Raw genomic sequence first — 57671 nt, forward strand, 5'->3', positions numbered from 1 at the left:
GAACTTAAGCAAGCAGTAAAAAACCGCATTAAAGAGCAAGCGATTGAAGGTCTAGTCAAAGAGAACGATATCAATGTTCCTTCTGCACTGATCGATCAAGAGATCGACGTACTGCGTCAACAAGCTGCACAACGTTTTGGCGGTAACCCAGAAGCGGCCGCTCAACTACCACGTGAATTGTTCGAAGAACAAGCAAAACGTCGCGTAGTGGTTGGCCTACTTCTTGGTGAAGTGATCAAGTCTGAAGAGCTAAAAGCTGACGAAGATAAAGTGAAAGCATTGATCGAAGAGATGGCAACAGCGTACGAAGATCCAGCTGAAGTAATGGCATACTATTCTCAAAATCAGCAAATGATGAACAACATGCGTAACCTTGCTCTAGAAGAGCAAGCAATCGACGCGATCATTGCTAAAGCACAGGTTTCTGAAAAGGCTGTTAGCTTCAATGAGCTAATGAACCAGCAACCTGCTTAATAAGCAATATGTAGCGTAGGTGGTTGACTACAGGTTAACTATTCTGCTAACAATGGTCCGTGTGATACCCATCATTCGGGCCATTTATTTTAGGGACATAACAATATGAGCTACCAAGAAAAAAACGCAATGTCGCCAATTTTTGACGCGCTAGTACCCATGGTGGTTGAGCAGACTTCCCGCGGTGAGCGCTCATACGATATTTATTCTCGCCTACTCAAAGAACGAGTGATTTTCTTAACGGGTCAAGTTGAAGATCACATGGCTAACCTTGTTGTAGCGCAGCTGTTGTTTTTAGAATCGGAAAACCCTGATAAAGATATTTTCCTCTACATCAACTCGCCAGGAGGTAGTGTGACTGCTGGTATGTCAATTTATGACACCATGCAGTTCATCAAGCCGAATGTTAGCACTGTTTGTATGGGCCAAGCTTGTTCAATGGGAGCATTCCTATTGGCTGGTGGCGCTCCGGGGAAACGTTATGTGTTACCTAACTCACGCGTGATGATTCATCAGCCGTTAGGTGGTTTCCAAGGCCAAGCTTCGGATATCCAGATCCATGCTCAAGAGATCCTTACCATCAAGCAAAAACTCAACAAATTGCTTGCTGAGCATACAGGCCAACCGCTTGAAGTTATCGAGCGTGATACCGACCGTGATAACTTTATGTCTGCTGACCAAGCTGTGGAATACGGTTTAGTCGATGCAGTCTTGCGTCACCGTGGCGAATAACAGTTCTCAGAATTGTTTAACGCATTTTGGCGTAATTTGAGTTACACTCAGACGATTAAAAGTAAAGGCTAAGAGGTTAGCGAATGACAGACAAAAGCAAAGAGAGCGGTAGTAGTAAACTGTTGTATTGCTCTTTCTGTGGCAAAAGCCAGCACGAAGTTCGCAAGCTGATCGCCGGTCCTTCTGTTTACATCTGTGATGAATGCGTTGATTTATGTAACGACATCATTCGTGAAGAGATTAAGGATGTTCTGCCAAAAAAGGAATCTGAGGCGTTACCTACGCCGCATAAGATCCGTGAACATCTTGATGACTATGTGATTGGCCAGGAACATGCAAAAAAAGTGCTCGCAGTGGCCGTATATAATCACTACAAGCGTTTACGAAACGGTGATAAAACGAGCGATGGGGTTGAGTTAGGTAAGAGTAATATTCTTCTTATTGGCCCAACAGGTAGTGGTAAAACACTGCTTGCAGAAACATTAGCTCGCTTCCTAGACGTACCTTTCACAATGGCAGACGCCACCACATTAACTGAAGCAGGTTATGTCGGCGAAGATGTTGAAAACATCATCCAAAAGCTGCTGCAAAAATGTGATTATGACGTTGCAAAAGCGGAACGTGGTATCGTCTACATCGATGAAATTGATAAGATTTCTCGTAAAGCAGAAAATCCTTCAATTACACGAGATGTCTCAGGTGAAGGGGTTCAGCAAGCGCTGTTGAAATTGGTGGAAGGCACTATAGCTTCAGTTCCGCCGCAAGGTGGCCGTAAGCATCCACAACAAGAGTTTTTACAGGTAGACACATCCAAAATCCTCTTTATCTGTGGTGGTGCATTTGCGGGCCTAGATAAAGTGATTGAACAACGTGTTGCGACAGGTTCAGGTATTGGCTTTGGTGCGGAAGTTCGCTCTAAAGATGAAACCAAAACTATCGGTGAGTTGTTCAATCAAGTAGAGCCTGAAGATTTGGTAAAATATGGGTTGATCCCTGAATTTATCGGTCGTCTTCCCGTAACGGCTACCTTGACAGAGCTGGATGAAGAAGCTCTGATTCAAATCTTGTGTGAGCCGAAAAACGCGCTGACGAAACAGTACGCAGCCTTGTTTGAGTTAGAGAACGTTGACCTAGAGTTTCGTGAAGACGCATTGCGCGCCATTGCAAAAAAAGCAATGAACCGCAAAACGGGCGCACGTGGTTTACGCTCTATATTGGAAGGTGTACTACTCGAAACCATGTATGAACTGCCATCGGTAAACGATGTCAGCAAAGTGGTTATCGATGAATCAGTCATTAATGGTGAATCACAACCGCTACTAATTTACAGCGGAAATGAGAGCCAAGCGGCTGGCGCAGAGTAAATCTCAATCAGAAATATTTAAAGGAGGTAGCAAATACCTCCTTTTTTTTATTCTGTTATTGAATCCAGTGAGTTAGCCCCCATATACTCGGTAATCAGTTGAAGCGGAAGAGAGAATAATATGAACTTGGAACGTTCCGAGCGTATCGAGATCCCCGTACTACCTCTACGTGACGTGGTGGTTTATCCTCACATGGTCATTCCTTTGTTTGTTGGCAGAGAAAAATCCATCCAATGCCTTGAAGCGGCGATGGATAACAACAAGCAAGTGTTACTTGTGGCACAAAAGCAAGCGGAAACCGACGAACCGAAAATTGAAGATCTTTTTGAAGTCGGGACAGTTGCAACGATTTTACAACTTCTGAAATTACCTGACGGTACCGTGAAAGTGTTGGTTGAAGGCCAACAGCGAGCGAAAATTGATCGCTTCATCGAGCGTGAATTTTTCTCCGCAGAAGCGCAGTATCTTGTCACTCCTGAGTTGGATGATAAAGAGCAGGAAGTCGTCGTTCGCAGCGCAATCAACCAATTTGATGGTTTTATCAAACTCAATAAGAAAATCCCGCCTGAAGTATTAACGTCGTTAAATGGGATTGATGAAGCAGCGCGTTTGGCTGATACCATCGCCGCTCACATGCCATTGAAATTGATTGAAAAACAAAAAGTTCTCGAAATTGTTGATGTCAGTGAACGTTTGGAATTTTTAATGGGACAAATGGAAGCGGAGATCGATCTATTACAGGTTGAAAAACGCATTCGTGGTCGCGTTAAAAAGCAGATGGAAAAATCTCAGCGTGAGTATTACCTCAACGAGCAGATGAAAGCGATTCAGAAAGAATTAGGTGAGATGGATGACGCACCTGATGAATTTGAAATGCTGAAGAAGAAGATTGACGATTCCAAAATGCCGCAGGAAGCGCGCCAAAAAACGGAACAAGAGCTGCAGAAATTGAAGATGATGTCTCCAATGTCTGCAGAAGCAACCGTTGTGCGTAGCTATATTGATTGGATGGTCAATGTTCCTTGGGCAAAACGTTCAAAAGTTAAGAAAGATTTGGCAAAAGCTGAAGAGATTTTAAATGCCGATCACTACGGTTTAGATCGTGTCAAAGAGCGTATTTTAGAATATCTCGCGGTACAAAGTCGTATCAACAAGCTGAAAGGGCCAATTTTGTGTCTTGTTGGTCCCCCGGGCGTTGGTAAAACGTCTCTTGGCCGCTCGATAGCGGCGGCAACAGGTCGACAATATACCCGTATGGCGTTAGGTGGAGTGCGTGATGAAGCAGAAATTCGTGGTCACCGCCGTACTTACATCGGTTCTCTTCCGGGTAAGTTGATTCAAAAAATGGCGAAAGTTGGCGTGAAAAACCCACTGTTCCTGCTTGATGAAATCGACAAAATGTCTTCAGATATGCGTGGTGACCCATCTTCCGCATTGTTGGAGGTGCTTGATCCTGAACAAAATAGCACCTTTAACGATCACTATTTAGAAGTGGACTATGACTTGTCTGATGTCATGTTTGTTGCGACATCAAACTCAATGAACATCCCAGGTCCGCTGCTTGACCGTATGGAAGTTATCCGCCTTTCCGGATATACAGAAGACGAAAAGCTGAATATTGCTAAACGCCATCTAGTGACTAAGCAAGTTGAGCGGAATGGTTTGAAGCCTCATGAAATTGTTATCGAAGATTCAGCCATCATTGGTATTATCCGTTATTACACACGTGAGGCGGGCGTACGAAGCTTAGAGCGAGAGATTTCAAAAATTTGCCGTAAAGCGGTGAAGAAAATCTTGTTGAATAAAGACATAAAAACCGTGGTAGCCAACCAAGAGAATTTAAAAGAGTTTCTAGGTGTGCAACGTTGTGATTTTGGCAAAGCCGACGACAGTAACCAAATTGGCCAAGTTACGGGTTTAGCATGGACAGAAGTAGGCGGTGATTTGCTGACTATTGAAACCGAATCAATGCCTGGCAAAGGTAAGTTGACGCAAACTGGTTCTCTAGGCGAGGTGATGCAAGAATCCATTCAAGCTGCGATGACGGTGGTTCGCGCACGCGCCGAGAAATTAGGGATTAACGCTGATTTCTATGAAAAGCGTGACATTCACGTTCACGTGCCAGAAGGCGCAACACCAAAAGATGGCCCAAGCGCGGGTATTGCTATGTGTACGGCGCTTGTCTCTAGCTTGACGGGTAATCCTGTGAAAGCGGAAGTCGCGATGACGGGTGAGATAACGTTGCGTGGTGAAGTATTACCTATCGGCGGTTTGAAAGAAAAACTGCTCGCAGCACATCGTGGTGGTATCACCACCGTATTGATCCCAAAAGAGAATGAGCGTGATTTGGAAGAGATCCCTGCAAATGTGATTGCTGATCTAAAAGTCATTCCCGTTCAATGGATTGATGAAGTTTTGAAGATCGCACTTGAACGAGACCCTTCTGGGGTTGAATTTGAAGCTAAAAAATAGTGATGTGCAGCAAAAATAAGTAAAAGATCACGCTGATAGGCTTAAAAAGGCTTGTCAGCGTTTTTTTTGGGCGCTAACGTAAGCCCCTATAGCTTGCAGCCCAGATGTAATAAGGCTTCAAGCTAGTTTGGGAACTTAATGGAACGAAAAGTCACCGTTAAAAAATAATAATGGGTGACGCAAAGGGGAATCACAGTGAATAAAACACAATTAGTAGAAAAAATCGCAGAAAACGCTGACATCTCTAAAGCATCGGCAGGCCGTGCTCTTGATGCATTCATCGAAGCCGTTAGTGGCACTCTTCAATCTGGCGATCAAGTAGCGCTTGTTGGCTTTGGTACATTTAGCGTTCGCACTCGTGCAGCGCGCACGGGTCGTAACCCTAAAACGGGTGAAGAGATCCAAATCGCAGAAGCAAAAGTACCTGCTTTCAAAGCAGGCAAAGCGCTTAAAGACGCTTGCAACTAATCAAAATCGTTATTTTTTGCGGCTTAAGCGCAAAATTAATTCGAACCTTTTGAAATTATGCGCATCCTACTGATGCGCATTTCTTTTTCTGATATTATCGCGCTATTCAATTTTTAGGCTGAAGTGTGAAGCTTCTTATCCGGAGAGCAGTTAGATTATGATGGATCGATTACGCGAAGGCGTGAACAGCATCGCGGTGAAAATTATTCTAGGAATGATTATCTTATCATTCGTATTCGCAGGTGTCGGTAGCTACTTGGTCAGCGGTGGCAGTAATGCTGCGGCTAAAGTTGGCAATAGTGAGATTGGCCGTGGTGAATTTGAACAAGCGTACCAGAACGAGCGCAATCGCATGCAATCCCAATTAGGGGATTATTTTGCTAACTTGCTCGCTGATCCTCAGTATGTCGAGTCATTTCGTAAGTCAGTGCTTGATCGTATGGTTAACGATTTATTGTTGGAGCAGCATGCACAATCACTAGGTTTACGAGTGAGCGATGATCAGGTTCGTAAAATGATTTTAGACATGCCTCAATTCCAGACAGGCGGTAAGTTTGACCAAGAAATCTATCAAGCGGCTCTTCGCCGTGCAGGTTTCTCTGCTGAAAGCTTTGCAGAATATCTACGTCGTGATCTTATCCGTAACCAGTTACTTAGTGCTATCCAAGGTAGTGAATTTACGTTGCAGGGTGAGGTTAATCAGCAAAGTGAACTGATCTCTCAAACCCGTGATATCCGTGCGCTCACATTGTCACTCAGCGACTTTGCTAAAAATGTTGAGTTGAGTGATGAAGAAATTACTCAATATTATCAACAAAATGCAGAGCGCTATACCCGTCCAGAGCAGGTTAAAGTGGCTTATATCGAGCTTTCTGCCCAACAATTGAAAGACCAAATTGTAGTGTCTGATGAACAGGCCGAGCAGTACTACCAAGAGCATTTAGACAAATACTCCACTCAAGCACAACGTAAAGTAAGCCATATTTTGGTTCAAGGTGATGATAAAACTAAAGCACAGGCAATTCTCGATGAACTGAATGCTGGCGCTGATTTCGCGACTTTAGCGAAAGAAAAATCAGAAGACGTAGGAAGCGCAGAAGAGGGTGGTTCGCTAGGTTGGATTGAACATGATGTGATGGACCCAGCTTTTGAACAAGCAGCCTTTGCTATCGAACAGATAGGGGATATCACAGGGTTGGTCAAATCTGAATTTGGCTATCACATTATCCGTCTTGATGATGTTAAAGCCCCTATCGCACAGCCCTACGCACAGGTTGCCTCTGAAATCAAAGCTGAAATGGTAGACCAAAAGGCCGCTGATCAGTTTTATGAGTTGCAGACTAAGCTAGAAAAAGTGGCATTTGAATCACCTGACTCTCTGGATGAAGCAGCAAACGCTATCTCAGCTAAGATTCAGAAAACCGATTTTATTTCTCAGCAAGATGCGCCTGAAATTCTTAAAAATCCAGCTGTTCTTCAAGCTCTTCTAAGCCCAGAGGTAAAAGAAGATAGGCTCAATTCTGAGGTATTAGAAGTTGCCCCAGAACATGTTATCGTTGTTCGTGTTGATGATGCTCGGGAACAAATAGTTCTTCCTTTGGCTGAAGTGAAAGAGCAAGTGGTTACTCAGCTTTCTAAAGTCAAAGGCGAACAACAAGCGATTGAGTTAGCCACAAAATTGATTGATACCCTAAAGCAAGGTGACCAATCCTTATTGGAACAGCGTGGGTTAAAATTTGCTGAGTTGGAAATGATTGATCGTAGCTCTCCATTGGCGAGTACGGTGTTTTCTCTCCCTAAACCCGCTACAGATAGTGTGGTTTACGGTCAAGCGAAAGCAATGAACGGTGATATTGTTCTTGTTGAACTACATAAGGTTGAGGCTAAAGTCACACCTCAGTACAACGATCAAATTACGGCTCAGTTAGAGCGCATCGGTAGCCAACGTGATTTGGCTGCGATACTTACAACTTTGCGTAAAAATACAGACATTGAATATTATGTTGTGAGCCAATAAAGGCTAGTAATGTAATTGATATGAAACTCAAAATGGGCTGCTTATGCAGCCCATTTCAATTTCTACCTTTTTGATTCCCTCTCATTTCCAAGCTCAATTAATATTGGTACCCATTAATAAACAAGGAAATGTTCATATGAAATTGAAAACAAAACTCGGGTTGTTACTTCTAAGTATCGTATTGCCTCTTTCACCGACATTAGCAGAAGAAAAGGTGGTAGAAACGCACCAAGGCATTGAAATTACGGTTAATATAAATCAGGCTTCCGCTGAGGAAATTGCTACTTTGTTGAAAGGTATTGGACTTAAAAAAGCACAAGCGATTGTTGAATATCGTCAACAAAATGGCGATTTTAAAACCAAAGAAGATCTGAGCTTGGTGAAAGGCATTGGTGCCGCTACTGTCAGGCAAAACGCTGAGCGTATCATTTTATAAAAGTCTCTATCAAAAGCGTCGCCCCCTAAAAGCGACGCTTGTATCACTGTGAAATTTCAGTCATATCACCATTCCTTCCTAGCGCCTGTAACGGATAAGCACTATAATTTGTCGCCGACAAAAGCGAGCAAGCAAGCCGCATAAAAACTAAGTGGAGTAAATCATGTCCTCTCACACTCCGGTAATTACCGTAGATGGACCAAGTGGTGCAGGTAAAGGCACTCTTTGTATGTTGTTGGCTAAGAAATTAGGCTTTCATTTGCTCGATTCTGGAGCTATTTACCGCGTTCTTGCATTGGCGGCGATTCACCACGGTGTGGATACGGAGTCGGAAGAAGCGCTTGTTCCTCTGGCGACACATTTAGATGTCCAATTTATCGCAGAAGGCGACTTGGTTAGAGTGATTCTTGAAGGTGAGGACGTATCGAAAGAATTGCGCAAAGAAGAGACAGGAATGGCGGCATCAAAAGTAGCGGCATTGCCTAGAGTTCGTGAGGCATTATTACGTCGCCAACGAGCCTTTGCGAAAGGGCAGGGACTGGTTGCTGATGGACGTGATATGGGCACAGTTGTGTTTCCTCAAGCAGAAGTGAAAATATTCCTCGATGCCAGTGCGCAAGAGCGAGCCCAACGTCGCTTTAAGCAGTTGCAACTCAAAGGGCTAGATGTTAAGTTTGACGCCCTTTTAAGCGAGATCCAAGAGCGTGACGACCGAGATCGTAACCGCCCAGTGGCCCCATTACGCCCTGCAGAGGATGTGCTATTGCTTGACTCAACCTCAATGTCTATCGACGAAGTTGTAGAAGAAGCATTACAATATGTAGAATCTAAGCTGGCAGAGTAGTTCTGCTAGGTAAGAGCGTCGGTCGCAAGGATGATGACTGGCGAATTTAATAACCCCATGCGGTAGGATACCCATGGAAGTTTAATTATTGAAGATTAAATAAATGACTGAATCTTTTGCTCAACTCTTTGAAGAGTTTTTAAACGAAACACAATTTCAACAAGGTACAATCGTTAAAGGTACTGTAGTCGCTATCGAGAATGGTTTCGTTCTTGTTGACGCTGGTCTTAAGTCTGAGTCTGCTATCCCTGCTGAACAGTTCAAGAACGCTGCTGGCGAACTTGAAGTTGAAGTTGGTTCTGAAGTAGACGTTGCTCTAGACGCTGTTGAAGATGGTTTCGGTGAAACTCAACTTTCTCGTGAGAAAGCTAAGCGTCATGAAGCTTGGATCGTTCTTGAGAAAGCTTACGAAGAAGCTGAAACTGTTATTGGTATTATCAATGGTAAAGTTAAAGGTGGCTTCACTGTTGAACTAAACGGTATCCGTGCTTTCCTTCCAGGCTCTCTTGTTGACGTGCGTCCTATCCGTGACACTACTCACCTAGAAAACAAAGAGCTAGAGTTCAAAGTTATCAAACTAGACCAGAAACGTAACAACGTTGTTGTTTCTCGTCGTGCTGTTATCGAATCAGAAAGCAGCGTTGAACGTGACGAACTTCTTGAAACTCTACAAGAAGGCACTGAAGTTAAAGGTATCGTTAAGAACCTTACTGACTACGGCGCATTCGTTGACCTTGGTGGTGTTGATGGTCTTCTACATATCACAGATATGGCTTGGAAACGCGTTAAACACCCATCAGAAATCGTTAACGTTGGTGACGAAATCCTAGTTAAAGTTCTTAAGTTTGATCGTGATCGTACTCGCGTATCACTAGGTCTTAAGCAACTTGGCGAAGATCCATGGGTAGCTATCGCTAAGCGTTACCCAGAAGGTCATAAACTATCTGGCCGTGTAACAAATCTAACTGACTACGGCTGCTTCGTTGAAATCGAAGAAGGCGTTGAAGGTCTAGTACACGTTTCTGAAATGGATTGGACTAACAAGAACATCCACCCATCTAAAGTTGTTAATGTTGGCGACGAAGTTGAGGTTATGGTTCTTGATATCGACGAAGAGCGTCGTCGTATCTCTCTAGGTCTTAAACAGTGTAAAGCTAATCCATGGCAGTCATTCGCTGAAGCGCAAGCTAAAGGCGACAAAGTTACTGGTAAGATCAAGTCTATCACTGACTTCGGTATCTTCATCGGTCTAGACGGCGGCATCGACGGTCTAGTTCACCTATCTGACATCTCTTGGAACGTTCCTGGAGAAGAAGCGGTACGTGATTACAAGAAAGGCGATGAAATCTCTGCAGTTGTTCTAGCAGTAGATGCAGAGCGTGAGCGTATTTCTCTTGGCGTTAAGCAAATGGAAAACGACCCGTTCAACGCATATGTTGCTGATAACAAAAAAGGTACTCTAGTTAACGGTACTGTTACTGCAGTTGACGCGAAAGGTGCTACAATTGAACTTGTAGACGGCGTTGAAGGTTACATCCGTGCTTCTGAAGCATCTCGTGACCGTATTGAAGATGCGTCTCTAGTCCTAAGCGTTGGTGACAGCGTTGAAGCGAAATTTACTGGTGTAGACCGTAAAAACCGCGTAATCAACCTATCTATCAAAGCTAAAGATGAAGCTGATGAGCAAGAAGCAATGGCTACTCTGAACAAAGCTGATGAAGGTGCGTTTGGTAATGCTATGGCTGATGCATTCAAGGCTGCTAAAGGCGAATAATCTAACTCGCTAAAAGGGGCCGTAAGGCTCCTTTTTTTTCAGTTAGTGCCTACTTTGATAAGTAATGAGGGAAACTATGACTAAGTCTGAATTGATAGAAAGACTCTGTGCTGAGAAAACGCACCTATCTGCTAAAGAAATTGAAGACGCTGTGAAAGATATTCTTGAACATATGGCATCAACTTTAGAAAGCGGAGAGCGAATCGAAATTCGCGGATTTGGTAGTTTCTCTTTGCACTATCGTGAGCCTAGAGTAGGTCGTAATCCTAAAACCGGTGATAAAGTGGTGTTGGATGGCAAATTCGTCCCTCATTTCAAGCCAGGTAAAGAGTTACGTGAGCGAGTTAATGAGAATATCTAAAGCGATTTAGAGAGTATTCTAAAAAACGGCATACAGTTTAAGTATGCCGTTTTTTTAAGAAAGGAATCCATAATAGACATGGTTTGTAAGGCCATTTTCCTGCATAATCAGACCAGATCAATACTGGATAGGTAGTGGCATATGAAAATTATAAAAATCGTTCTAATTCTTGCACTTTTTTTGATTGCTTTAGCATTAGGGGCTCAAAATCAAGCAGTTGTGACGTTTAACTATTTGATCGCTCAAGGCGAATTTCACCTGTCTACTTTACTTGGCACTGTCTTTGTCTCTGGTTTTTTACTTGCTTGTTTGCTTGGCAGTAGCTTCTACTTCAAGTCTCAGTTGCAAGTTAGAAAGTTGAATAAGCAACTGAAAAAGCAAACAGCAGAGAACAACGCTGTAACAAGTAAAGCGTAGTGAAATAAAGGCTGACTTGATGTTAGAAATTCTCTTCTTGCTATTACCGATTGCCGCCGCCTACGGTTGGTATATGGGAAATCGCAGTGCTCAGCAAGACAAGCAGAAACACTCTCACCAAATTTCTCGTCAGTATGTGACGGGTCTTAACTTGCTGCTTTCTGATCAATCAGATAAGGCCGTTGACCATTTTATCGAGCTACTCCAAGTAGACAATGAAACGATTGATACCCACTTAGCGCTGGGCAACTTATTCCGTTCAAGAGGAGAGGTTGATCGTGCTATCCGCATCCATCAAAATCTCATATCTCGTTCAAGTCTTACTATTGACCAAAAAAATCTCGCCTTACAACAATTGGCAAAAGATTATATGGTGGCAGGCTTTCTCGACCGCGCTGAAAAAATATTTGAACAACTGATTGAAGAGCCCGAACACAAAGAAGCGGCGTTGCAACAATTGGTTTCTATTTACCAACAGACTCGAGAGTGGCATAAAGCTATCGATTACGCTTATGCGTTGGTAAAATTAGGCAGAAAAAGGATGCACAGTGTTATAGCCCATTTTTGGTGTGAACTTGCAATGCAAGAGAAGGCTGAAGGACGCGATAGCAAAGCGATTCAATATCTTAAAAAAGCGCTGTCTGAAGATCCGAAGTGTGTACGCGCAACGATCTCTTTAGGTAAGCTGTATCTTGAAAATGATGACTACCGTCATACAATCCAGTATATGCAAATGGTCTTGGAGCAGGACATTGATTTTATCGGCGAGGTATTGCCTACGCTTGCTGAATGCTATCACCATATTGGGAAAGAGGGTGAACTTGTTGAGTTTTTACGCGAGTGCATTATCAATGAAGCTGGAGTGTCAGCTGAACTGATGCTCGCACAGTTGGTGGCACAACATGATGGTGCTGGAGCTGCACAGGAACTTTTGACACGGCAATTGGTTAAAAATCCGACCATGAAGGGCTTCTACCGTTTAATTGACTACCATCTCATCGAAGCAGAGGAAGGTCGAGCGAAAGAGAGCTTGTCGACCTTGCAAAAATTGGTAGGTGAGCAACTAAAAGTAAAACCTCACTACCGATGCAGAAAGTGTGGTTTCTCAACTCATTCTCTCTACTGGCACTGCCCATCATGTAAGAATTGGGGTTCAATTAAACCTATCCGTGGTTTGGATGGTGAATAGAGTTCATGTACTGGAGTTACTGATCGACTCGAAAACTGCAGCTTATGAAAGCTGCATTTTTTTAGCTTAATTATTTTAGGAGTGAAAATGAAAGACCAGAGAGTAATTGTCGCGTTGGATTATGAGCAACAAGCGGAAGCGTTAGCTTTTGTTGATAAAATTGACCCCAGCAGCTGTCGATTAAAAGTGGGTAAGGAGATGTTTACCCTGTTTGGTCCCGATTTTGTGCGTGAGCTACACAAAAGAGGTTTTTCGGTATTCTTAGACCTAAAGTTTCATGATATTCCCAACACGTGCTCTAAAGCCGTACGTGCGGCGGCTGAGCTTGGCGTATGGATGGTGAATGTTCATGCCAGTGGTGGGGAGAGAATGATGTCGGCGTCTCGCCAGATTCTTGAACCTTATGGCAACGATAGACCACTACTTATTGCTGTCACAGTACTAACCAGTATGGAACAACCTGATCTTCGTGGTATTGGCATCGATGTTGCGCCTAAAGAGCATGTAATGCGTCTGGCTAGCCTAACTCAAAATGCAGGGTTAGATGGAGTGGTATGCTCAGCTCAAGAAGCGCACATGCTTAAGAGCCATCTTGGTCAAGAGTTTAAATTAGTTACGCCAGGGATTCGTCCTGTTGGTTCTGCAACAGGAGACCAAAGACGTATTATGACTCCGAGTGAGGCCATAAAAGCTGGTTCAGATTATCTAGTCATCGGTCGCCCAATTACTCAGGCAACAAGACCGGATGAAGTCCTAAAAGCGATAAATGATACGTTAATTTAAATTAATGTTTTCTTTACGTTGTTGTATGAAAAAGGTCGCTTATGCGACCTTAAAAATACTTCCTAATCAAAAATAATGGGCTACCATTTTTTCTTTTCACCAAACAGTGCTTCCATATCACTATTTCTCTCGTTATCTTCAATTTGTTGAAGATCCGTTGCACTTTTTGTTTGGCGTCGTTTTTCTAAGTCATCATACATTGACTGAAGTTTTTCACGAGCTTGATTGGAATAAGCATCATTTTTTGAGCTCAGAACATCGATCCCTTTACGCAATAGCTGAATCGCAGTTCCGGGTTGCCCACGAACGATCGAATCATTTGCCCGCTTAACAACATTTTCAATGTTGATTCGAATTTGTATTGTTTCTAGACGCGCATTTTCAGCGACGTAAGATTGTGTTTCAAAACGTCCTTTATTGTGCTCACTACGAATCGTGTCTCTTAAACGTTTCACTAGTTTAAGCATAATCAAAGCTTGTTTATCGCTGGTGGGTACTTTAAACGTTGTACTGTCACCACCTGGGTGGTTTTCTTGTAAATGCTTAATTTGCCCTTTCATATGCTCAATGCGTTGTGCCAACTGCTTATTTTTCGGGTCAAGCTCATACATACTAAGTAGGGCATCAAGGATACGGGTATTTAAACACACTAAGAGTTCTTTACTAAACGGCATGTGGTGTGCGTTGCCGATAAGGTCTTCTGTCGCATCAATAATGGCGATATATCGAGTCGACTCCTGCTTTTTAGCTGACTCGACCTTTACTTTGTATTGAAGCATGATGTTATAGCCAAGGACTAACACCAGCAAGACTGCTACAAGAGCAATGATTAAACCTATATTCATATAATCCGTATCTTTATTAGAATTCAGTGGCTAGCAATTAAGAATACACGATCCTTAGTTATCACTACACCTTCAAATTGACTATTTTTATTATTCCTGTTTTGACCCCTAAAAACTGCCTTTTATTGCTTAGATTGGGCGATAGTTGGCAAAAATTTAGTCAGCTACGCAAAATACTTACTTTTTTCTTCGCTCTTGAATCATCAAGCTTTGAATTGAGAGTGTTAAGCGTTATAACTAATAATTATAAACTATGATTGAAAGATCTGGATCTTTGATAATGGATTACGGGGCCAATAATGAAGTTACAGCAGTTAAAATATATTGTTGAAGTGGTTAATCACAACCTGAATGTCTCAGCAACTGCGGAAAGCCTTTATACCTCTCAGCCAGGCATTAGTAAACAGGTTCGTTTACTCGAAGATGAATTGGGTATTCAAATTTTTGAGCGTAGCGGTAAGCACCTGACACAAGTCACGGGTGCAGGTGAAGATATTATTCGTATCTCACAAGAGATCCTTTCACGTGTGGAAAGCATTAAGGCCGTGGCAGGGGAGCATACGCACCCTGAGATGGGTACGCTGAATATTTCAACGACTCATACACAAGCTCGCTACGCGTTACCTGATGTAATCAAAGGATTCACTGCGCGTTATCCGAAAGTGTCGCTACACATGCACCAAGGCACTCCAAGTCAGATGTCGGAAGCGGTTGCAAAAGGCACCGCTAATTTTGCGATAGCAACAGAAGCGCTTCATCTGTACCAAGATGCCATCATGCTACCTTGTTATCATTGGAACCGTTCTATTGTTGTGCCTAAAGATCATGCTCTTGCAAAAAAAGAACGGGTAACGATTGAGGATTTAGCCGCGTATCCATTGGTCACTTACGTGTTTGGTTTTACTGGTCGTTCAGAGTTAGACACTGCATTTAATCGCGTAGGGTTAACGCCGCGAGTTGTCTTCACCGCCACCGATGCGGATGTGATAAAAACTTATGTCCGAATGGGAATTGGGGTGGGTGTTATCGCAAGTATGGCGATAGATAAATCACGCGACACCGATCTTATCGCGATTGATGCCAGCCATCTTTTTGGTGCGAGCACGACTAGCATTGGGTTTCGCCGAGGCACATTCCTGCGCTCTTATATGTTTGACTTTATGGAACGTTTCGCGCCTCATCTTACTCGCCCTGTCGTCGAACGGGCTACCTCGTTAAAATCGAATATCGAAATAGAAGAGATGTTTAAAGACATTGAATTGCCAGTTCGTTAAGCAAATTTCGATCATTTAAAACGAAACACTTTCTAATTAAACCATCACCTCCTAGAATTGGCCTTTCTAGGGGGGATGTATGCGCGCGCTTTTCAAACATATCGATGCTTTTTTAATTGAAAACCAACGTTTTTGGCGATTTGAGCCCTTTCATCATAGTGGCTTAGACAGTTCACCTTGGAAACATTCAGACCATAGGCTGGATCAGTGGTTGCAAACGCTATCTTTGGACAGTATCGATAGCTTAAAGTCATCGCCGCAAGCGCTCATTGAGCAACTTCATCCGTATATCGAGGGGTTAAAAGAAGCGGATATCATGATTAGGCTTCAAGATGCCCCTCGTAATACTCAGCAAGCACTCAGCCCTTACTTAGAGCAGGGGATCCCTGGCAGAAAGCTAGAACAAATTCGTTTAATGAGCGAATCACTCCTCTCTAGGCATTCAGGAACGGAATGGCTAGAGTGGTGCGCGGGTAAAGGCTTTTTAGGTCGAATTATCGCAGCACAGTCAAAACAAAAAGTCACTAGTTTTGAATATCAGTCGCAGCTCTGCCATGCAGGACAAGCTTGCGCCGATGAACATGATCTTCCGATGCAATTTATTCAAGGGGACGCTTTTGAGCCGCAAGCGTTTGGCGTTTTCAATACCAATCAACATGCCGTCGCTTTACATGCCTGTGGTGATCTCCATGTTCGCCTACTTGAATATTCCGTTGCTCATCGCTTGCCTGCGATTACGTTTTCACCATGTTGCTACCATTTAATCAAAGCCGATAGCTACCAACCCATGTCCAGCTACGGTCGTACTTCTTCTCTTGCCTTGTCCAAAGAAGAGCTACGTATTCCGCTGCAAGAAACCGTTACGGGGGGAGAGCGGGTTCGCCGTCATCGTTTGCAAGAAATGACGTTTCGTTTGAGTTTTGATTTGTTGCTAAGATCTGAGCTTGGGCATCATCAATATTGCCCAATTCCGAGCCTCAAAAAATCACAACTAGCCGAAGGATTTTTAGCTTTTTGTTATTGGGCGGCGGCACAAAAAGGCATCGTATTACCAGAAGTGGATTGGCCTGCTTATGAACGTAAAGGCAAGCAGCGTTTTTGGCAGATGGAAAGGATAGGCTTAGTACAACAGGCATTTCGCCGCATGATTGAGCTTTGGTTGGTATTGGATAAGGCACTTTATCTTCAAGAGCAAGGCTATGAGGTGCAGATTGAGCAGTTTTGCGCTAGGAAAGTAACGCCACGCAATATATTGGTTCACGCTTATAAAAAATAAAAGCCAAGCGCATGACGCACTTGGCTAAGAATTGAGAGCTTTACCGCAAATTGTTATCGTTAGTTAAACAGAGCGATAGCTTCAGATGGGTCAAGATATTCAAGGTTGAAACTCTCGGCGACCTCTTTACAGGTGACTTTACCGTGTATCACGTTTAAACCTTCTAGGAATCCTTTATCCTCTAATAATGCACGTTGATAACCTTTATTGGCCAGTTTAACAATGTAAGGCAACGTAGCGTTATTCAAGGCGAAAGTTGATGTGCGAGCCACAGCGCCTGGCATGTTTGCGACGCAGTAATGAACGACGTCATCAACGATATAGGTCGGGTCATCATGAGTGGTAGCATGTGAGGTTTCAAAGCAGCCGCCTTGGTCAATTGCCACATCAACGACCGCAGAGCCAGGTTTCATTCTAGAAATCAGATCTTTAGTTACGAGTTTAGGAGCTGCTGCTCCGGGGATCAGTACTGCGCCTATTACTAAATCGGCTTCGAGGACGTATTTTTCAATCGCATCCTTTGTTGAATACACGACTTTAGCGTGACCTTGGAATTCTTCATCGAGTTTACGCAGCATATCAACACTTCGGTCGAGAATCGTCACATCTGCACGCATTCCGACGGCAATTCTGGCTGCGTTAGCACCGACTACACCACCACCAATCACCACCACTTTTGCTGGTGCGACTCCGGGTACACCACCCAGTAACAAACCACAGCCCGCGTGTGATTTTTCTAAACACTGCGCACCTGATTGAATAGACATTCGACCAGCGACTTCAGACATTGGTGCTAATAGTGGCAAGTGACCCATATTATCTGTTACAGTCTCGTAGGCTATACAGACAGCTTTGCTCTTGATTAGCTCCTCAGTTTGTGGAAAATCTGGAGCTAGATGTAAATAGGTAAATAAAATTTGGCCTTCGCGGAGCATTGCTCGTTCAGCGGCCTGAGGTTCTTTGACCTTAACAATCATTTCTGCTTTCGCAAAAATGTTAGAAGCAGTAGGAAGAATGGATGCGCCTACAGCGATGTAATCATCGTCTGAAAAGCCGATGCCGGAACCGGCATTTGTTTCAACATAAACTTGGTGACCGTGTGAGACAAGTTCGCGCACGCTTGCGGGAATCATGCCCACACGATATTCGTGGTTTTTGATTTCTTTAGGAACTCCAATGATCATCCTGACTCCTTAGGTTTTTTTGGTTGTTATAACTATATGTAGGGTTGTTGTTTCGAATTTGTGACTAGTATAGATGTGAATGTGTAAAATTTGATACTGAATATTAAAAAGTTGTAGTATATATTTTTGCAAGGAAGTAATAAGGTGGAATAAAAAATGGCAGACAACTATAAAAGGCCGTCCAAGGATTTAGACCGTATCGATCGCAATATTTTGAATGAATTGCAGAAAGATGGTCGTATTTCGAATGTAGAATTATCAAAACGAGTGGGTTTATCTCCAACCCCCTGTTTAGAGCGTGTACGTCGTTTAGAGCGTCAAGGTTTCATTACCGGTTATACCGCGTTGTTGAATCCACAATATCTTGATGCTTCGCTGTTGGTATTTGTGGAAATTACATTGAATCGCGGTGCACCTGATGTGTTTGAACAGTTTAATACTGCGGTTCAAAAACTGGATGACATTCAAGAATGCCATCTTGTTTCGGGTGATTTTGACTATCTTCTCAAAACTCGAGTCTCTGACATGGGGGCGTATCGTAAATTGTTGGGTGATACGCTATTGCGTTTGCCCGGAGTCAATGACACTCGCACTTATGTTGTGATGGAAGAAGTGAAGCAAAGTAACCAGTTGGTTATCAAAACTCGATAACGCCAGATTGTCTGAATAGTGGTACTTCTTTCCACATTCTGACGTTCGCCAATTGGGTTTTTAACCTTGATGTGGTTAAATCACACAACAAACCGAGCGGCTTTTGCCGCTCGGACTGTTTTCACCCAAACCAACGCATCAAGCCGCAATAAACCTTGAGTGTTGGCGTTAATCAGAATCTAGGTTTATGTTCAAAGAGAACCAAAATAAAGTTGAGACCATTATTAAGACCAGCGAAGAGCCTCAGTCTTCACGCCTCAATGGATCGCAACGTCTGAAAGAGTGCGGGCTTATTGTCGCTGTGCTTGCCTCTGTGCTTCTTTCCATCGCTTTATTAACATTTAGTCCCGCCGATCCTTCATGGTCGCAAACCGCGTGGGGAGGCGATATTGAAAATGCAGGCGGTATTATTGGCGCATGGATTGCCGATACCTTGTTCTTTATTTTTGGATCGCTGGCCTACCCAATACCGCTCATGATTACCGTACTAGCATGGGTTTTTCTGCGTAAAAGAGAAGAGAATGAACCCCTTGATTTTGTGCTGTGGGGAACGCGTTTACTCGGCTTAACCATCTTGATTTTGACCAGTTGTGGCCTTGCGGATATCAACTTTGACGATATTTGGTATTTTTCATCTGGTGGTGTGATTGGGGATGTCTTAACCAGTTTGGCGCTGCCAACGCTTAATTTACTAGGCTCAACCTTAGTATTGCTCTTTTTATGGGGTGCTGGTTTTACGCTGCTAACGGGTATCTCCTGGCTAAGCATCGTGGAATGGTTAGGCACGATGAGTATTTCTCTTGGCGTTGCGTTGATCAATCGATTACGTGGTGAGAAAGATGAAGATATTGCGCCCGTTTTGTCGCCAATGGAATTGTCGCCGCTTGAATCATCATCCGCAGACTTAGCCGTTGTTGAGTCTAGTTCGCCAAATGAAGAATATGTCAAATCAGCCCTCGATGCGTTTGGGGCCGAGCAATACACGCCTGCGGTAGAGGTTGAAGAAGAGCTGGAACAGACTCACTCGCCAAGACGTTTTAATATTCACATGCCAGCGGCCAAAACTCAGGCTAACACTTCTCCTGAATTCAGTGAAACTCACTCAGATGAGGCGCCATTTGATCGCAGCAAGCAGCTTAGTGCAACGATTGAAGAGTTAGAATCTGTTGCGTTGGAAGAGGATGACCTTGCTCTTTCATCGGCAGACTGGGTAGATCAAAGAGCTAATGGGCATCAAGCATTAGCCAGTGCCGACCTCGATGCTAGTCAAGAGGCTCAGCAATATGCATGGGCAGAGGACGAAGAGGTGAGCGATCCGTCGCTTACGATGACAGAAGTTGATCTTGATGTGTCGCGTGTTGAACCGGTTATTTCCAATTTGGATGTGCTGGATGAAGATGAATCAGATCAAGCGTTGGCTGCTGATCTTGATGTGATGTCAGAAGATGACGAGCCACCGTTAGGCCAGCAAGATAGCGATGTGACGGCTTTTCAGAACATGGTGTCTTCGGCTCAGGCCAATATGGCGGCCAAGCAAAATCCGTTTTTAATGCAAAAAGAAACTAACCTGCCTAAACCGACGGAGCCACTACCGACGTTAGAGCTTCTGTATCACCCAGAAAAGCGTGAACACTTTATTGACCGAGAGGCATTAGAGGAGGTTGCTCGTTTGGTTGAATCTAAACTCGCGGATTACAAAATCCAAGCGCAAGTGGTTGATATCTTTCCGGGGCCGGTTATCACTCGTTTTGAATTAGATTTAGCTCCAGGCGTAAAAGTGAGCCGTATTTCTAGCCTATCGATGGATTTGGCGCGTTCTTTATCGGCAATGGCGGTGAGGGTGGTTGAAGTGATCCCCGGTAAACCTTATGTTGGTCTTGAACTGCCAAACATGAGTCGTCAAACCGTCTATTTGTCAGATGTTATAAAAAGCCGTCAATTCCAAGAAGCGAAATCACCCACGACCATCGTTTTAGGGCAAGACATTGCAGGCGAAGCACTGGTCGCGGATTTAGCCAAAATGCCGCACGTGTTGGTGGCTGGTACTACAGGTTCAGGTAAGTCGGTTGGGGTCAACGTGATGATCCTCAGCATGCTTTATAAAGCGAGCCCAGAAGACGTTCGCTTTATTATGATTGACCCGAAAATGTTAGAGCTATCGATCTACGAGGGTATTCCTCACCTGCTAGCTGAAGTCGTGACTGACATGAAAGACGCATCAAATGCTTTACGTTGGTGTGTGGGTGAAATGGAACGTCGTTATAAATTAATGTCTGTGCTTGGTGTGCGTAACATTAAAGGCTTCAATGATAAGCTAAAAATGGCCGCTGCTGCTGGTCATCCTATCCACGATCCCTTGTGGAGAGAAGGTGACAGTATGGAGAGTGAACCGCCACTGCTGGAAAAACTGCCTTACATTGTCGTTGTTGTTGATGAATTTGCTGATCTGATGATGGTGGTGGGTAAAAAAGTAGAAGAGTTGATCGCGCGTTTGGCACAAAAGGCTCGTGCTGCGGGTATTCACCTTATTTTGGCCACTCAGCGCCCATCGGTTGATGTGATCACCGGTTTAATCAAAGCGAATATTCCGACGCGCGTTGCGTTTACCGTTTCGACTAAAACCGACTCAAGAACTATTTTGGACCAAAGTGGTGCGGAATCACTGCTCGGTATGGGCGATATGCTCTATCTACCACCGGGTTCTAGCCACACGATCCGGGTTCACGGTGCGTTTGCCTCGGATGAAGATGTGCATGCGGTGGTAAACAACTGGAAAGCACGCGGTAAGCCGAACTACATAGAAGAGATCACTTATGGTGACCAAGGACCAGAAGCCTTGCTACCCGGTGAGAAGATGGAAAGTGATGAAGAAGTGGATCCGCTATTTGATCAAGTGGTTGAACATGTAGTGGAAACGCGTCGAGGTTCAGTTTCAGGAGTGCAACGCCGATTTAAAATCGGTTACAACCGCGCTGCAAGAATTGTAGAGCAGCTGGAAGCACAAGGTATTGTGAGCGCTCCCGGCCATAATGGTAATCGCGAAGTACTATCGCCAGCGCCGCCGCGAGATTAATCACGGTCATTGTAGGCAACACAAACAAAACAGCGCCACCCATCATGCCATGAGCGGCGCTGTTTCAATTTAGCTAGCATAAACTCTCGCCAGCCTTGCTAACGGCTATTTTTCTTGCATCAGCCCCATCAGTGCTTGTTGCGTGTCAGATATTTGCTGCTGCGCGGATGGTGTACTGCCAATTCCCAATTGTTGTTTAGCTTCATCTTCAGAGAGACCTAAGTGGCAACACAGTAAATCAATCGCCATTTGATAGTTGCTCGTTTCAGCCATGATGCTGTCCTTTGTCCGTCGAAAATGTCTGTTTCCCATGCAATGTAGTCACTTTAGCTGGGACTCTCAATACGACCAAAGTCTTATGCGTTCAATTGCTCATCACGTGCTGTAAGGGTAGGTTAACCATCTTGCTATTCAATAACAGATTTTAGAAAACTCGGCGTCAGACATTAAATGTTTCAATTTATCGCTTAACCTTGTTTTTCAAATCTTAGACTATATGTATATGAAAAATTGTGTAGGTTCATGCTAGCGTCGCTTGCAGCCTACACTCATAATAAGATTTTCATTCGGAGATAAGTAATGAAGCGAGTCATGTTATTTCTAGCAACCAACCTTGCGGTGGTTCTGGTTCTTAGCCTTGTATTAAATATTGTTTATGCTGTGACGGGGATGCAGCCGGGCAGTTTATCTGGCTTGCTCGTCATGGCCGCGTTGTTTGGTTTTGGCGGCTCATTTATTTCATTATTGATGTCAAAGAGCATAGCTCTGCGCTCGGTAGGTGGAATGGTGATTGAAAGTCCACGTAACGAAACTGAGCACTGGTTATTGCAAACTGTAAGTCGTCAAGCTCAGCAAGCGGGTATTGGTATGCCAACGGTAGCAATTTATGATTCACCGGACATCAACGCTTTTGCAACCGGCGCTAAACGTGATGATTCTCTCGTCGCTGTTTCAACGGGGCTATTGCACAGCATGACGCGTGACGAGGCCGAAGCGGTATTGGCGCATGAAGTGAGCCACATTGCCAATGGCGATATGGTTACGATGACTTTAATGCAAGGAGTGGTTAACACCTTCGTTATTTTCTTATCGCGCTTTATCGCAAACATCGTGTCGTCTCGTGATTCAGAAGAGGGTGGTGGTAGCAATATGATGGTTTATTTTGGCATCTCTATGGTGCTGGAATTGGTATTTGGCTTCCTCGCGAGCTTTATTACGATGTGGTATAGCCGTCATCGCGAATTCCACGCCGACGCAGGTGCAGCAAAGCTTGTGGGTAAACACAAGATGATTGCGGCGTTAGAGCGTTTAAAAATGGGGCAAGAATCTCAATTAGAAGGTTCCATGATGGCTTTTGGTATCAACGGTAAACGTTCAATGACGGAATTATTGATGAGTCACCCGCCGCTTGATAAACGCATCGCCGCTTTGCGCAATAGTTAATCTAAGCTAACTAAAAAGAGAAGGCCAGCGAATTACGCTGGCCTTTTTGATCGTCGTAACTATTGGAATTTTAGTCTTTATTTTCTTTTTTGATCTTAATTCCTTGCAACCACGTATGCATTGAAAAGATACAAAGTTATACAAGAAATATTTTGTATAACTAAGTGACTTGTACTATTTTGTACATGTGAAGTTTTTGTATAACTTATGGAAACGTACAATGGATGTCGAATCGGTTGCTCAAGTTTATCGTCAACTCAACAAAGAGAACTTGCCTTTATTACGTCAGGTTTATCACGACAATGTCCTTTTTGAGGATGCCGCTCATCGAATTGAAGGTTGGCGTGCGCTATCGGATTATTTTGCTCGTTTGTATCAGAACGTAGAGCGTTGTGATTTTACCATCCATGATCACCAGCAAGTCGGTGACTGCGGCTTTCTCACATGGACTATGTCTTTGCAGCATTCTCGGCTAGCTCGTGGAAAACTTATACAAGTGCAAGGGATGAGCCATCTCAAGTTTCAAGACAACCAAGTTATTTATCACCGTGATTACTTCGACTTGGGAGAAATGCTCTATGAGCACATTCCGCTGCTGGGAAGTGTTATTCGTTCGATCAAACAGAGGTTAGGGCAATGAAGAGTGTACTTATCACGGGAGCCACTTCTGGTATTGGTTATCAGCTAGCTGTTGATTATGCAAAAACGGGTTGGCAAGTTATTGCTTGTGGGCGTAACCAAGCCAAGCTTAATCAAATGCATCAAGAGTATCCGCAGATCCAAGGCATTTCGTTTGATATTACCGATTTTGAGCAAACGAAATCGGCTTTATCGCAACTGCCTTTTACTCCTTCACTGTGGATCCTCAACGCTGGCGATTGCGAATACATCGATCATGGTCAAATGGATTCACTTCGGTTTAAGCGTGTGTTTGACGTAAACGTTTTGGGTTTAGCTCATTGCATTGAGGCGATACAGCATCACTTTGTTGCTAACCACCGTGTGGCGATCGTTGGTTCCATCGCCAGTGAAATCGCGCTGCCAAGAGCAGAAGCCTATGGCGCTTCTAAAGCGGCGGTTAGTTACCTAGCACGCTCGCTCATGCAAGATTGGCGAGCGCAAGGTGTTGCTGTGACGATGATCTATCCTGGGTTTGTTGCCACGCCTTTGACTGATAAAAATAGTTTTTCGATGCCAATGATGGTCAGTGCCGAGTATGCATCGCAGGCGATTCGCCGTGGGTTGGAAAAAGGCAAAACCACCCTCTATTTTCCGGCCCGTTTTACGAGCCTATTACGTTTGATTGGCAGCTTACCTTACTCATGGCAAGGCAAATTAGTTGCGGCATTATTTAAATAACGATCTGTTTTGTAATTAAAGGAATTGAGTATGAAAATCGCCATTATTGGTAGCGGTATTTCCGGGTTAACATGCGGTTATTATCTGCATAAACATCATGATGTTACCGTGTTTGAAGCCAATCATTACATTGGTGGGCATACCGCCACCGTCGATATTGAGCTCGATGGTCAAAATCATGCAGTTGATACTGGTTTTATCGTGTACAACGACCGGACCTACCCAAATTTCATCGCAATGATGAATGAAATTGGCGTAAAAGGCATTCCGACTCAAATGAGCTTCAGTGTGCGTAATGATGCGAATGGGCTGGAATATAACGGTCATACCGCAACTACGTTGTTTGCACAAAAGCGGAACTGGTTAAACCCTGTCTTTTATCGCTTTATTTTTGAAATCATTCGCTTCAATCGGTTAGCGAAACAGCAAGCAGAACAAGCGCATCAATCAATGCAAACCTTAGGTGATTTCTTATTTGAGCACCAATTTTCTGACTATTTTTGTGAAAATTATATTTTACCGATGGGAGCGGCAATTTGGTCATCTTCCTTGGCTGATATGCGGGTTTTTCCGTTAAGTTTCTTTTTGCGTTTCTTCCTCAACCATGGCCTGCTAGAGATCACTAACCGACCACAATGGTATGTGGTTGAAGGCGGATCGCGCGCGTACATCGAACCCTTGACGCAAGGTTTTAAAGATAAGATTCATCTTGATAGCCCAGTTACACAAGTCAAACGCAGCTCGGCGGGTGTCGAGCTCGTTGTTAATGGGCAATCACACCACTTTGATCATGTAATTTTTGCATGTCACAGCGATCAGGCATTAGGTATGTTAGAGCAACCGACAGAGGCTGAGCAAGAAGTGCTCGGCGTAATGCACTATCAAGCCAATGAAGTCACTTTACATACCGACACATCACTGCTGCCTAAGCGAAAAGCCGCTTGGGCAGCTTGGAACTATTGGCTTGATGGCAGTCCAGATCAAGAATCGCGTTTACCAGCGCTGACCTACAATATGAATATCTTGCAGCATATTAAAGGCGCTCATACTTTTTGTGTATCGCTCAACAGCGGTGACCGCATTGCTGATGAGAAAGTTTTACGACAGTTTACTTATCACCACCCGGTATTTACCACGCAATCTATTGCGGCTCAGCAACGCAAGCCTGAAGTCAACGGTGTGAATAACACTTGGTACTGTGGCGCTTATTGGCGCAATGGTTTTCATGAAGATGGCGTGACCAGTGCGCTGGATGTGGTGACACAGCTTGAAGCGCAAGCGCAGCAGTTAAAAGGCGCGGCGTGATGGAGACGGAGCCCAACAGTTGTTTGATGGTTGGCATGGTACGTCATCGACGCTTTACTCCGATTGAACATGCGCTCAATTATCCATTGTTTATGCCGTGTATTGATCTCGATGAACTGGAGCAACTGAGTGATTCAGTTTGGGGGTTTGGCGAAAAATGGTGGCACTGGGCGCGTTTTCAGCGCGCCGATTATCTTGGTGAAGGGGATTTAAAACAGTGCATACAAGATAAAGTTCATGAGCTGACGGGTGACCGCTGCTCTGGAAAGGTGATGGCAGTATGTCACCTTCGTTATTTAGGAATCTATTTTAGCCCGGTTAATTTCTACTATCTTTATGATCAACAAGGTGAATGGCAATACTTGCTGGCCGAAGTGAGTAATACACCTTGGAATCAACGGCACTACTACGCGGTGAAAGCACAAGCGGGAGAAGAGCAGCAACAGTGGCGTCATCAAAAGGCGTTTCATGTTTCTCCCTTCAATCCTATTGATCAGCAATATCATTGGAAGTTGAAGCCGCTTGGTTCGTCATTGAGTGTACATTTGGAATGCCATAAAGAAGGTAAAGTTTTCGATGCGACTTTATCGATGAAGGCACAACTATTTAATTCAAAAAATTTACTCAAGTTATTGATCAAAACACCCGTGATGGCCGTAAAAGTGACAATAGGTATTTACTGGCATGCTTTAAAGCTGTGGCTTAAAGGAGCACCTTTCTACTCCAATCCACATTCATAAATACGCAAGATCTACACAGAGACAGTGTCTAAATAACAATAACAAGGAGAACGCTCAATGCTTAATTCACAAGCTCTCGCGTTGCCCAAGCAACTGACAGGGTTGCAAAAGAGTGCAAGAAGCTTCATTTTTCGCTGTCTACAGCGTTTAGACGTCGGCACTTTAACCATCATTGAAACCTTTTCCAATGAAGGCGCGTCCAGTCAGGAGACTTTTGGTGTACTTAAAGAGCATCAACCCCATGCAACTATTGAAATACATCATCCTCATTTTTATGCTCGTTTATTAAAAGGGGGTAGTATTGCAGCGGGTGAAGCCTATATGGATGGTTGGTGGGATAGCCCGAATTTGACCAGCCTAATGGAACTGATGGCTCGTAATGTCAGTGCATTAGATGGCATTGAAGCTCGCAGTAGTGTGTTGACCAAACTTTTTTATAAAGTCAGCCACTGGCTCAATCGAAATTCAATCGATAAAGCCAAAGAGAATATTCATGCCCACTACGATCTAGGCAATGATCTCTACCACACCTTTTTAGACAGTAATATGCTCTATTCCAGCGCGTTGTTTCTGCATCCGGATGAAACGTTAGAGCAGGCGCAAATCAATAAAATGGAACGTTTGTGCCAGCAGTTGCAACTCAAAGCAAGCGACCACGTGATTGAGATTGGCACCGGTTGGGGTGCGATGGCGATTTACATGGCCAAAACTTACGGCTGTCAGGTCACGACGACGACCATTTCTGAAGAGCAGCATTACTACACCGCACAGCAAATAGAGCGGCAGGGGCTGGAGAGTCAAATCACCTTGCTTAAGCAAGATTACCGCCTGCTACAAGGTCAGTACGATAAATTAGTCTCGATAGAGATGATCGAAGCGGTCGGTAAAGAGTACCTCGACTCTTATATTGAAAAGTGCCAGTCACTGCTAAAACCCAATGGTTTGATGGCGATTCAAGCCATCACCATCGCTGATCAACGTTATGATTATTACAGCAATAATGTCGATTTCATTCAGAAATACATTTTCCCCGGCGGTTTTTTACCCTCAATTACCGCATTGACAACGGCGGCGACACAGCACAGTGATTTAGTGGTTCGCAACCTGTTTGATCTTGGTCCTGACTATGCGCATACGCTCGCTCATTGGCGTCACCGTTTTGAGCTTGCAAAACATCAGGTTTCACAACTTGGGTATGATGAGCGATTCACCCGTATGTGGCGTTACTATTTCTGCTACTGCGAGGGGGGATTTTTAGCAAAATCCATCAGCACTGTACATATGACTTTGCAAAGACCGATGTAATGAAGACGCTGTTTGCGGTCTCTCTTTGGTTTCAAGCGATCTGGTTTGTTGCTGTATTGGGGACAGAACGTTTGCAGTGGTTGGCATTGACCATGATGTTAGCCGCATTGATGTTTTCCTTGCGGCACTTCTCTTATCCTTTGGAAAGGGTGATTGCGTTAACCATGTTGGGTATTGTTATCGATACCCTTAATCAGTATTTCGGATTATTACGCTTTGCTACTAATGACTTTCCCATTTGGTTAATGGTGTTGTGGGGTGCTTTTTCTTGGTATGCCTCCCATTTAGTGGTGCTGCTGAAACGTTATCCATCCAAACTCATTTGTTTGGTGGTCGGCGTGTTAGGTAGTTTAAGTTATTGGGCGGCAGAACGTTTAGGCGCTGTACATTTTGATTGGCCATTGAGTTTGACTATTGCCATCTTGTGGCTGCAGTGGGTGATGATCGGTACATTGATACTTAGGATATTTAGCGATGATGTTAGCAAAGAGAAATAGGCTAAGAAAATTCAATCTGTTACTGATAGTGATTGCCTTTCACAGCTTGGTGAATAATGCTTTTGCGGCGGTGGCAGACGATAAACTGACCGAGTGGCAAACTTGGCCAGTGATTGGCCAAGCGAATTTAAGCTGGTTATGGCTAGATATTTATTCCTCGCAGCTTCGTACCCCATCAGGGCAGTACGAGCAAGGAAGCGATTTATCACCCCATCCCTTGGCGCTTGAAATTGAATATCAGCGCGACATCAGTAGTAAACAGCTGGTGGAATCGACCGCAGAGCAGTGGCAAAAACTCAAATTAACCGAGCAACAAATTGCACCGTGGCTGGTGCACCTATCGTCCATTTTCCCCAGCGTTACTGAGGGCGATCGCTTGATTTACACCTCCGATGGGCAGCAGGGCGCTTTTATTTTTCATCCTAAGAATGGTGTTCAAGCCCAGGTTGGTACAGTAGTCGACGAAGCGTTAAATGACGCCTTTCTCGCGATATGGTTGTCGCCACAGACGCAATACCCACACTTACGCAAGCAATTGATAGGAATGCAACCATGAAAGCGATAGCCAGACGCAGTTATCTGTTACTTCTACTTTGGTTAGTGGGGTGCAGCGCTGATCTCACTCAATACCAATCCACGCAACCTAAGTTTGATCTATTTGAGTACTTCTCTGGTCGAACGTTAGCATGGGGGATGGTGCAAGATTATACGGGGATGCAAACGCGTCGTTTCGAGGTTGCCATCGACGGAACAGTTGAGGGGAATAAACTCACTTTGGTTGAAGACTTCAATTTTGATGATGGTGAAAAAAGCCAAAGAGTATGGGTGATTGAACGTTTTGCTGATGAAAAATATATCGGTCAAGCGGATGATGTATTAGGCCAAGCCCAAGGGGAAGAAGTGGGTAACGCTTTGCTTTGGCAATATGATTTTTCCTTACCTTATGGTGATTCTACGCTAACCGTTACCTTTGACGACTGGCTTTATCGGCAAGATGAAAAGCGGGTGTTTAACCTGACTAAAATTAAAAAATTTGGTATCGAGGTCGGTAAACTAACGCTGTTCTTTGAAAAACAATAAGGCTCCTTTCGGAGCCTTATTGTGCTGATCATATGGCTTTGGAATTATCGCTGTTCTGCGCGTGGCGCTCTTGGTTTAGAGGTTTGAGCAAACGGTTTGCCTTTACTTGTCGGGCGAGAGTGTGCAGGTTTAGATGCACCGCCTTGGTTTTTCTTACCGTTGTCTGTCGCGCTGCTAGCGCGTGATTTGCTTGGTGAAGTAGCGCTCTCTTTACGCGGGTTAAGAGCATCAAAGCCCGGCTGAGTTTTGGTGTGTTTGGTTGCAAAACGGTTCGCTCCGTGACGGCCAGATTTACGACGCTGCGCAGGCGTGAGTGCATCGACATCATTCGCAGGCACTAAGCAGTTAGGTTTATCACCAATCAAATGCTTTTTACCCATGTTGATCAAGGCTTCACGGATAATCGGCCAGTTTAATGGGTCATGATAGCGTAACAGCGCTTTGTGCAGCCTGCGTTGACGCTCTCCCTTCGCGACAGTCACTTCTTCACGTTTTTTGTATTTCACCCGTTTGAGCGGGTTAGTCTCTGAGTAATACATCGCGGTTGCATTACACATTGGCGATGGATAGAAGTTCTGCACCTGATCACACTCAAAATTGTTTGATTTTAGCCACAGTGCCAAATTGAGCATATCTTCATCTTCCGTACCGGGATGCGCGGAAATAAAGTACGGGATGAGGTACTGTTTCTTACCTGCTTCAGCGCTGTACTTCTCAAACATCTCTTTGAAGCGATTATAGGTGCCCATGCCCGGTTTCATCATCAGATCGAGCGGATTCTTCTCGGTATGTTCTGGGGCGATCTTGAGATAGCCTCCTACGTGATGCGTGACCAATTCACGTACATATTCAGGAGATTCAATCGCCAAGTCATAACGCACACCAGAGGCGATCATCACTTTTTTAATGCCTTTGACTTTGCGCGCTTCACGATAGAGATCAATCGTATGTTTGTGGTCGGTATTGAGCTTATGGCAAATCCCAGGGAAAACACACGATGGGCGGCGGCAGTTCATCTCAGCTTTAGGATCACTACAACCTAAACGGTACATGTTCGCCGTTGGCCCACCCAAATCCGAAATGGTTCCAGTAAAGCCGGGAACTTTATCGCGGATCTCTTCCATCTCATTCAAAATCGACTCTTTTGAACGGTTTTGGATAATGCGTCCTTCATGTTCGGTAATCGAGCAGAATGAACAACCACCAAAGCAGCCGCGCATGATATTAACCGAGGTTTTGATCATGTCATAAGCAGGAATTTTACTTTTGCCATACATGGGGTGGGGCACGCGTGCGTAGCTCAGGCCAAACACGTAATCCATCTCTTCTGTGGTGAGTGGGATCGGGGCTTGGTTGACCCACAACTCACGGTCGCCATGACGCTGAATCAGCGCCCGGCCGGAATAGGGGTTGGTTTCTAAATGCAGTACACGGCTTGCATGCGCGTATAAAATCCGGTCATTATTGAGCTTTTCAAAAGCAGGCAAACGAACCGCTGTTGTCGCGGCATCATGGCGAGAAAGACGAATGGTGATTGGCTTTGCTTCGGCTTCTTTTTCTTGATTGGTTTCACACTGCGTTTCCACCGCGTAAGGGTTCACGGGAACAAACGCTTTACCCGGTTTCTCAATACGTGATGAGTCAATGATGGTGTAATGTTCAGGCTCAGCGGCCAGGTTCACGGCTGTGCCGCGAATATTGGTCATATCAGCGATATTATCGCCATTGGCTAAGCGGTGCGCTACTTCAACCAATGCGCGCTCTGCGTTACCAAACAGCAGTATGTCGGCTTTGGCATCAAACAGCACAGAACGGCGCACTTTGTCTGACCAATAATCATAATGGGCAACGCGGCGCAAACTTGCTTCAATACCACCGAGTACCAGTGGCACATCTTTATAGGCCTCACGACAACGCTGCGAATAGACAAGTGTGGCGCGATCTGGACGTTTGCCACCTTCATTATTGGGTGTGTACGCATCATCATGACGTAATTTTTTGTCAGAGGTGTAGCGGTTGATCATCGAATCCATGTTGCCGGCCGTGATGCCAAAAAACAGGTTAGGTTTTCCCAGCGCCATGAAAGCGTCTTTATTTTGCCATTGCGGCTGGGCAATGATCCCAACGCGAAAGCCTTGCGCTTCGAGTAAACGGCCAATGATCGCCATACCAAAACTGGGGTGATCCACATAAGCGTCACCCGTGACGATCACGATGTCACAGCTGTCCCATCCTAGGGCATCCATCTCCTTTTTACTGGTTGGCAGGAAAGGTGCGGTTCCAAAGCACTCTGCCCAGTATTTTTTATATTGATGAATAGGAGTGACGTTGCTGTGCATATTTTGACCTCTGATTAATGAGCCGCGCATTATAACGACTTGCACTGGTAGTATCTAGCGGAACATTGGCTTTGCGTTCTATTTATAAAGAAAATTATTAATAAAGTGAGCGGTAAGTGTGTCGGAGAGATACTAAGTGATATGTGATAAAAAGGATGCACCAATAGTAAAAAGGTCAACCAGTAATAAAACGGGTTGACCTTTAGACAAGAGTTAGTGGCTCAAGTAACGACGTCGAATCAATAAGGCGGCCAGCATTGACAATAAAGTCATTCCACCAGTACTACCGCCGCCTGAACCTCCTGAAAGTGGGGGTAAGGTAAAGGAGTAAGGCTTTTCATATTTCAAATTTTTGATGTAAGCCGCATCACTGCCGGTTGGTGTGCTTGATGTCTTTACGTATTCAAAGCGGATATCGTTGACTTCTTCATTCAAATATAACGTTCTGCTGCCACTACGTTCACCATCTTCGATTATGTAAGTGCTACCGTTCACTTTCACAATTAAGGAATCATAAATAAAAGTAGAGGAGACTTGGAAATCAAAACTTACTTTTCCTTTAGGGACGTTTTCAAGAAACAAAACCGATCTCGCTTTATCGTTCATAATGGCAGAACGTAGCCAACCATCTTCTTCTAGCCAAGGGTTTACATTCACACTAAGACTGCTATTGGGTACGGTAATTAACCCCTCTAGTGATTTTGAAGCAGGTTGTAGAACCGTATTGAGCTTTAGTGACGAGGTGACGGTTCCTAAATTTAGTGGGCTGTTAGTGTCAATCTCTAAGCGCACATCAGCAGGTATCATTGAATCAATGGTATAAGAAACATCAACATAACATTGGCTACTCGGAGCCAAGCCTTGTGAACAGTTTTCGGCTGTGATATTTGCAGAAGCTGGAGACAGTATGACGTTGTTTGCGGTAATAATCTCATCAGAGCCGTTTACAAAATTAAAGCGATGGGTATGAAGCCCATACTTAATCTCGTTTTTGTGTTGAGATTGTCGGAAAGAAACCTTTGATGTTCTTTGAGTCAGCCAATCATTAAAATGGTCGACTTTGGCATAAACGCCAGCCGCGTCTTGTAAGCCGCAACCACGCCCCCAACTAACGACACCATATTGAATAAAATTACCGCCGTCATTGATAAAAACGGGGCCACCGCTATCACCTTGGCAGGTATCTTGCGGGTAACTGCTCGCACAAAAAGCATCATTTTGTATATCTAAATAGCCGCCACCCAAAGTTCTGCACTGTGCAGTACCAATTAACGATATTTCGGCTTTACGCAAGATTTGAGAAGGATTGCTCGATTTATTCAACAGTTGGCTGTAACTCGTTGCCCCAAAGCCAATTATCTCTAAAGCCGTGCCAGCGGCTAGCGTATCAAGTGCACCAGTATTAGGGCGAGTGACTGCTTGTATTGGTAATGAGTTTTCTAATTCAAGAATGGCGATGTCGTTGGATCTTTCGTTATAGTCAGCATGAGTTTCATCATCATAAGCTTCATGATAATAGATTTGTTTGACTTTTACCCGGCGACCAGCATTAGTACGTAAGTCATACGCTCCAACCGTCACTTCAATATCCTCTGCATTGAGCGGGTTTTTTCCTGCTACGCAGTGAGCGGCGGTAAGTACATACTTATCACCCAAGTAGCTGCCACCACAAAAAGAGCTTTGAAGAGTTGAATAGTGTAAGGCAACCATAAAGGGAAAGCTACCCGCGTCAGCAGGAGTTCCATTGATGATTCTAGTTGATATTCCGGATTCCGTTCCAGAAGCACTGAACTGAAAAGATGTAAACAGAAGCGCTCCTAGCGCGACTGAAAAAAGGGGTTTGTTCATGAGTACCTCGGATTAGTTTTTCCAGCACCTCTTAGGTGTGGGAACGGTACCATATAGAGGCTGATGAATCTCGTCAATCAGTAATAATTATCATATCGACAAGATATATTAATCAGATAAGGCAAGTTAATGTATTTTGTTAGCTTATTTAATGAACAGGTCGGCTAATTTGTGTTCGTAATTTTATTTCGATGATGACAATTCTAGGCTACTCCTTTTGAGGTGTATTGATGTTCGGCGTTTTTTATATGGCTTGTCTGGCCTAAAATAATAAATAAGCAACTGCATTTACATCATTAGTGCTAACTCACGGCTTGTGATTAAGTTTTGCTCTATGCTGTGCCATTAATGGTAAATCATTTGAATGAGTTGGAGTCTATATGACACAGGTGAAGTCTCAAGAGCTACGAGAAAAGGCAGTGCTTCGAGAACGGCCAGTGGCTCGATATGATGCGATTGATTGGTCGTTTAACCTGACGACTTCCGAGTTTATTTGTGATCTGAAAGCGGCGAATGCGTTATTTCATTCCAGTGTTTCGATAGCCAATATCCAAGAACTCTTGCGTTATATGACGCCGAGCAAAGCTGCAGAGATGAAGCGCTGCTTCAAGTATGTGATTGAAAGTGGCAAAAGCCATGCTTTAAATTGCAACCTTGTTATTTCGGATCAGGCGTTAACTTATGTGGAGATTTTTATCGAGCGTACTTCTCTCACGCAGTTGCAAGGTACGATTCGACCGCTGCTCAAACTGGAATCATTGCAAGAGGTGGCCAAGCTTTTTGAAGGAGTGTTTGATAATACACATCATGGTTTGATCCTAACCGACGATCAAACGCGGGTTTTGGCTTGTAACCACTATTTTGAGCAGCATTCAGGTTTCAAACAAAATGAGCTACTTGGATTAAAAGCCAACCTATTTAATGCAGGCAAGCATTCCAAAGAGTTTTACCAATCGATGTGGCATGACATCAACACCAAAGATCATTGGAGCGGTGTCATTCTCAATCGTCGGGCATCTGGGCTGGTTGCACCACAAGAATTAACTATTCAAAAAATCGTACTGCAAGATGGTCGAGTGTTCTTTGTAGGGATGACGCTTGATTTAGCCGATAATCTTCACCGCGTAGCCGATACGGCACTTGGGGATATCGATCTTTTGACGCAACTGCCTACCGAACAAAAGTTTAAAGCCTTGCTCGAAACATATTGCATGGAGTACCCCAAAGGTCAAACACAAATTGTTTTGGCTTTTCAACCTGCGTTTGAATCAGATCGACACCATGTAGAAACTTTAATGCTTTCCAGTTTTTTGGCGCGCTGTAAAGAAGCTAAGTTGGTGGGCTATGTGGGAAAAGATATTTATTTAGTGAGTTTGAGTTGTTCAGAGTGCCAAAAAAACACAGATTTTCGTCTCATCCAGCATGCGATCCGCCGCTTTATGAAAGAGTTAAAGAACGAATCCAGCTCACATACCGCGATTATTAATGGCCGAATCGGTGTGTCTGTTTTAGGGTTCGATGCAAAAACGCCAGCTCGAATGGTGACGCATGCGATGCAAGCAATGCTTGAACAACATGCAGGGGAAGCTCGTAACATCAGTTTCTATCACAGTGAAATACATCAACAAGTGAAACGTAGAAAAAACTTGGAAGACAGAGTCGCTAAAGCGATTGCGCAGAAAGACTTGGAGATACACTACCAACCGATTGTCGATACTAAAACATGGAACATTGCGAAATTCGAAGCGTTATGCCGTTTTAAGCCTGTGCCCGATTTACCTTTTACCACGCAAGAAATGATTGGTATCGCGGAAGATCTGGATTTGATTGCCGAGCTTGATCGTTGTGTCAGTATCTTGTCTTTGCAAGATTTACCAAAGATAAAAACCTTGTTTGGCCAAGGTGTTGGGGTAACGATCAACCGCTCTTTCAATACCAAAATGGATGCGACGCAGATTTTAACCAATACCATGGAGATCATTGATCGCTACACGGATACGCCTCAATCAGTCACCATTGAGCTAACCGAAAGCGCCTATTTTGATAGTCAATCTCATCAGGTTGATGCCCTCAATGCTCTTCGATCGCGTGGCGTAACGGTTGCAATTGATGATTTTGGTACGGGTTATTCCTCTTTTACCTACCTCAGTGATTGCAATTTTGATTATTTAAAAATAGATCGCGAGTTTATCACAGACATTCAGGTCAATAGCAATAAGTACAGCATTGTTAAAATGATCACTGAGCTGTCGCATACACTCGGCGTGAAAGTGGTTGCTGAAGGGGTGGAAACAGAGCATGAGGTTTGGGTGCTTAAATCATTGGGTATTGACTACATACAAGGCTATATTTTTTCAAAACCACTACCGCTTAAGGAACTGGTTCGGGCCAAGGAGTATCGTAACCGTTTTGCGTATTCAGGCGCTAAAGTGGAACAAGAGCGAAAGCCCAACTGTTTGCTCAATCTGTTCAAAGAGGGGAAACCACATTTGGATCCCAGTGAGCCAATCTCTCTTGCTTATCAGTATATTAAAGCGACTAAAGTTGATGTGCTGCCAGTCGTCAATCAAGGAGAGTGTGTCGGCATCGTCGATGTAGCCTCACTCAATTTATATCTGACGCCGAACATGGGGACCGATCTTGAAACCACGCGTGAAGCGGCCGTATGGCGTAAGCCCGTGAATCAGATCATGAAATTTCATTTCACTCAGCTTGACGCGTACACCGAGCTAAATCAAGTGGTGAATTTGATCGAAAAAGGACATGATTTTCCATGGGTACTGGTCGATAACACTCGTTACAAAGGCTTATTGACTCAAGCGGACGTACTGAGGTATTTGGCCGAAAGTCAGTAACCTTCTCTGGGCATCCGCGCTTACTCTTTGCTATTATCGCGCCCAGATGTTTCCAGATGATGTTTAGATTATGATTCAAACCTTACTTTCTGTTTTTTCACCCATGCTGCTCGGTGCGCAAATCTTACTGACGTTAGTGCTGGTCAAAGGGGATATTTGTCCTGGACAACGTGGCCGTATTCATCGCGTCTTGCCAGCCATTGGTGTGCTTTGGTTGGCAGTGGCTTCACTAAAAATTGAAGCCTTTTTGGTCGTCTTTTCCATTTTCTATTTCTATTCACAAGTTCAAACCAAGAAAACTCGAGATGAAGGCCCGTTATGGGCACTGTATTTGGCGAATGGCCTTGCCTTGGCTTATGTCGCGATTCAGATATCAGAGCAGGGTCATTGGTCAGCTTCTATCGCCATGTTGTTGTTGGTTGGTTTGCTGGGCGCGAGTTTTTCACACCTTCTACTAACGATAGCGCGCTCGCGTTTACAAGCTTTCCATCGAGTTCTACCCGTTGTGGGCATTCTCTGCTCGATGGGGATCGCTTTATGCGTTGTGCCGCACGCGTACGGGTTAGATGATGAAACGTTGGCTCGAGCAACATTGCCGTTACTAACGACATTCGGTTTCATGATTGCAGGTATTATCGTGTGGTGCTGGCATATCCTGTTTGCCAAAAGCGCTGAGAAAATTCAATTAACGGCAGCCTTGTTATTGATGTTGGCTGCCAGTATTTGTTTTCAAGGTTTGTTTAATCTCTAGACCTGGGTCACTCTTTAGTGCGAATTTTACCGCTAGTCTTTAGTGGTCTCTTTGCTATAGGAGTGAGCCATGGATTTGAGTAACGTCAGCCGTTTTGATAGCAATATATTACTTGGCATCGTCAATGAGAAGCTACGCTTAGAGTGTGACAGCTTCGAAGAGCTTGCCAGTATGTATGAAATGGATAGAGAAAATGTAGTCGGTAAGCTGGATGTTTTAGGCTACCAATACGACCCACTGACCAACCAATTTAAAGCGAACCAACGCTAGTGCTAAGCAGCGTGCAGTGACAGTTAACCAACCGCACTGTCATTCAAATAGCCATGTCGATACGACGAATAGTTTAAGCCATCTTGATCCCGTCAAGGTGGCTTTTGCATTGTTGGCGCGCGGTGGCAAAAAAAGCTTGTAAATAGTGGCGATCTTTTTCGCTGTGGCGTGTTGCGGCAAATAGTCGACGCCATAAACCTTTTCCTAGTGGCTTGCTGATGATAAGCCCCTGCCTAGAGAACTCGCTGATGGCCCAATTTGGCAGTGCTGCCACACCTAATCCAGCAGAGACCATTTGTACTAGCATCAAAGTGTTGTCGGCTTGTTTCCACTTCGCGGGTTCAACACTAGCAGGTTGTAGAAAGTGTTTCACCACATCCAAACGCTGCTTTTGTACGGGGTAAGTGAGCATCGTTTGTGAGGCGAGATCCTCTGGTTCAATCACCGATTTTCCTGCAAGTGGGTGAGTTGTAGAGGTGATAAGGCGCATTTCAAAATCAAAGAGTGGTTCGTAATGTACCTCTGAGCGAGGCAAAATATCGGAAGTGATGACCAAATCAAGTTCGCCGGCCAGCAATGCGGGTAAAGGTTCAAAGCCAAAGCCGGACGAAAAATCTAACGTCACACTTGGCCAAGCAAGCTGATATTCGCGCAGCGCTGGCATCAACCATTGAAAGCAAGAGTGACATTCAATCGCCATGTGTAAGCGCCCATTGACGTCTTCTTTCAAACTGGCTAAATCATTTTCAGCTCTGGCCAGCTTTGGCAGGATCTCGTCAGCCAGTTTCAGTAGGATCTCTCCTTCTGAGGTAAATTTCACTGGGCGAGTTTTACGTAGAAACAGTGGCCCGCCAATGCGTGTCTCGAGATCTTTAATCTGATGTGAAAGGGCCGATTGCGTCAAATGGAGCGCGGTAGCTGTTGAGGTGAGTGAGCCGCTGTCCCTTAAAGAAACTAAAGTCTTCAGATGCTTAAGTTCAATCATTGCCATTATTTTCCTTCATTCCTTTGAGAGAACGGTAGTTGATACCAATATCGTGGGTCGCATCAACACGGTGACCATTCTGCTGTTCTGAGCTAAGTTACGCTTTTAATATGGAGCTGTAAACATCTAGACGTCTATTTATCTTGATGTCAATTAAAGCTCTCTGCAATCAACATGAATTTTTTTAATAAACAAGTTGAATAATTGCACCTTGTCTGTGGGTCAGTTTAGATGGATAGTCTAGCCATCCAGACATCTTTATCTTATGCGATAAAGAATCAGACACGATCAACAGCAAAAGGACTAGGGACATGACAACGACGACTCACATCTTAGGTTATCCACGCATTGGTGAAAAACGCGAACTGAAATTTGCGTTAGAAAAATATTGGCGTGGCGAAAGCGATCAAGCGCAGTTACTGCAAGTGGGGCATGACATTCGTCAGAAAAACTGGGCTGAGCAGCAACAAGCGGGTCTGAGTTTTTCAACCGTAGGCGATTTCGCTTGGTACGATCACGTACTCACAACCACATTGCTCCTTGGACACGTTCCTAAACGTCATAAAAACGGCTTTCCAGATTTAGATACACTCTTTCGCGTTGGACGTGGTCAATCACAAGCGGGTTGCGGCTGTAGCGGAAGCGCAGCTTCTGATATGACTAAATGGTTTAATACCAATTATCACTACCTTGTGCCGGAGTTCAGTCAAGACGATACGTTCGAAGTCAGCTGGCCTCAACTGTTTGAGGAAGTCAATGAAGCGTCGAAAGCAGGCCACCAAGTTAAGCCTGTACTGCTTGGCCCGCTGAGCTACCTCTACTTGGGTAAAGAGGTCGAAGAGGGATTTGATCGCCTGACCTTACTGCCTCGTTTATTGACCGCTTATCAAGCAATTTTAGCTAAGCTTGCTAAACAAGGAGTGGAATGGGTACAAATCGATGAGCCTATTTTAGCGTTAGAGCTAGAACCAAAGTGGCAAGATGCATTTAAGTTGGCTTATCAAGTGATCGCTGGTGATGTAAAACTGTTACTGACTACTTATTTTGATTCGGTGCTTGATACGCTCGATAAAATCATTGAGCTACCAGTAAATGGATTGCACATCGATCTCTCCGCTTCTGCCGATCAATTGAACGCGGTACTAGAGAAATTGCCAAAAAATTGGGTACTTTCGGCAGGTGTGGTCAATGGACGCAATGTGTGGCGCGCCGATCTTGCGACGTTATTGGCTCGTTTACAGCCAGTGAAGCAGCAACTTGGGGATCGTCTGTGGATTGCGAGCTCGTGTTCACTCTTGCATAGCCCGGTCGATTTAGATCTTGAGCAGCAGCTCAGTGATGAAGTACAAAGTTGGTTTGCATTTGCCAAACAAAAAGTGACAGAAGTTGCTTTACTTGGTAAGGCACTGGACGGTGATGACGCGGCGATTCTGGCCTGTGAAACTTATAGCCAACCGATACTTGCACGTAAAACGGCAACTCACGTTAATAAACCGCATGTACAGGCGAGAGTCAACAGCATAACGGCGGCACTCTCTGAGCGCAGTGCACCTTATTCAGAGCGCGCTCATCACCAAGCTGAAGTGTTAGGGTTGCCATTTTTGCCAACGACAACCATAGGCTCATTCCCTCAAACGAGTGAGATCCGTCATCAGCGCAGTGCTTACCGTCAAGGTAAACTGGCATACGCTGATTATATCAATGCATTGAAAGGGCACATTGCCGATGCAGTAAAACGTCAAGAGGCACTTGATCTCGATGTGTTAGTGCACGGTGAAGCTGAGCGTAACGACATGGTGGAGTACTTTGCTGAAAACTTAGCCGGTTTCCAGACTACGCAATTTGGCTGGGTGCAAAGTTACGGCTCACGCTGCGTAAAACCGGCTATCGTGGTGGCCGATATTGAACGTGAAAAACCGATTACGGTGGAGTGGTCTACTTATGCTCAATCATTGACTGCGAAGCAAATGAAAGGAATGTTGACTGGGCCTGTAACGATTTTATGCTGGACGTTTCCTCGTGAAGATGTTTCTCGTCAAACCATCACTCAGCAGTTGGCTTTTGCTTTGCGTGATGAAGTGGCAGACCTGCAGCAAGCGGGCATTAACATCATCCAAATTGATGAACCTGCGATTCGTGAAGGGTTGCCATTGAAGAAGCGTGACCATCAAGCATATCTGGCGTGGGCGGTTGAGGCATTTAAAATTGCGGCGGCGAGTGCGAAACCCGAAACGCAGATCCACACTCACATGTGTTACAGCGAATTTAATGAAATCATTGACTCAGTAGCGGCACTGGATGCCGATGTGATTACGATTGAAACTTCTCGCTCGAATATGGAACTGCTCAAAGCGTTTGAAGAGTTTAACTACCCGAATGAAATTGGCCCAGGTGTGTACGATATTCACTCGCCAAACATTCCCTCTCAAGAGTGGATTGAAGGTTTGTTGCGTAAAGCGGCGGAAAAAATTCCAGCAGAGAGATTATGGGTTAACCCTGATTGCGGCTTAAAAACGCGCAATTGGAATGAAGTGGAGGCAGCACTGACCAACTTAGTGTCAGCAGCTAAAACGCTGCGCAAAGAGCTTAAACCCCAGCAAAGTTAAGCCACATTAATCTTGACAGAGGCCTCAAATGAAGCCTCTGTTTTTTACGAATAAAGTGGTGGTCATCACTAATAAGGGGAGGACTATTGTGCCGAACAAGTTGCTTTACTAATGAATTGGTCCACAACAAGTTGGCCCCGCGTATTGCGCATTTTAATTCTATAAGTTAAGCCGAGGTCGAGGTTAGCGCGTGTGGTTGAATCCGAGCAGTAGGTATTGATGCTGGTTTTCAACACTTGATCAATCGGCTTTGCTCCTTTTTGACCCTCATTGTAAATCATCATAATTTCCACCGTACTGCCTTTAGCACTGGCACGCATCACGGACAAAGGCCCAAATTCTAAGGGTAACTCAGCGCTAATCACATTCGCGCGATTACTGGCTACGGCTTCCAAATATTTTTGCTGATCACTATTCGAGCTACAACCCACCAGTACCAGCGTTGTAAACAGAGCACAGAGAATGACTTTCATCTTAAAACACTTTCTTGAAGGGTTTAACGATAACATGTTGATACACACCGGCAGCAACATAAGGATCGGCATCCACCCATGCTTGAGCTTGTCTTAAAGAATCAAACTCAGCGATGACCGTTGACCCTGTAAACCCAGCTTCTGCTGGATTCTCCGAATCAATTGCTGGCATTGGCCCTGCGGTTAATAGACGACCTTCATCTTGCAAGGTTTGTAAGCGCTCTAAATGTTGTGGCCGGACACTCATGCGTTTTTCCAACGAGTTTTCTACGTCTTGAGAGAAAATAACGTACCACATATTGATATCCTTATTGTTTGATAATGAAGTCGAGGCCTTACTGTACTGAAACTGGCGCGTATTGAAAGCAACCAAACTGAATTTCTGTGATCAGTTGCTAGGCTTAATCGGTCGAGGGCGGCCATCGGTATCAATGGCGACATAATTGAAGGTTGCTTCACATACTTGGAAACGATCTCCCACGCTGTCGTATTTGATGGGTTTTACCCATACTTCAAGATTGACGGACATTGAAGTGCGGCCAATTTTGGTGCATTCACCATAACAACACACCACATCACCTACCTTGACGGGTTTTTTAAACGTAATGCTAGAAACAGACACAGTGACAACGCGGCCAAATGAGATCTCTTTGGCTAAAATTGCGCCAGCCAAGTCGAGTTGAGACATGATCCAACCGCCGAAAATGTCACCGTTGGCGTTAGTATCTGCTGGCATGGCTAAGGTGCGTAGCAATAATTGGCCTCTTGGGGCGCTATTTTCCTGATTCATTTTTCGACATCCACAACAACAAAACAGCGACCAAAGTGGTCGCTGAAAAATAGGGACGGATTATACCAAAGACAGCCTGTTTTGCACTTAAAGAGTTCTCTGAATGAATCCTAGCGAGAAGGTTAGTGCAATCAGTGCTCGTGCGAGGAGGGTTTGCTCTCGGAAACTTGCTTCTCTTTTGGCAGGTGTTTGTAGATAAAAACACCCGTTAATAAGGTATAAACAAAAGTTGCGGCTAATAAGCCAAATACTTTGAAGTTGACCCAAACATCCAATGGCAGTTGATATGCAATGTAGATGTTTAGTACAGCGCAAACGCTGAAAAAGAAAACCCACGCCCAGTTGATTTTTGCCCATACGTGCTCAGGTAAGGTTAGCTCTTTGCCAAGCATTCCTTTAATGGCTGATTTGCCCATGATGTGGCTGATGGTCAAGCCCAAGGCAAAAACAACGTAAACAATGGTGACTTTCCATTTAATGAAATTGTCATCGTGAAAGAAAATCGTCATACCACCGAAGATAGTCACCATCAAAAATGTGATGATCTGCATTTTTTCAACTTTCTTATACAGTGCGTAGGTCAGGGCAATCTGTACCGCACTGGCCACGATAAGTGCCCCTGTGGCGACATAGATGTCGTACATCTTGAAAAGGGCAAAAAAGATGATAAGTGGTATAAAATCAATAAGTTGCTTCATTCGTATTTATGCTTCCGATTTAAACGTTGCGCACAGTCTAACCAAAACCGTGTCAGAGCTAAATAGAAAGAGACAATTCGAAACAAATTAACTAGAAATGGATCAGCGTTCCCAGCCGCTGGTTTCAAGTTGTGGTATTGCTCGTTTCATATCTTCTAAATAGCCTTCACTTTTTAAATTGGCGACAGCTATCTGCAATTCTTCATCTGTCATTGAAAAACAGGAATCTTTGCCAGTAATTAAGCCTAGATATTGGTGGTATTCAAATTCACTGAAATGGCCAATCCGATCGATAACCAATTCTCGGATCCCGTGGTGAATCAAACCATAATAAGTATCACGATGAATATCCATTACTCATACTCCAAGTCGATTCGTGCTAACGCCAAAAGTTTGCCGCTGCTATGTGGCACGAAAGAGGTGTCGTTTATTATAGCAATCGCAATGCCAACTTTATCGTCAGTCATAGGGCGCTTTAATGATTAACTTTAGTATGAGAACTGTTTTTTTTGCAAATTGCGACGCAAAAAGAAAGCCGCATAGAATGCGGCTTGTATTGGATCAATGATGCTCTGTGATGAGTTAGGCTTTTTGCTGCTTCAATGAGGCCTCAGTGGCTTCTTCTTCAATCAAAGCATCAACAATAACGGCACACGCGGCATCCCCTGTGATGTTGAGCGCGGTACGGATCATGTCGAAGATACGGTCAAGGGCGAATAGTAGTGGCAAACCTTCAATTGGAATTCCAGCCGCTAGCAAAACGGCCACTACAAGGAAAGAAGGACCAGGAACACCTGCTTGACCGACGGCGCCCAGTGTCGCTGTTACGATGATGGCAATGTAAGCGCCCATCGAGAGATCAATATTGAATAGCTGGGCAAAGAAAATCGCAACTAAACCGTAATAGATGGCGTTGCCAGACATGTTGATGGTGGCACCTAACGGCAAAACAAAGGCGGCAGTTGAGTTGCGTACGCCAAGGTCATGTTCTACGGTATCCATAGTGACAGGGAGTGTCGCCATTGATGAAGCGGTTGAAAGGGCTACGGCTTGAGGCTTTTTCATCGCAAGGATAAATTTCTTAGCCGACGTCTTGGTTAAGACCTGAATCATCAGCGGGTAAGCAATAAAGCCGAAAATTAAAATGGCCGCGACATAAACCAAAAAGAGTTTAAACACCACCATCAGTGCACCAAAACCAAACGTGCCGACGGCTTCAGCCATCAAACCGAATACACCGATAGGCGCGATGATCATCACTTTATTGATCATCCACACCATGGCATCAACAATGGTGTTTACGCCATTGATGATCGGGTCACGTTTTTCTTTGCTCTGTTTAGAAATGGCAATGCCAAAGAACAAGCAAAAAACAAGGATTTGTAGAATGTTGGCATTATTCAGTGACTGGAAAACGTTGGTTGGGATCATACCCGTAATGGTTGCCCAAAAAGTAGGTAGTTCACCTTTTGCTGCATATTCGGCAGAAAACATACCTTCAACGCCCGAAATATCGACGCCGATACCCGGTTGGAAGACTTCGCCCATTACCAGTGCCAGCGTCACGGCGAGTGCGGAAGTGACCGCAAAAAAGCTGAGTGTGACAAAACCGACTTTACCCGCCGCGTGGCTATTACCAAGGCCCGCAGCACCGGAAATAAGCGCAACGGCCACCAGTGGGATCACCAGCATCTTAATTAGGTTGATAAAAATGACACCCAGTGGCGAAAAGATGGCCGCATCGTGTCCCATCATGGCACCAACGGCAGTACCAATGATCATTGCAATGACGACTTGCACGCCAATGTTGCTTAACAAACTCTTTTTGTTTAACACTTCCATAACCTCTGTGCTAATTAATTGTAAATTCCTAGTGTTACCCACTACATAAATATCAATCGGTGGATAAATATTTCGATTAGCTTTTTACACGGATATTTTACATTTAGCAATATGGTAACAAGGTAAATTGACAAGATTATTGATAGTTCATTGACATGAAACGTGGTTTTTTCAAAAAGAAAACGTTTGCTATTTGTTTTGTCAATTAAATGAGCGGTTGATTTGTGTTTTGTGAATGAATTTGGCGAGGTGTAAATGTTAAAAAAAAGATCGATTTCTTGGTTTGACTCAGAAATCGATCGGGTTGGTTCTTGCTGTAAACCAATTTATTTCAACGTTGCTGCTTTCATGCTGGAAACGAAATGGCTGAGAGTCGTTAACATTTCATCTGGCTGATTAAGTCGTTGTTCAATAATTTTCACCACTGCGGATCCCGATATTGCGCCAGCGGCACCGGCGGTGATGGCCTGTTTGACTTGCTCAGGTTCTGATATCCCAAACCCAAGCAATGCGGGTGGGGCATCAAATTGGTTTAGTCTTTCCAACAAGGCATGTACTGGCATATTGGCTTTTGTTTCTGCTCCTGTCACACCGGATCGAGACAGTAGATAAGTATAGCCACGGCCAAGTTTGGCGACCGCGGCTAGGGTCTCATCACTGGCGGTGGGTGGTGCGATGAAAATGGGTTGAATCCCGTATTTGTCTGCCGCCGCGACAAATTCACGGCTTTCATTAGTCGGAACATCGGCGATCAATACTGAATCCACACCTGCATTTTTACAGCGTTGGTAGAAGTTCTCGATGCCGCGTGAATAAACGAGGTTGGCATACATGAGTAGTCCGATAGGCAGGTCAGGATATTGCGCGCGAATTTTGGTGATCAACTCAAAGCAGATATCTGGAGTCGTCCCTGCATCCAGTGCACGAATATTCGCCCCTTGGATGGTTGGGCCATCAGCGAGCGGATCAGAGAAAGGGATACCGAGTTCTAATGCGTCTGCTCCTGCTTCCACTAGCGTTTGCATGATGCGCAGTGATTGCTCTGGATCTGGGTCCCCGATGGTCACAAATGGAACAAACGCACCTTGATTGTTGTCAGCTAAACGCTGAAATAGGGTTTGATAGCGATCCATTACAGCGCTCCTTTCTCTTCTAATAGTTTATGGACGGTGAAAATATCTTTATCGCCGCGACCGGATAGATTCACGACCAATAACTGCTCTTTTTCTGGCTCGGCATACGCCATCTTCACGGCGTAAGCAACCGCATGTGATGATTCCAGCGCGGGAATAATGCCTTCGTTACGTGCGATCGATTGGAAAGCATCGAGTGCTTCATCATCGGTAATGCTTTCGTACTCAGCGCGGCCTGTCGCATAAAGATGAGCGTGCTGAGGGCCAACAGAAGGGAAATCAAGCCCAGCGGACACCGAGTAAGACTCTTCCACTTGCCCGTTTTCATCTTGCATCAAAGGTGATTTCATGCCGAAGAAAATACCTGTCTTGCCGTGCTTCAATGGCGCGCCATGCTGGTGGGTATGAATGCCTTTTCCTGCTGGCTCAATGCCAATCAAACGGACATTCTTTTCTTCAATAAAGTCAGCAAACATGCCAATCGCGTTCGAACCGCCGCCGACACAAGCAAGCACCGCATCCGGTAAACGACCTTCGCGAGCCAAAATTTGCAGTTTCGTTTCTTCGCCAATCATGCGTTGAAATTCACGGACTATGGTTGGAAATGGGTGAGGACCCGCTGCTGTACCTAATAAATAGTGGGTGGTTTCATAGGTGGCAGACCAGTCACGTAGCGCTTCATTGCACGCATCTTTAAGTGTTGCTGATCCTGAATGAACGGGGATCACTTCTGCGCCCATCAGCTTCATACGAAACACGTTGGGGCTTTGGCGTTCAACATCTTTTGCACCCATATAAACGCGACATTTTAGCCCCAGTAGTGCGCAGGCCAACGCCGTTGCAACACCATGTTGCCCTGCGCCTGTTTCGGCAATAATTTCATGTTTACCCATACGCTTAGCAAGCAGTGCCTGACCAAGTACTTGGTTAGTTTTGTGTGCGCCACCGTGCAATAAGTCTTCACGTTTTAAGTACAATTTGGTTTTTGTGCCTTTCGTGAGATTTCGCGTCAAAGTTAGCGCCGTTGGCCGACCTGCATACTCTTGTAGTAACGTCATGAATTCAGCACGAAATTCAGGATCTTCCTGCGCATCAATAAAAGCTTGTTCCAATTGGTCAAGCGCTGGTACTAAAATTTGTGGAACGTATTGACCACCGTATTCGCCAAAATAGGCATCGAGTTTTGCCATGATTCGTATCCTTAGTCTCTGTGTTACTGCTGAGTGATTCAGCGGTAATGAATCTGTTGTTATCCCTTGCTACTTGACCTTGCGGCTGGGTGAGTCACTCGCTTTTCAAGCCAATGGGAATCGATTTAGTGTTAGTACTGCCGAATAGCGTCGAACGCTAGGGTTAGCTTGTGTAAGTCTTTTTTCCCCGGTTCGCTCTCAACACCTGAATTAAGATCGAGCCCTAAACAACCGATGTTTGCTGCTTGCTGAGCATTTTCAGGGGATAAGCCACCCGCCAACATGACATCGTTTACCTCGGTTAGTAATTGCCAGTCAAAACGTTGGCCAGTGCCGCCAGATTGCGTTCCTACTTTGGCATCGAATAAGTGACGGTCAATGTGGCGCTCAAGCTTGGTCGGTAGGCAGTCGCTCACGCCATAAGCTTTCCAGATTTCAATCTGGCTAGGTAAGTGAGCTCTCAATTGGTCAACATAGGCTTGATCTTCTTCGCCATGCAGTTGCACCGCAAAGAGTTTTAACGTCGTAGCAATCTGCGTAATGGCTTCAATAGTGTGATTTTGAAACACGCCCACGTAGCGTAGCGGCGCGCCGCTCATCGTCAAACGTGCATTGTCCAAGTCGACATAGCGTTTGGATTGCGGCACAAAAATTAAGCCACCAAACACGGCTCCAGCTTGATAGGCTTTGGCCGCATCGTCAGCATGAGTTAAGCCGCACACTTTGTTTTCGCCGAGCGTCACTTTACGTACCGCTAGCTCTAAATTTTCTTCGGCCATTAACGAGCTGCCGATTAAAAATCCATTGGCGTATTGCGAAAGTTCACGCACTTGTTGGTGAGTATAAATACCAGACTCCGAGATGATCATGGTTCCTTCTGGGAGTAAAGGTGCCAGCTGTTTAGTGCGATTTAGATCGGTTGAGAGATCGCGCAAGTTGCGGTTATTAATGCCAATAACTTTTGCTTGCAAGGCGACTGCCCGGTGCAGCTCTTCCTCATTGCTCACTTCGGTTAAAATACCCATACCCAATTGGTGAGCCACATTGGCTAGCGTTTGATAGTGTTGATCATCAAGGACGGACAGCATCAATAAAATGGCATCTGCACTGTAGTGACGAGCCAAATAAACCTGATAAACATCAACCATAAAGTCTTTGCAAATCACAGGTTGGCTTACTTGCGCGCGAACGCGTGGCAGAAATTCGAGGTTGCCTTGGAAATATTTTTCATCAGTCAAAACTGAAATGGCGTCTGCATATTGATGGTAAACCGAGGCGATATAATCCAAATCAAAATCTTGGCGAATGAGCCCTTTGGAAGGTGACGCTTTTTTACACTCCAAAATAAAAGCGGTTTTACCCGTATTTAACGCATCATAAAATGAGCGATCCGATGCGGTTAATAAATGTTCGAAGCTGCCTAATGGTTGCTGCGTTTTACGCTGCTCGACCCATTCATATTTGTCATTGACGATTTTGGCCAACACTTCAGCCATTTGAGTATGCTGGGTTGAAATGTGGTCAGAAAGTTGCTCAGGCATGGGGCTTAACCTCTTTGTGCCAGTTGTTGGACAAGCTGATAGGCTTTGCCCGAGTTCATTACACTAATAGCCTGTTGTGTATTGGCTTTGAGATCTTCTTGGCCAAAAAGACGCAGCAGCAGCGCCACATTAACAGCGACGGCAGCCAGTTGCGCTGGCGTGCCTTTCCCTGTCAGCAGGTTGGTGATAATGGCGCGATTCTCCGCAGGCTCACCACCTTGAATGGCTTCAAGTGGATAGCTTTCAACACCAAAATCTTTAGGTGTTAAGGTGTATTCGATGATGTGTCCATCACGAATTTCAGCCACTAAGGTTTCACCATGAATCGCCACTTCATCTAAACCACTGCCATGAACGACCGCTGCACGTTTCAATCCCATTTGTAACATGGTTTGGGCAATAGGCAGAACCAGTTCTTTACTGTAAACACCCATCAGTTCAATGTTGGGGCGAGCAGGGTTAATTAGCGGTCCTAATATATTGAAGATAGTGCGCGTTTTCATGGTTTGGCGCACGGGCATCGCATGACGCACGCCACCATGATATTGCGGCGCAAATAGGAAAGCGACGCCCAAATCATCGATGGCTTGGCGAGTATTTTCAGCGCTCATCGCAAGGTTAATACCAAATGAATCCAGTAGATCAGAAGAGCCTGATTTGCTCGATACTCCACGATTACCATGTTTGGCAATTTTTACGCCACAGGCAGCAGCAACAAATGCTGCGGTGGTTGAAATATTAAAAGTATTTGAGCCATCACCACCAGTGCCGACTATGTCTGCAAAATCATAGTCTGGCCTTGGAAACGGGGCCGCGTTAGCCAATAATGCTTTGGCTGCGCCAGCAATTTCATCGGGTGTTTCACCTTTGATTTTCAGTGCCGTCAATACCGCCGCCATCAAAATAGAGTCGAGTTCACCACGGATGATGACATCAAACAGTTGCTGGCTTTCTGCTTGCGAGAGCGACTGCTGCGCGTAAAGTTTATTAATGATGTTTTCCATAAAATATCCCTATAAATCCGTTAGTGGGTGCTTTTTTCTAAAGCCCAATCGATCGCATTGGCAAGCAATGCTGCGCCATGAGTAGTCATGATGGACTCTGGATGAAATTGAAAGCCGCACACTTTATCTTGCTCTTGCACCACGGACATCACGAGCCCATCAACCTCAGCCGTGATGGTTAAACTATCTGGAACCTCAGTAGCCACTAGGGAATGATAACGAGCAATGGCTAGTGGTGACGGTAGCTGTTGGTAAATACGGTGATGTTGGTGTTCCATCATCGAGATTTTTCCATGGATAATTTCGCCAGCACCCGCGACAGTACCGCCGTAAGCTTCAACAATCGCTTGGTGACCTAAACAGATGCCAATGATCGGCACTTTGCCCTTAAGGCGTTGGATTAATTGTGGCATGCATCCCGCGTCTGCGGGCGCGCCCGGTCCGGGGGAGAGTAGCAGCAGCGGTTCATCCAATTGAAAGACCGCTTGTTCAATGCTCTGTGCGGCGATGTTGTTGCGATAAACTGTCACCGTATGGCCGAGTGAGCGGAATTGATCAACAAGGTTGTAGGTAAAGGAATCAAAGTTATCGATAAAAATAATGTTGGCCATGTCTGCTACTCCTGATGCGCGGCTTGAATTGCAGAGATCACGGCTTGTGCTTTACCACGTGTCTCGTCGGCTTCCGATTGAGGGTCTGAATCATAAACGACCCCAGCGCCCGCTTGAACTTGCGCAATACCCTGTTCGACATAAGCCGAGCGGATCACAATGCAAGTATCTAAATCGCCTTCCCCGGTAAGATAGCCTACCGCGCCACCGTAACTGCCACGGCGGGCTTTTTCCACGTTACGGATAAGCTGCATGGCGCGAATCTTCGGCGCACCAGTGAGTGTGCCCATATTCATGCACGCTTGGTAAGCGTGCAGTGCATCGAGATCGCTTCGGAGTTGACCCACCACGCGAGAAACCAAATGCATGACGTGACTGTAGCGATCCACTTTCAATAAATCAGCGACGTGGCGCGTTCCTGCTTGTGCAATACGTGCGACATCGTTGCGCGCAAGGTCGACTAACATCATGTGTTCAGCGTTCTCTTTTTTGTCGCAACGTAGTTCAAGTTCAATGCGGCTATCTAAATCAAAATCAATTGAACCATCGGCGCGTTTACCACGGCGGCGAGTCCCTGCGATAGGGTAAATCTCAATCTGGTTGGTTTCGGTGGCGTATTTCAATGCGCTTTCAGGAGAAGCGCCAAACAGAGTAAAGCGTTCGTCTTGCATATAAAACATGTAAGGGCTTGGATTGCTCTCTTTCAGTTTTTTATAAGCAGCAAGTGGTGAAGGGCAAGGCAGGGTAAATCGGCGAGAAGGGACCACCTGAAAAACATCGCCTTTCACGACAAATTCTTTTAACGCTTGAACGGTCTTGCAAAACTCTTGGTCAGAAATATTCGTTGTCACGCTTACGTTAGCTACGGTTTTGGCTTGCGGTAGTAATTTGGGTGCGGCACATTGCTGCGCGATCTCTTGTAAACGAGTAATTAATGTTTCGCGCATTGTTGGCGTGGGGTTAAAAACACTGGCTTGCAACTGACAATGCTCAGTTTTATGGTCAATCACCAACAAGGTTTCTGCGATATAAAAAACGTAGTCTGGACACTGATTAGTCGTATCGGCATTTCCTAGCGGTTCGAAGTTGGCCACCAAATCGTAGGCAAATAAACCGCCTAGAAAGAGGGCATGTTTATCGTGATGACGAAGATCGAAACTGTGCTGCACGAGGCGTAGTGCATCAAAAGAAGAGGCTTCGCGTAGGCGAGAATCTTCGTCTAGCGTGTCGCATGGTGCTTGAAATTGAAGCGTTAAGGTATTTTGTTGTAACTGATGTTCAATATCCGTTTTAATATTACGCTGTAGATGTTCGATGAGCTGTTGACCATTGTCTGTCAATGCGTGAAAAGTGACAACGTGACCAAAGCAAGTGATGCGCACGGCAGCATCAACCAATAATAGACTTTTGAGATCCTGTTTTGAGTCGATCTCGGCGGATTCTAATAGCAAACAATCTGTTTTTGACTCACATAGCGTATGAAATAGACGTGTTGGATCTTGGGTATAAGGCACGGACATATTGATTACGTCAATTTGGCCTAAGTTTTTAATTTCAATGGTCTTATTCACAAGACCTCCTTGATGAATTTTAATGTTCCTGTCGTCCATACTCGCATAATCCTCTTAGAGACCCAATCATCACTTTGGGGGTTTCGCTGTTTTATTGCGCAATGTAATGTGAGCTATTCGACAAAATAAAAAGCCCGCTCATTGAGGCGGGCTTTGTGAATTCGTGTTCTATTTTAAAAGTACACGGTTGCCCACCAAGAACTTGTCCAAGTGTGCCACCAATTGAGCTCAGATGAAGCTGCGCTTAAATTGTGATTATGGTTTTGGTTAAATTCTTGTAACATGGTCAACCTCAAATACGTGCCTTGCATTTGTGTACTAGTTAACTAGTGCGAGAGTAAAAAGTCAAGCCTAAAAGATGGCCAAAATAAAATTATGAGAATTGATCTACATAGCCACACCACTTCTTCAGATGGCAGGTTATCGCCGCAAGCGTTAATCGATAGGGCGCTAAGCTTTGATATTGAGGTATTGGCGATCACTGATCACGATACGACTGATGCATTAACTATTGCTCATGACTATATTAATCAGCAACAATTACCCATCACCTTGATCGATGGCATCGAGATTTCCACGGTTTGGCAAAATAAAGATATTCATATTGTTGGGCTCAACATCGACTCAAACGCTCAAGCTCTGCAGCAGTTAATTGAGCAGCAAAAGACACATCGTGTGCAGCGCGCACAATTGATTGCACAACGATTGCAAAAAGTGACACGTGAAGGAGTGTTAGAAGAGGTGCAAGCCATCGCCGGAGAGGCACCGATTACTCGTGCGCATTTCGCAAAATGGCTGGTTGAACAGGGGTTTGCGAAGAACATGCAGCAGGTGTTCAAAAAGTTTCTCACCCGCGATAATCCCGGGTATGTACCACCAAGTTGGTGCTCGATGACCGATGCCGTTGAAGCAATACACGCCGCTGGTGGCCAAGCGGTATTAGCGCATCCTGGACGATATGACTTGACGACCAAGTGGCTCAAGCGCTTAATAACGGCGTTTGTAGAAGCGGGTGGTGACGCTATGGAAGTGGCACAGCCACAACAAGCGCCACAAGAAAGACGTAATTTGGCCGATTATGCCATACAATACAATCTATTAGCTTCTCAAGGCAGTGACTTTCATTACCCCTCACCTTGGATGGAACTGGGGCGAAATCTTTGGTTGCCTTCTGGCGTCGATCCTGTCTGGAAAGATTGGGGTTTAAGCCCCGTAGATAGACTCAATAATGAGGAATTACAATGAGCCAGTTTTTTTACGTTCATCCAGAAAACCCGCAGACTCGCTTGATTACTCAAGCGGTTGCCATTATCCGCAATGGCGGAGTTGTTGTGTACCCAACGGATTCTGGTTATGCACTAGGCTGCCAACTAGAAAATAAACAAGCATTAGAGCGTATTTGCCAAATTCGACGCCTTGATGATAAGCATAATTTTACCTTGCTGTGCCGTGATTTGTCAGAGCTCTCTTTTTATGCGCGTGTGGATAATACCGCTTTTCGCTTGCTCAAGAATAATACACCTGGCCCTTATACGTTTATTTTCAAAGGGACCAAAGAAGTGCCACGTCGGTTGATGAATGCGAAGCGTAAGACGATCGGTATCCGCGTGCCTAATAACCGTATTGCACTTGATTTACTTGAAGCGTTAGGTGAACCACTAATGTCCACCTCACTTATTTTGCCCGGCAACACCCATACAGAATCGGATCCAGAAGAGATTCGGGATCGTCTTGAGCACGCCGTGGATGTCATTTTAAACGGGGGTTATTTAGGTGAACAGCCGACGACAGTGATTGATTTCAGTGAAGATGAGATGGTGGTTGCTCGCGTGGGAGCGGGCGATCCAACACCTTTTGAATAGCTTTTGAGTAGGCCATCAAAACGAGTGCTTTTTGGCGTAGAATTTGAGATACTATGCGGCCGCGATTTTGGGGTCGCATTTTTTCATTCGACGTCTGTGAAGACGACACATAGGTAGATAAATGAGCGAAAAGTTACAAAAAGTTTTAGCACGAGCTGGTCATGGTTCTCGTCGTGAGTTAGAAGCTTTGATTAGAGCAGGACGTGTCAGTGTTAATGGCAAGGTAGCTATGTTGGGCGAGCGTCTAGAAGATGATAACGCGGTTGTGCGTATTGATGGGCATGCTGTTTCCGTTAAAGCACCAGAAGAGGTTATTTGCCGAGTGCTTGCTTACTACAAACCGGAAGGTGAGCTTTGTACCCGTCATGATCCAGAAGGCCGTCGGACGGTATTTGATCGTCTACCTAAAATTCGTGGTTCGCGTTGGATTTCAGTTGGCCGCTTAGATGCCAACACCTCAGGCTTACTTCTCTTTACTACCGATGGTGAATTGGCTAATCGCCTTATGCACCCAAGCCGTCAAGTAGAACGCGAATATTTAGTGCGTGTTTTTGGCGAAGTGAACGAACAGAAAGTGCGTAACCTCGTTAAAGGGGTTGAGCTAGAAGATGGCTTGGCACGCTTTGAAGATATTGTTTACGCTGGTGGTGAAGGTATGAACCATACTTTCTACGTCGCGATTAACGAAGGCCGTAACCGTGAAGTTCGTCGTCTTTGGGAATCTCAAGATACCACAGTGAGCCGTTTGAAACGCGTTCGTTATGGCGAGATCTATTTGGACAAAAAACTGCCACGCGGCGGTTGGATGGAACTGGATCTTAAAGATGTAAACTATTTACGTGAATTGGTTGAACTGCGTCCTGAAAAAGAGACGATGCTAGATTTGAGCAAAGACAACACTTCACGTACTCGTGAGCGTGCGCGTAGCCAAAAAATTCGCCGTGCCGTTAAGCGCCATGAAGAGCGCGTAACGACGACAGGCAAGCCTAAAAGTCGTACGACCAATGGTACAACGACGAATGGTAAAAAAACTAACGGTACGACAACCAATGGCCGTCGCAAGCCTGCTTCAAGTACCCGTAACAGTGGTGCAGATGGTAGCCGCGGCACTGGTCGGCCTCAAACTGGTAAAGCGAAAGCGCCACGTCGATAAGCGAAACTTTCTCGTTGCCTGTTAATTGATATTAAAATCCCGAGCTAAGCTCGGGATTTTTTCGTTTAAGAGATTGATAATAAACTAAAAATTAAAACAATAGAGTTGGTATTGAGCACTTGTACATGATTGACATCCATATGTTCCATATTTTCCGGTATTAAGTGTGTAGAGTGAAGAAACAGGCTACATGTGGCATGTATGGTATGGTTGACTAAATTTTAGTGATGCTACAATGTTACGATCATAAGCGGGTAGATTTGGAGTTAGTTAAACATGGATAGAGCAGGCATCTCAGCCGTTAAAGTGACACTTATCTACGCAACATTTGCCGTGCTCTGGATATTATTCTCGGATATGACAGTCGAATTATTGCTAGATAACGCCCAGTTGCGCGCTCTCGCTCAAACCTATAAGGGGTTGATGTTTGTCAGTATTACCGCCTTACTTTTGCTCATGTTGGTGCTTAGAGGTAACCGCTTACTAGAAAAGGCCAATGATATGGACAGCCTCACTGGGCTGCACAGCCTTAGTATGTTTGTGCGCACTCTCAATATAACGATCAAGAAATTAAAGTCTAATGAGCGATTTATTCTTTGTTACCTCGATGTCGACGATTTTAAAAGTATCAACGAAACTCTGGGGTTTGAGCGTGCAGATGCATTTTTGCAGGATTTAGCTCACGATATTAACGAAATGACTTTGCCCGGCTCATTAGTATCGCGCTTACATGCCGATCAGTTTGCCAGTTTTGTAAAGTTGAGTGACGCTGTAGATATGGATTCTCATGTTCGGAGCGTCCAACGTCTGTATACCCATCGGGCCAAGCAACACAATATTGAAACAACTTGCTGCATAGGTGTTGCCATTTACCCAGCCGATGGTATCAGTGCCAGAGAACTGATGGTTTCCGCGACTGAGGCTCTTAATGTTGCAAAGAAACAAAAGAATGCCATTCAGTATCATGACAAAACATTAACAGAAAAAGCGATGCAGCGCCGGCAAATGGTCCTCGACCTGCGCTTAGCGATCGACGACGATAGCTTAACGGTTGTATATCAACCTAAATATGACCTAAAAACATTAACAGTCAACGGTGTCGAAGTACTGATTCGTTGGAACCATCCTGTTAAAGGCGCTATCCCGCCTGATGTTTTTATCCCATTAGCCGAGGACAATGGCTTGACGGGCGCTATCTCCAAATTTGTGGTTGGAAAAGTATCACAGGAGCTGGGGCGTTCAGGAATATTGGGGACACAAATTAAACACGTTGCTGTTAATGTCTCCGCGACTGAGTTCAATAATGCTGATGAGATGTATGAACTCACGCGATTTATTCAGCAGCATGAGAATTTGAACTCATTCATACGCATTGAAATTACGGAAACAGCAACGCTTACCGATATGAAAAAGAGTGTTGAAATTATTTCTAATCTGCAATCTAACGGGATTACTTTTTCCATCGATGATTTTGGCACGGGTTATACGTCACTTGCCATGCTCAAAGATCTTACTGTAGATGAAATCAAAATTGACCGCAGTTTCGTCTCTGAAGTAGAACATGATGATCGCTCAAGAACGATAGTGAATGCCATTATTGCTATGGCGCAAAGTTTTGACATCAATATTGTGGCAGAAGGCGTAGAGACAGCCAACCAATTGAAAATTTTGCAGACAATGGGCTGTCAACAAGTGCAGGGCTACTACCTAGGACACCCAATGCCAGTGGAAGATCTTATTAACCATCTATCTTTGAATATTAATTAAAAATCTCACCTATAAAATGAGTAGTACGCTCAGTACTTATTAAGCTGATGAGGTACGTATTTAGCTAGTTTGGTTGACTGCCGCTTCTTTGCAAGGCCGCTTCTTCACCCTCATGCACTGACTCTCAAAACAAGAGGGCGAAGATTTTTCATACCAAGCTTCAGTTACCTAATTCAGCATAGTGTTCCTAAAAAAGATAAGTCTCATAACGAGCAAATGACAAACGATGGCTACAAGGTTTGCTGTAGTTGGAAATAGCGGCCTTGTTTGGCCAATAACGCTTGGTGGCTACCGTATTCCACTATTTCACCTTGTTCAATCAGGCAAATAGCATCCATTGTTTCTAACTCGACCAAGCGGTGAGTAATAAAGAGGACCGTTTTATGCGCAAAATGCTGTTGAAATAGAGCCAGAATTTGCTGCTCTGTTTGTTTATCCAAGCCTTCCGTGGGTTCATCGAGTAATAAAATGGAACCGTTATGCAGCAGTGCGCGCGCGATACCGATGCGGCGTTTCTCTCCACCAGAGAGCTGACGGCCGCCGTCACCCAGCCATGCGTCCAAACCTAGATCGTCCAATAGAGTATGTAAACCGACTTGCGTTAAGGCGTGAGCTAACTGTTGATCGTTTGCGCTTGGATTGGCCATCGCGAGGTTGTCTCGCAGCGTGCCATTGAGTACATCTACACGTTGGCTAACCACACTGATGGTTTGGCGAAGTTCGTTCTCATTCCACGCTGTTAAGTGGGTACCTGCAATAGAGACGCTACCTTGCTGTGGATCCCAATAGCGTGACAGCAATTGCATTAAGGTTGATTTGCCCGAGCCTGTTTGCCCCACTATCGCAACGCGATGCCCTGCGGGAATATGGAGATTAACACCGCGTAACACATCTTGGCTGCTGTCAGGATAGTGAAAGGTTACGTCTGAAAATTCAATATCGAATTGACCTGAGTGCTGAGTTAAAGCGGTAGGAAATTGAACTTCAGGCTCAGCCAGAATAATATCGTTGAGGCGGCG

Annotated in this window: 54 protein-coding genes and 1 other annotated feature (2 of these 55 cut by a window edge); of the genes, 34 read left to right on the top strand and 20 right to left on the bottom strand. The window is 44.8% G+C overall.

Annotated features, from left to right (window positions below):
• From tig to pyrF, 13 genes are all read left to right on the top strand, one after another.
• On the top strand, window positions 1-474 hold the 3' portion of the coding sequence (tig, locus tag AACQ75_RS11205) for a trigger factor (RefSeq protein ID WP_013857186.1). 828 nt of this gene lie to the left of the window's left edge; only the last 474 of its 1302 coding nucleotides appear in the window; the start codon falls outside the window, past its left edge; the stop codon is at window positions 472-474.
• 105 nt (window positions 475-579) lie between these two features.
• Window positions 580-1206: an ATP-dependent Clp endopeptidase proteolytic subunit ClpP gene (gene clpP / locus AACQ75_RS11210; RefSeq protein ID WP_010317461.1), complete on the top strand. Its 627-nt coding sequence runs from the start codon at window positions 580-582 to the stop codon at window positions 1204-1206.
• A gap of 83 nt (window positions 1207-1289) precedes the next feature.
• A complete protein-coding gene (gene clpX, locus AACQ75_RS11215) occupies window positions 1290-2570 on the top strand; it encodes an ATP-dependent protease ATP-binding subunit ClpX (protein ID WP_013857185.1) in 1281 nt (426 codons plus the stop codon).
• 120 nt (window positions 2571-2690) lie between these two features.
• Window positions 2691-5042: an endopeptidase La gene (gene lon / locus AACQ75_RS11220; protein WP_013857184.1), complete on the top strand. Its 2352-nt coding sequence runs from the start codon at window positions 2691-2693 to the stop codon at window positions 5040-5042.
• Between the two features lie 195 nt (window positions 5043-5237).
• Window positions 5238-5510, top strand: coding sequence for an HU family DNA-binding protein (locus tag AACQ75_RS11225; RefSeq protein ID WP_026027116.1), 273 nt, complete (start codon window positions 5238-5240; stop codon window positions 5508-5510).
• A gap of 157 nt (window positions 5511-5667) precedes the next feature.
• Window positions 5668-7527, top strand: coding sequence for a peptidylprolyl isomerase (gene ppiD, locus AACQ75_RS11230; RefSeq protein ID WP_094125589.1), 1860 nt, complete (start codon window positions 5668-5670; stop codon window positions 7525-7527).
• Window positions 7528-7663: 136 nt separating this feature from the next.
• Complete coding sequence (locus AACQ75_RS11235) at window positions 7664-7963, top strand: ComEA family DNA-binding protein (RefSeq protein ID WP_017044597.1); 300 nt, start codon at window positions 7664-7666, stop codon at window positions 7961-7963.
• Between the two features lie 163 nt (window positions 7964-8126).
• On the top strand, window positions 8127-8807 hold the full coding sequence (cmk, locus tag AACQ75_RS11240) for a (d)CMP kinase (RefSeq protein WP_170888661.1): 681 nt from the start codon (window positions 8127-8129) through the stop codon (window positions 8805-8807).
• A 103-nt stretch (window positions 8808-8910) separates the two neighbouring features.
• On the top strand, window positions 8911-10581 hold the full coding sequence (rpsA, locus tag AACQ75_RS11245) for a 30S ribosomal protein S1 (RefSeq protein ID WP_013857179.1): 1671 nt from the start codon (window positions 8911-8913) through the stop codon (window positions 10579-10581).
• Between the two features lie 76 nt (window positions 10582-10657).
• Entirely contained in the window at window positions 10658-10942 is a 285-nt protein-coding gene (ihfB, locus tag AACQ75_RS11250) for an integration host factor subunit beta (RefSeq protein WP_010317449.1), read from the top strand.
• Between the two features lie 141 nt (window positions 10943-11083).
• Window positions 11084-11359 (top strand): LapA family protein, encoded by a 276-nt coding sequence (locus tag AACQ75_RS11255; protein ID WP_013857177.1) that lies wholly within the window; start codon window positions 11084-11086, stop codon window positions 11357-11359.
• 19 nt (window positions 11360-11378) lie between these two features.
• On the top strand, window positions 11379-12548 hold the full coding sequence (gene lapB / locus AACQ75_RS11260) for a lipopolysaccharide assembly protein LapB (RefSeq protein WP_026028046.1): 1170 nt from the start codon (window positions 11379-11381) through the stop codon (window positions 12546-12548).
• 87 nt (window positions 12549-12635) lie between these two features.
• Window positions 12636-13331 (top strand): orotidine-5'-phosphate decarboxylase, encoded by a 696-nt coding sequence (gene pyrF / locus AACQ75_RS11265; RefSeq protein WP_043004292.1) that lies wholly within the window; start codon window positions 12636-12638, stop codon window positions 13329-13331.
• 80 nt (window positions 13332-13411) lie between these two features.
• Here pyrF and AACQ75_RS11270 read toward each other — a convergent pair whose 3' ends face one another.
• Window positions 13412-14176, bottom strand: a complete 765-nt coding sequence (locus AACQ75_RS11270; protein ID WP_013857174.1) for a hypothetical protein — start codon at window positions 14174-14176, stop codon at window positions 13412-13414.
• Between the two features lie 299 nt (window positions 14177-14475).
• Here AACQ75_RS11270 and cysB point away from each other — a divergent pair, with 299 nt between their 5' ends.
• A complete protein-coding gene (gene cysB / locus AACQ75_RS11275) occupies window positions 14476-15450 on the top strand; it encodes an HTH-type transcriptional regulator CysB (protein ID WP_010317444.1) in 975 nt (324 codons plus the stop codon).
• Between the two features lie 79 nt (window positions 15451-15529).
• The gene (locus tag AACQ75_RS11280; protein ID WP_170888662.1) at window positions 15530-16726 is read left to right on the top strand and encodes a methyltransferase; all 1197 of its coding nucleotides are present in this window, start codon (window positions 15530-15532) and stop codon (window positions 16724-16726) included.
• Window positions 16727-16785: 59 nt separating this feature from the next.
• Here the strand turns inward: AACQ75_RS11280 and ald are convergent, their stop codons facing one another.
• Window positions 16786-17910 (bottom strand): alanine dehydrogenase, encoded by a 1125-nt coding sequence (gene ald / locus AACQ75_RS11285; RefSeq protein WP_170888663.1) that lies wholly within the window; start codon window positions 17908-17910, stop codon window positions 16786-16788.
• Window positions 17911-18066: 156 nt separating this feature from the next.
• Here ald and lrp point away from each other — a divergent pair, with 156 nt between their 5' ends.
• Complete coding sequence (lrp, locus tag AACQ75_RS11290) at window positions 18067-18561, top strand: leucine-responsive transcriptional regulator Lrp (RefSeq protein WP_010317439.1); 495 nt, start codon at window positions 18067-18069, stop codon at window positions 18559-18561.
• Between the two features lie 187 nt (window positions 18562-18748).
• Entirely contained in the window at window positions 18749-21634 is a 2886-nt protein-coding gene (locus AACQ75_RS11295; RefSeq protein ID WP_170888664.1) for a DNA translocase FtsK, read from the top strand.
• Between the two features lie 105 nt (window positions 21635-21739).
• Here the strand turns inward: AACQ75_RS11295 and AACQ75_RS11300 are convergent, their stop codons facing one another.
• Window positions 21740-21907 (bottom strand): hypothetical protein, encoded by a 168-nt coding sequence (locus tag AACQ75_RS11300; RefSeq protein ID WP_017041998.1) that lies wholly within the window; start codon window positions 21905-21907, stop codon window positions 21740-21742.
• Between the two features lie 306 nt (window positions 21908-22213).
• Here AACQ75_RS11300 and htpX point away from each other — a divergent pair, with 306 nt between their 5' ends.
• From htpX to AACQ75_RS11345, 9 genes are all read left to right on the top strand, one after another.
• Window positions 22214-23077 carry a protease HtpX gene (htpX, locus tag AACQ75_RS11305; RefSeq protein ID WP_170888665.1) on the top strand — a complete coding sequence of 288 codons (864 nt, stop codon included), beginning with the start codon at window positions 22214-22216 and terminating at the stop codon, window positions 23075-23077.
• Window positions 23078-23297: 220 nt separating this feature from the next.
• The gene (locus tag AACQ75_RS11310; protein ID WP_170888666.1) at window positions 23298-23717 is read left to right on the top strand and encodes a nuclear transport factor 2 family protein; all 420 of its coding nucleotides are present in this window, start codon (window positions 23298-23300) and stop codon (window positions 23715-23717) included.
• The gene (locus tag AACQ75_RS11315; RefSeq protein ID WP_170888667.1) at window positions 23714-24436 is read left to right on the top strand and encodes an SDR family NAD(P)-dependent oxidoreductase; all 723 of its coding nucleotides are present in this window, start codon (window positions 23714-23716) and stop codon (window positions 24434-24436) included. Before AACQ75_RS11310 ends, AACQ75_RS11315 begins: the two co-directional genes overlap by 4 nt.
• Window positions 24437-24466: 30 nt before the next feature.
• Window positions 24467-25741 carry an NAD(P)/FAD-dependent oxidoreductase gene (locus tag AACQ75_RS11320; RefSeq protein WP_170888668.1) on the top strand — a complete coding sequence of 425 codons (1275 nt, stop codon included), beginning with the start codon at window positions 24467-24469 and terminating at the stop codon, window positions 25739-25741.
• Entirely contained in the window at window positions 25741-26481 is a 741-nt protein-coding gene (locus AACQ75_RS11325) for a DUF1365 family protein (RefSeq protein ID WP_170888669.1), read from the top strand. Before AACQ75_RS11320 ends, AACQ75_RS11325 begins: the two co-directional genes overlap by 1 nt.
• 57 nt (window positions 26482-26538) lie before the next feature.
• Entirely contained in the window at window positions 26539-27786 is a 1248-nt protein-coding gene (locus tag AACQ75_RS11330; protein WP_170888670.1) for an SAM-dependent methyltransferase, read from the top strand.
• The gene (locus AACQ75_RS11335) at window positions 27786-28283 is read left to right on the top strand and encodes a DUF2878 domain-containing protein (RefSeq protein WP_170888671.1); all 498 of its coding nucleotides are present in this window, start codon (window positions 27786-27788) and stop codon (window positions 28281-28283) included. The genes AACQ75_RS11330 and AACQ75_RS11335 overlap by 1 nt, the downstream gene beginning before the upstream one ends.
• A complete protein-coding gene (locus tag AACQ75_RS11340) occupies window positions 28261-28839 on the top strand; it encodes a chalcone isomerase family protein (protein ID WP_017049909.1) in 579 nt (192 codons plus the stop codon). Before AACQ75_RS11335 ends, AACQ75_RS11340 begins: the two co-directional genes overlap by 23 nt.
• Window positions 28836-29363, top strand: coding sequence for a DUF3833 domain-containing protein (locus AACQ75_RS11345; RefSeq protein WP_170888672.1), 528 nt, complete (start codon window positions 28836-28838; stop codon window positions 29361-29363). Before AACQ75_RS11340 ends, AACQ75_RS11345 begins: the two co-directional genes overlap by 4 nt.
• Before the next feature lie 44 nt (window positions 29364-29407).
• Here the strand turns inward: AACQ75_RS11345 and AACQ75_RS11350 are convergent, their stop codons facing one another.
• Window positions 29408-31702, bottom strand: a complete 2295-nt coding sequence (locus AACQ75_RS11350; protein WP_170888673.1) for a YgiQ family radical SAM protein — start codon at window positions 31700-31702, stop codon at window positions 29408-29410.
• A gap of 213 nt (window positions 31703-31915) precedes the next feature.
• A complete protein-coding gene (locus tag AACQ75_RS11355) occupies window positions 31916-33550 on the bottom strand; it encodes a S1 family peptidase (protein WP_231564204.1) in 1635 nt (544 codons plus the stop codon).
• Between the two features lie 380 nt (window positions 33551-33930).
• Here AACQ75_RS11355 and AACQ75_RS11360 point away from each other — a divergent pair, with 380 nt between their 5' ends.
• The 3 genes from AACQ75_RS11360 to AACQ75_RS11370 all read left to right on the top strand — a co-directional run bounded on the left by AACQ75_RS11360 (window position 33931) and on the right by AACQ75_RS11370 (window position 37426).
• Window positions 33931-36405, top strand: a complete 2475-nt coding sequence (locus AACQ75_RS11360; protein WP_170888674.1) for a sensor domain-containing phosphodiesterase — start codon at window positions 33931-33933, stop codon at window positions 36403-36405.
• 70 nt (window positions 36406-36475) lie between these two features.
• Entirely contained in the window at window positions 36476-37156 is a 681-nt protein-coding gene (locus tag AACQ75_RS11365; protein ID WP_013857157.1) for a hypothetical protein, read from the top strand.
• A gap of 69 nt (window positions 37157-37225) precedes the next feature.
• A complete protein-coding gene (locus AACQ75_RS11370; protein ID WP_010316942.1) occupies window positions 37226-37426 on the top strand; it encodes a DUF4250 domain-containing protein in 201 nt (66 codons plus the stop codon).
• A gap of 73 nt (window positions 37427-37499) precedes the next feature.
• Here the strand turns inward: AACQ75_RS11370 and metR are convergent, their stop codons facing one another.
• Window positions 37500-38411, bottom strand: a complete 912-nt coding sequence (gene metR / locus AACQ75_RS11375) for an HTH-type transcriptional regulator MetR (RefSeq protein WP_170888691.1) — start codon at window positions 38409-38411, stop codon at window positions 37500-37502.
• 311 nt (window positions 38412-38722) lie between these two features.
• Here metR and metE point away from each other — a divergent pair, with 311 nt between their 5' ends.
• Window positions 38723-41017: a 5-methyltetrahydropteroyltriglutamate--homocysteine S-methyltransferase gene (metE, locus tag AACQ75_RS11380; RefSeq protein WP_170888675.1), complete on the top strand. Its 2295-nt coding sequence runs from the start codon at window positions 38723-38725 to the stop codon at window positions 41015-41017.
• An 83-nt stretch (window positions 41018-41100) separates the two neighbouring features.
• Here metE and AACQ75_RS11385 read toward each other — a convergent pair whose 3' ends face one another.
• The 13 genes from AACQ75_RS11385 to AACQ75_RS11445 form a co-directional block, all read right to left on the bottom strand.
• Entirely contained in the window at window positions 41101-41490 is a 390-nt protein-coding gene (locus AACQ75_RS11385) for a GspS/AspS pilotin family protein (protein WP_170888676.1), read from the bottom strand.
• Window position 41491: 1 nt separating this feature from the next.
• On the bottom strand, window positions 41492-41788 hold the full coding sequence (locus AACQ75_RS11390; RefSeq protein WP_170888677.1) for a YciI family protein: 297 nt from the start codon (window positions 41786-41788) through the stop codon (window positions 41492-41494).
• A gap of 90 nt (window positions 41789-41878) precedes the next feature.
• Window positions 41879-42280 (bottom strand): acyl-CoA thioester hydrolase YciA, encoded by a 402-nt coding sequence (yciA, locus tag AACQ75_RS11395; protein WP_013857152.1) that lies wholly within the window; start codon window positions 42278-42280, stop codon window positions 41879-41881.
• Between the two features lie 131 nt (window positions 42281-42411).
• The gene (locus AACQ75_RS11400) at window positions 42412-42978 is read right to left on the bottom strand and encodes a septation protein A (RefSeq protein WP_017042013.1); all 567 of its coding nucleotides are present in this window, start codon (window positions 42976-42978) and stop codon (window positions 42412-42414) included.
• Between the two features lie 102 nt (window positions 42979-43080).
• Window positions 43081-43332 (bottom strand): hypothetical protein, encoded by a 252-nt coding sequence (locus AACQ75_RS11405; RefSeq protein ID WP_017044617.1) that lies wholly within the window; start codon window positions 43330-43332, stop codon window positions 43081-43083.
• A 228-nt stretch (window positions 43333-43560) separates the two neighbouring features.
• A complete protein-coding gene (locus AACQ75_RS11410) occupies window positions 43561-44820 on the bottom strand; it encodes a dicarboxylate/amino acid:cation symporter (RefSeq protein ID WP_170888678.1) in 1260 nt (419 codons plus the stop codon).
• A 326-nt stretch (window positions 44821-45146) separates the two neighbouring features.
• Window positions 45147-45953, bottom strand: a complete 807-nt coding sequence (gene trpA, locus AACQ75_RS11415) for a tryptophan synthase subunit alpha (protein ID WP_017047754.1) — start codon at window positions 45951-45953, stop codon at window positions 45147-45149.
• Complete coding sequence (gene trpB / locus AACQ75_RS11420; protein ID WP_013857145.1) at window positions 45953-47143, bottom strand: tryptophan synthase subunit beta; 1191 nt, start codon at window positions 47141-47143, stop codon at window positions 45953-45955. Before trpB ends, trpA begins: the two co-directional genes overlap by 1 nt.
• A 131-nt stretch (window positions 47144-47274) precedes the next feature.
• Window positions 47275-48684 carry a bifunctional indole-3-glycerol-phosphate synthase TrpC/phosphoribosylanthranilate isomerase TrpF gene (trpCF, locus tag AACQ75_RS11425; protein WP_094164104.1) on the bottom strand — a complete coding sequence of 470 codons (1410 nt, stop codon included), beginning with the start codon at window positions 48682-48684 and terminating at the stop codon, window positions 47275-47277.
• A 5-nt stretch (window positions 48685-48689) separates the two neighbouring features.
• Window positions 48690-49688: an anthranilate phosphoribosyltransferase gene (gene trpD / locus AACQ75_RS11430; RefSeq protein ID WP_013857143.1), complete on the bottom strand. Its 999-nt coding sequence runs from the start codon at window positions 49686-49688 to the stop codon at window positions 48690-48692.
• A 20-nt stretch (window positions 49689-49708) separates the two neighbouring features.
• The gene (locus AACQ75_RS11435) at window positions 49709-50299 is read right to left on the bottom strand and encodes an aminodeoxychorismate/anthranilate synthase component II (RefSeq protein WP_013857142.1); all 591 of its coding nucleotides are present in this window, start codon (window positions 50297-50299) and stop codon (window positions 49709-49711) included.
• Between the two features lie 5 nt (window positions 50300-50304).
• A complete protein-coding gene (locus AACQ75_RS11440; protein WP_094129427.1) occupies window positions 50305-51870 on the bottom strand; it encodes an anthranilate synthase component 1 in 1566 nt (521 codons plus the stop codon).
• A 124-nt stretch (window positions 51871-51994) separates the two neighbouring features.
• Window positions 51995-52097 (bottom strand) — a sequence feature (Trp leader region).
• Window positions 52044-52181 carry a hypothetical protein gene (locus AACQ75_RS11445; protein WP_010318233.1) on the bottom strand — a complete coding sequence of 46 codons (138 nt, stop codon included), beginning with the start codon at window positions 52179-52181 and terminating at the stop codon, window positions 52044-52046. Its footprint overlaps the feature before it by 54 nt.
• Window positions 52182-52245: 64 nt before the next feature.
• Here AACQ75_RS11445 and rnm point away from each other — a divergent pair, with 64 nt between their 5' ends.
• The 4 genes from rnm to AACQ75_RS11465 all read left to right on the top strand — a co-directional run bounded on the left by rnm (window position 52246) and on the right by AACQ75_RS11465 (window position 56652).
• Window positions 52246-53115, top strand: a complete 870-nt coding sequence (gene rnm / locus AACQ75_RS11450; RefSeq protein ID WP_170888679.1) for an RNase RNM — start codon at window positions 52246-52248, stop codon at window positions 53113-53115.
• A complete protein-coding gene (locus tag AACQ75_RS11455; protein ID WP_013857139.1) occupies window positions 53112-53732 on the top strand; it encodes an L-threonylcarbamoyladenylate synthase in 621 nt (206 codons plus the stop codon). Before rnm ends, AACQ75_RS11455 begins: the two co-directional genes overlap by 4 nt.
• 121 nt (window positions 53733-53853) lie before the next feature.
• Entirely contained in the window at window positions 53854-54885 is a 1032-nt protein-coding gene (gene rluB, locus AACQ75_RS11460) for a 23S rRNA pseudouridine(2605) synthase RluB (RefSeq protein WP_170888680.1), read from the top strand.
• A gap of 276 nt (window positions 54886-55161) precedes the next feature.
• The gene (locus AACQ75_RS11465) at window positions 55162-56652 is read left to right on the top strand and encodes a putative bifunctional diguanylate cyclase/phosphodiesterase (protein WP_170888681.1); all 1491 of its coding nucleotides are present in this window, start codon (window positions 55162-55164) and stop codon (window positions 56650-56652) included.
• A gap of 230 nt (window positions 56653-56882) precedes the next feature.
• Here AACQ75_RS11465 and cydC read toward each other — a convergent pair whose 3' ends face one another.
• Window positions 56883-57671: the end of a heme ABC transporter ATP-binding protein/permease CydC gene (cydC, locus tag AACQ75_RS11470; RefSeq protein WP_170888682.1), read on the bottom strand. Its footprint extends 933 nt past the window's final position; the window shows 789 of its 1722 coding nt (coding positions 934-1722); the start codon falls outside the window, past its right edge — the gene reads right to left on this strand; it ends in the stop codon at window positions 56883-56885.

It is taken from the genome of Vibrio sp. B1-2 (assembly GCF_963888445.1).
GTDB lineage: Bacteria > Pseudomonadota > Gammaproteobacteria > Enterobacterales > Vibrionaceae > Vibrio > Vibrio anguillarum.

What these genes read in the sequence shown, in the direction of transcription:
- AACQ75_RS11330 (WP_170888670.1), top strand. Translation starts at nt 26,539, where the DNA reads ATGCTTAATTCACAAGCTCTCGCGTTGCCCAAGCAACTGACAGGGTTG.
- AACQ75_RS11270 (WP_013857174.1), bottom strand. Translation starts at nt 14,176, where the DNA reads ATGAATATAGGTTTAATCATTGCTCTTGTAGCAGTCTTGCTGGTGTTA.
- AACQ75_RS11405 (WP_017044617.1), bottom strand. Translation starts at nt 43,332, where the DNA reads ATGGATATTCATCGTGATACTTATTATGGTTTGATTCACCACGGGATC.
- AACQ75_RS11385 (WP_170888676.1), bottom strand. Translation starts at nt 41,490, where the DNA reads ATGAAAGTCATTCTCTGTGCTCTGTTTACAACGCTGGTACTGGTGGGT.
- AACQ75_RS11410 (WP_170888678.1), bottom strand. Translation starts at nt 44,820, where the DNA reads ATGGAAGTGTTAAACAAAAAGAGTTTGTTAAGCAACATTGGCGTGCAA.
- AACQ75_RS11400 (WP_017042013.1), bottom strand. Translation starts at nt 42,978, where the DNA reads ATGAAGCAACTTATTGATTTTATACCACTTATCATCTTTTTTGCCCTT.
- AACQ75_RS11255 (WP_013857177.1), top strand. Translation starts at nt 11,084, where the DNA reads ATGAAAATTATAAAAATCGTTCTAATTCTTGCACTTTTTTTGATTGCT.
- lrp (WP_010317439.1), top strand. Translation starts at nt 18,067, where the DNA reads ATGGCAGACAACTATAAAAGGCCGTCCAAGGATTTAGACCGTATCGAT.
- AACQ75_RS11465 (WP_170888681.1), top strand. Translation starts at nt 55,162, where the DNA reads ATGGATAGAGCAGGCATCTCAGCCGTTAAAGTGACACTTATCTACGCA.
- ald (WP_170888663.1), bottom strand. Translation starts at nt 17,910, where the DNA reads ATGATCATTGGAGTTCCTAAAGAAATCAAAAACCACGAATATCGTGTG.
- rluB (WP_170888680.1), top strand. Translation starts at nt 53,854, where the DNA reads ATGAGCGAAAAGTTACAAAAAGTTTTAGCACGAGCTGGTCATGGTTCT.
- AACQ75_RS11345 (WP_170888672.1), top strand. Translation starts at nt 28,836, where the DNA reads ATGAAAGCGATAGCCAGACGCAGTTATCTGTTACTTCTACTTTGGTTA.
- AACQ75_RS11340 (WP_017049909.1), top strand. Translation starts at nt 28,261, where the DNA reads ATGATGTTAGCAAAGAGAAATAGGCTAAGAAAATTCAATCTGTTACTG.
- AACQ75_RS11300 (WP_017041998.1), bottom strand. Translation starts at nt 21,907, where the DNA reads ATGGCTGAAACGAGCAACTATCAAATGGCGATTGATTTACTGTGTTGC.
- AACQ75_RS11445 (WP_010318233.1), bottom strand. Translation starts at nt 52,181, where the DNA reads ATGCAAGGCACGTATTTGAGGTTGACCATGTTACAAGAATTTAACCAA.
- AACQ75_RS11355 (WP_231564204.1), bottom strand. Translation starts at nt 33,550, where the DNA reads ATGAACAAACCCCTTTTTTCAGTCGCGCTAGGAGCGCTTCTGTTTACA.
- yciA (WP_013857152.1), bottom strand. Translation starts at nt 42,280, where the DNA reads ATGAATCAGGAAAATAGCGCCCCAAGAGGCCAATTATTGCTACGCACC.
- trpCF (WP_094164104.1), bottom strand. Translation starts at nt 48,684, where the DNA reads ATGCCTGAGCAACTTTCTGACCACATTTCAACCCAGCATACTCAAATG.
- ppiD (WP_094125589.1), top strand. Translation starts at nt 5,668, where the DNA reads ATGATGGATCGATTACGCGAAGGCGTGAACAGCATCGCGGTGAAAATT.
- ihfB (WP_010317449.1), top strand. Translation starts at nt 10,658, where the DNA reads ATGACTAAGTCTGAATTGATAGAAAGACTCTGTGCTGAGAAAACGCAC.
- AACQ75_RS11320 (WP_170888668.1), top strand. Translation starts at nt 24,467, where the DNA reads ATGAAAATCGCCATTATTGGTAGCGGTATTTCCGGGTTAACATGCGGT.
- AACQ75_RS11295 (WP_170888664.1), top strand. Translation starts at nt 18,749, where the DNA reads ATGTTCAAAGAGAACCAAAATAAAGTTGAGACCATTATTAAGACCAGC.
- trpA (WP_017047754.1), bottom strand. Translation starts at nt 45,953, where the DNA reads ATGGATCGCTATCAAACCCTATTTCAGCGTTTAGCTGACAACAATCAA.
- AACQ75_RS11325 (WP_170888669.1), top strand. Translation starts at nt 25,741, where the DNA reads ATGGAGACGGAGCCCAACAGTTGTTTGATGGTTGGCATGGTACGTCAT.
- lon (WP_013857184.1), top strand. Translation starts at nt 2,691, where the DNA reads ATGAACTTGGAACGTTCCGAGCGTATCGAGATCCCCGTACTACCTCTA.
- trpB (WP_013857145.1), bottom strand. Translation starts at nt 47,143, where the DNA reads ATGGCAAAACTCGATGCCTATTTTGGCGAATACGGTGGTCAATACGTT.
- metE (WP_170888675.1), top strand. Translation starts at nt 38,723, where the DNA reads ATGACAACGACGACTCACATCTTAGGTTATCCACGCATTGGTGAAAAA.
- AACQ75_RS11360 (WP_170888674.1), top strand. Translation starts at nt 33,931, where the DNA reads ATGACACAGGTGAAGTCTCAAGAGCTACGAGAAAAGGCAGTGCTTCGA.
- clpX (WP_013857185.1), top strand. Translation starts at nt 1,290, where the DNA reads ATGACAGACAAAAGCAAAGAGAGCGGTAGTAGTAAACTGTTGTATTGC.
- AACQ75_RS11435 (WP_013857142.1), bottom strand. Translation starts at nt 50,299, where the DNA reads ATGGCCAACATTATTTTTATCGATAACTTTGATTCCTTTACCTACAAC.
- AACQ75_RS11390 (WP_170888677.1), bottom strand. Translation starts at nt 41,788, where the DNA reads ATGTGGTACGTTATTTTCTCTCAAGACGTAGAAAACTCGTTGGAAAAA.
- AACQ75_RS11315 (WP_170888667.1), top strand. Translation starts at nt 23,714, where the DNA reads ATGAAGAGTGTACTTATCACGGGAGCCACTTCTGGTATTGGTTATCAG.
- clpP (WP_010317461.1), top strand. Translation starts at nt 580, where the DNA reads ATGAGCTACCAAGAAAAAAACGCAATGTCGCCAATTTTTGACGCGCTA.
- cmk (WP_170888661.1), top strand. Translation starts at nt 8,127, where the DNA reads ATGTCCTCTCACACTCCGGTAATTACCGTAGATGGACCAAGTGGTGCA.
- rnm (WP_170888679.1), top strand. Translation starts at nt 52,246, where the DNA reads ATGAGAATTGATCTACATAGCCACACCACTTCTTCAGATGGCAGGTTA.
- rpsA (WP_013857179.1), top strand. Translation starts at nt 8,911, where the DNA reads ATGACTGAATCTTTTGCTCAACTCTTTGAAGAGTTTTTAAACGAAACA.
- cysB (WP_010317444.1), top strand. Translation starts at nt 14,476, where the DNA reads ATGAAGTTACAGCAGTTAAAATATATTGTTGAAGTGGTTAATCACAAC.
- AACQ75_RS11310 (WP_170888666.1), top strand. Translation starts at nt 23,298, where the DNA reads ATGGATGTCGAATCGGTTGCTCAAGTTTATCGTCAACTCAACAAAGAG.
- lapB (WP_026028046.1), top strand. Translation starts at nt 11,379, where the DNA reads ATGTTAGAAATTCTCTTCTTGCTATTACCGATTGCCGCCGCCTACGGT.
- AACQ75_RS11370 (WP_010316942.1), top strand. Translation starts at nt 37,226, where the DNA reads ATGGATTTGAGTAACGTCAGCCGTTTTGATAGCAATATATTACTTGGC.
- trpD (WP_013857143.1), bottom strand. Translation starts at nt 49,688, where the DNA reads ATGGAAAACATCATTAATAAACTTTACGCGCAGCAGTCGCTCTCGCAA.
- AACQ75_RS11365 (WP_013857157.1), top strand. Translation starts at nt 36,476, where the DNA reads ATGATTCAAACCTTACTTTCTGTTTTTTCACCCATGCTGCTCGGTGCG.
- AACQ75_RS11455 (WP_013857139.1), top strand. Translation starts at nt 53,112, where the DNA reads ATGAGCCAGTTTTTTTACGTTCATCCAGAAAACCCGCAGACTCGCTTG.
- AACQ75_RS11350 (WP_170888673.1), bottom strand. Translation starts at nt 31,702, where the DNA reads ATGCACAGCAACGTCACTCCTATTCATCAATATAAAAAATACTGGGCA.
- htpX (WP_170888665.1), top strand. Translation starts at nt 22,214, where the DNA reads ATGAAGCGAGTCATGTTATTTCTAGCAACCAACCTTGCGGTGGTTCTG.
- AACQ75_RS11335 (WP_170888671.1), top strand. Translation starts at nt 27,786, where the DNA reads ATGAAGACGCTGTTTGCGGTCTCTCTTTGGTTTCAAGCGATCTGGTTT.
- metR (WP_170888691.1), bottom strand. Translation starts at nt 38,411, where the DNA reads ATGATTGAACTTAAGCATCTGAAGACTTTAGTTTCTTTAAGGGACAGC.
- pyrF (WP_043004292.1), top strand. Translation starts at nt 12,636, where the DNA reads ATGAAAGACCAGAGAGTAATTGTCGCGTTGGATTATGAGCAACAAGCG.
- AACQ75_RS11235 (WP_017044597.1), top strand. Translation starts at nt 7,664, where the DNA reads ATGAAATTGAAAACAAAACTCGGGTTGTTACTTCTAAGTATCGTATTG.
- AACQ75_RS11280 (WP_170888662.1), top strand. Translation starts at nt 15,530, where the DNA reads ATGCGCGCGCTTTTCAAACATATCGATGCTTTTTTAATTGAAAACCAA.